The 57,443-nt window shown below is 53.6% G+C and carries 52 protein-coding genes (1 of these 52 running past the window's edge); 18 read left to right on the top strand and 34 right to left on the bottom strand.

From position 1 onward, the window contains the following. From leuB to BM114_RS08315, 7 genes are all read right to left on the bottom strand, one after another. Nucleotides 1–937: the 5' portion of a 3-isopropylmalate dehydrogenase gene (gene leuB, locus BM114_RS08345; protein WP_092112361.1), read on the bottom strand. 128 nt of this gene lie to the left of the window's left edge; only the first 937 of its 1,065 coding nucleotides appear in the window; the start codon lies at nt 935–937; its stop codon lies beyond the left edge, outside the window. A 50-nt stretch (nt 938–987) separates the two neighbouring features. Then, entirely contained in the window at nt 988–2,562 is a 1,575-nt protein-coding gene (locus BM114_RS08340) for an alpha-isopropylmalate synthase regulatory domain-containing protein (RefSeq protein WP_092112359.1), read from the bottom strand. Then, nucleotides 2,541–3,131 carry a 3-isopropylmalate dehydratase small subunit gene (gene leuD, locus BM114_RS08335; protein ID WP_092112357.1) on the bottom strand — a complete coding sequence of 197 codons (591 nt, stop codon included), beginning with the start codon at nt 3,129–3,131 and terminating at the stop codon, nt 2,541–2,543. Before leuD ends, BM114_RS08340 begins: the two co-directional genes overlap by 22 nt. Further along, nucleotides 3,128–4,519 (bottom strand): 3-isopropylmalate dehydratase large subunit, encoded by a 1,392-nt coding sequence (leuC, locus tag BM114_RS08330; RefSeq protein WP_092112355.1) that lies wholly within the window; start codon nt 4,517–4,519, stop codon nt 3,128–3,130. The genes leuD and leuC overlap by 4 nt, the downstream gene beginning before the upstream one ends. A 559-nt stretch (nt 4,520–5,078) precedes the next feature. Further along, nucleotides 5,079–6,857: an SGNH/GDSL hydrolase family protein gene (locus tag BM114_RS08325; RefSeq protein ID WP_092112353.1), complete on the bottom strand. Its 1,779-nt coding sequence runs from the start codon at nt 6,855–6,857 to the stop codon at nt 5,079–5,081. A gap of 65 nt (nt 6,858–6,922) precedes the next feature. Continuing rightward, nucleotides 6,923–7,669, bottom strand: coding sequence for a type IX secretion/gliding motility protein PorT/SprT (locus BM114_RS08320; RefSeq protein WP_092112425.1), 747 nt, complete (start codon nt 7,667–7,669; stop codon nt 6,923–6,925). Nucleotides 7,670–7,842: 173 nt separating this feature from the next. Beyond that, nucleotides 7,843–8,013 carry a DUF362 domain-containing protein gene (locus BM114_RS08315; protein ID WP_092112351.1) on the bottom strand — a complete coding sequence of 57 codons (171 nt, stop codon included), beginning with the start codon at nt 8,011–8,013 and terminating at the stop codon, nt 7,843–7,845. Nucleotides 8,014–8,356: 343 nt separating this feature from the next. On the opposite strand from BM114_RS08315, the gene BM114_RS08310 reads away from it, so the two are divergent. The 5 genes from BM114_RS08310 (at nt 8,357) to BM114_RS08290 (ending at nt 11,304) form a co-directional block, all read left to right on the top strand. Continuing rightward, the gene (locus tag BM114_RS08310) at nt 8,357–9,199 is read left to right on the top strand and encodes a MotA/TolQ/ExbB proton channel family protein (protein WP_092112350.1); all 843 of its coding nucleotides are present in this window, start codon (nt 8,357–8,359) and stop codon (nt 9,197–9,199) included. Next, the gene (locus BM114_RS08305; RefSeq protein ID WP_092112348.1) at nt 9,196–9,705 is read left to right on the top strand and encodes a hypothetical protein; all 510 of its coding nucleotides are present in this window, start codon (nt 9,196–9,198) and stop codon (nt 9,703–9,705) included. The genes BM114_RS08310 and BM114_RS08305 overlap by 4 nt, the downstream gene beginning before the upstream one ends. Continuing rightward, nucleotides 9,702–10,232, top strand: a complete 531-nt coding sequence (locus BM114_RS08300; protein WP_092112346.1) for an ExbD/TolR family protein — start codon at nt 9,702–9,704, stop codon at nt 10,230–10,232. Before BM114_RS08305 ends, BM114_RS08300 begins: the two co-directional genes overlap by 4 nt. Further along, the gene (locus BM114_RS08295) at nt 10,229–10,684 is read left to right on the top strand and encodes an ExbD/TolR family protein (protein ID WP_092112344.1); all 456 of its coding nucleotides are present in this window, start codon (nt 10,229–10,231) and stop codon (nt 10,682–10,684) included. Before BM114_RS08300 ends, BM114_RS08295 begins: the two co-directional genes overlap by 4 nt. Nucleotides 10,685–10,809: 125 nt before the next feature. Then, entirely contained in the window at nt 10,810–11,304 is a 495-nt protein-coding gene (locus BM114_RS08290; protein WP_092112342.1) for an Lrp/AsnC family transcriptional regulator, read from the top strand. Nucleotides 11,305–11,615: 311 nt separating this feature from the next. On the opposite strand, the gene BM114_RS08285 is transcribed toward BM114_RS08290, so the two are convergent. The 5 genes from BM114_RS08285 to BM114_RS08265 form a co-directional block, all read right to left on the bottom strand. Continuing rightward, a complete protein-coding gene (locus BM114_RS08285) occupies nt 11,616–13,166 on the bottom strand; it encodes a RagB/SusD family nutrient uptake outer membrane protein (RefSeq protein WP_092112340.1) in 1,551 nt (516 codons plus the stop codon). A 20-nt stretch (nt 13,167–13,186) separates the two neighbouring features. Next, nucleotides 13,187–16,225: a SusC/RagA family TonB-linked outer membrane protein gene (locus BM114_RS08280; protein WP_255406470.1), complete on the bottom strand. Its 3,039-nt coding sequence runs from the start codon at nt 16,223–16,225 to the stop codon at nt 13,187–13,189. 31 nt (nt 16,226–16,256) lie between these two features. Next, on the bottom strand, nt 16,257–17,867 hold the full coding sequence (locus BM114_RS08275) for a hypothetical protein (RefSeq protein WP_255406473.1): 1,611 nt from the start codon (nt 17,865–17,867) through the stop codon (nt 16,257–16,259). 135 nt (nt 17,868–18,002) lie between these two features. Then, complete coding sequence (locus BM114_RS08270; RefSeq protein ID WP_092112335.1) at nt 18,003–19,259, bottom strand: MFS transporter; 1,257 nt, start codon at nt 19,257–19,259, stop codon at nt 18,003–18,005. A gap of 7 nt (nt 19,260–19,266) precedes the next feature. Continuing rightward, entirely contained in the window at nt 19,267–20,307 is a 1,041-nt protein-coding gene (locus BM114_RS08265) for a glycoside hydrolase family 130 protein (protein WP_092112333.1), read from the bottom strand. A gap of 230 nt (nt 20,308–20,537) precedes the next feature. Between BM114_RS08265 and BM114_RS08260 the strand changes: the two genes are divergently transcribed. Next, nucleotides 20,538–24,476 (top strand): two-component regulator propeller domain-containing protein, encoded by a 3,939-nt coding sequence (locus tag BM114_RS08260; RefSeq protein WP_092112331.1) that lies wholly within the window; start codon nt 20,538–20,540, stop codon nt 24,474–24,476. 191 nt (nt 24,477–24,667) lie between these two features. Here the strand turns inward: BM114_RS08260 and BM114_RS08255 are convergent, their stop codons facing one another. From BM114_RS08255 to BM114_RS08245, 3 genes are read right to left on the bottom strand one after another with little or no spacing between them, the layout of a single operon-like run. Continuing rightward, nucleotides 24,668–25,150 (bottom strand): dihydrofolate reductase, encoded by a 483-nt coding sequence (locus tag BM114_RS08255; protein ID WP_092112328.1) that lies wholly within the window; start codon nt 25,148–25,150, stop codon nt 24,668–24,670. Nucleotides 25,151–25,161: 11 nt separating this feature from the next. Beyond that, nucleotides 25,162–25,956, bottom strand: a complete 795-nt coding sequence (locus BM114_RS08250) for a thymidylate synthase (protein WP_092112326.1) — start codon at nt 25,954–25,956, stop codon at nt 25,162–25,164. Beyond that, on the bottom strand, nt 25,953–27,233 hold the full coding sequence (locus tag BM114_RS08245; RefSeq protein WP_092112324.1) for a methyltransferase RsmF C-terminal domain-like protein: 1,281 nt from the start codon (nt 27,231–27,233) through the stop codon (nt 25,953–25,955). The genes BM114_RS08250 and BM114_RS08245 overlap by 4 nt, the downstream gene beginning before the upstream one ends. Before the next feature lie 108 nt (nt 27,234–27,341). Here BM114_RS08245 and BM114_RS08240 point away from each other — a divergent pair, with 108 nt between their 5' ends. From BM114_RS08240 to BM114_RS08230, 3 genes are read left to right on the top strand one after another with little or no spacing between them, the layout of a single operon-like run. After that, nucleotides 27,342–28,001: a DUF6249 domain-containing protein gene (locus BM114_RS08240; RefSeq protein WP_092112423.1), complete on the top strand. Its 660-nt coding sequence runs from the start codon at nt 27,342–27,344 to the stop codon at nt 27,999–28,001. A 9-nt stretch (nt 28,002–28,010) separates the two neighbouring features. Next, nucleotides 28,011–28,553, top strand: a complete 543-nt coding sequence (locus BM114_RS08235) for an RNA polymerase sigma factor (RefSeq protein WP_092112321.1) — start codon at nt 28,011–28,013, stop codon at nt 28,551–28,553. Next, nucleotides 28,540–28,881, top strand: a complete 342-nt coding sequence (locus tag BM114_RS08230; protein ID WP_092112319.1) for a DUF5056 domain-containing protein — start codon at nt 28,540–28,542, stop codon at nt 28,879–28,881. The genes BM114_RS08235 and BM114_RS08230 overlap by 14 nt, the downstream gene beginning before the upstream one ends. 40 nt (nt 28,882–28,921) lie before the next feature. Here the strand turns inward: BM114_RS08230 and BM114_RS08225 are convergent, their stop codons facing one another. Both BM114_RS08225 and BM114_RS08220 read right to left on the bottom strand, forming a co-directional pair. After that, nucleotides 28,922–30,991, bottom strand: a complete 2,070-nt coding sequence (locus BM114_RS08225) for a PorE family type IX secretion system protein (RefSeq protein ID WP_092112317.1) — start codon at nt 30,989–30,991, stop codon at nt 28,922–28,924. A 90-nt stretch (nt 30,992–31,081) separates the two neighbouring features. After that, entirely contained in the window at nt 31,082–33,070 is a 1,989-nt protein-coding gene (locus BM114_RS08220; RefSeq protein ID WP_092112315.1) for a DNA topoisomerase 3, read from the bottom strand. 354 nt (nt 33,071–33,424) lie between these two features. Between BM114_RS08220 and BM114_RS08215 the strand changes: the two genes are divergently transcribed. Together BM114_RS08215 and BM114_RS08210 are read left to right on the top strand one after the other, a co-directional pair. Next, the gene (locus tag BM114_RS08215; protein ID WP_092112313.1) at nt 33,425–34,054 is read left to right on the top strand and encodes a deoxynucleoside kinase; all 630 of its coding nucleotides are present in this window, start codon (nt 33,425–33,427) and stop codon (nt 34,052–34,054) included. 15 nt (nt 34,055–34,069) lie between these two features. Further along, a complete protein-coding gene (locus BM114_RS08210) occupies nt 34,070–34,705 on the top strand; it encodes a deoxynucleoside kinase (protein WP_092112311.1) in 636 nt (211 codons plus the stop codon). Here BM114_RS08210 and BM114_RS08205 read toward each other — a convergent pair. The 10 genes from BM114_RS08205 to BM114_RS08160 all read right to left on the bottom strand — a co-directional run bounded on the left by BM114_RS08205 (nt 34,702) and on the right by BM114_RS08160 (nt 42,563). Beyond that, nucleotides 34,702–35,802 carry a DegT/DnrJ/EryC1/StrS family aminotransferase gene (locus BM114_RS08205; RefSeq protein WP_092112421.1) on the bottom strand — a complete coding sequence of 367 codons (1,101 nt, stop codon included), beginning with the start codon at nt 35,800–35,802 and terminating at the stop codon, nt 34,702–34,704. The genes BM114_RS08210 and BM114_RS08205 overlap by 4 nt on opposite strands. Continuing rightward, nucleotides 35,799–36,737 (bottom strand): GNAT family N-acetyltransferase, encoded by a 939-nt coding sequence (locus BM114_RS08200; RefSeq protein WP_092112309.1) that lies wholly within the window; start codon nt 36,735–36,737, stop codon nt 35,799–35,801. The genes BM114_RS08205 and BM114_RS08200 overlap by 4 nt, the downstream gene beginning before the upstream one ends. After that, on the bottom strand, nt 36,725–37,132 hold the full coding sequence (locus BM114_RS08195; RefSeq protein WP_092112307.1) for a sugar 3,4-ketoisomerase: 408 nt from the start codon (nt 37,130–37,132) through the stop codon (nt 36,725–36,727). The genes BM114_RS08200 and BM114_RS08195 overlap by 13 nt, the downstream gene beginning before the upstream one ends. Further along, nucleotides 37,129–38,310 carry a formate-dependent phosphoribosylglycinamide formyltransferase gene (purT, locus tag BM114_RS08190; RefSeq protein ID WP_092112305.1) on the bottom strand — a complete coding sequence of 394 codons (1,182 nt, stop codon included), beginning with the start codon at nt 38,308–38,310 and terminating at the stop codon, nt 37,129–37,131. The genes BM114_RS08195 and purT overlap by 4 nt, the downstream gene beginning before the upstream one ends. A 15-nt stretch (nt 38,311–38,325) precedes the next feature. After that, nucleotides 38,326–39,474, bottom strand: coding sequence for a dTDP-glucose 4,6-dehydratase (rfbB, locus tag BM114_RS08185; protein ID WP_092112303.1), 1,149 nt, complete (start codon nt 39,472–39,474; stop codon nt 38,326–38,328). 37 nt (nt 39,475–39,511) lie between these two features. Further along, complete coding sequence (locus BM114_RS08180; RefSeq protein WP_092112301.1) at nt 39,512–39,697, bottom strand: hypothetical protein; 186 nt, start codon at nt 39,695–39,697, stop codon at nt 39,512–39,514. 20 nt (nt 39,698–39,717) lie between these two features. Then, a complete protein-coding gene (locus BM114_RS08175) occupies nt 39,718–39,918 on the bottom strand; it encodes a hypothetical protein (RefSeq protein ID WP_092112299.1) in 201 nt (66 codons plus the stop codon). 1 nt (nt 39,919) lies between these two features. Continuing rightward, a complete protein-coding gene (locus tag BM114_RS08170) occupies nt 39,920–40,432 on the bottom strand; it encodes a metallophosphoesterase family protein (protein ID WP_092112297.1) in 513 nt (170 codons plus the stop codon). 132 nt (nt 40,433–40,564) lie between these two features. Next, on the bottom strand, nt 40,565–41,203 hold the full coding sequence (locus BM114_RS08165) for a cytidylate kinase-like family protein (protein WP_092112295.1): 639 nt from the start codon (nt 41,201–41,203) through the stop codon (nt 40,565–40,567). Continuing rightward, entirely contained in the window at nt 41,178–42,563 is a 1,386-nt protein-coding gene (locus BM114_RS08160) for an MATE family efflux transporter (protein WP_092112293.1), read from the bottom strand. The genes BM114_RS08165 and BM114_RS08160 overlap by 26 nt, the downstream gene beginning before the upstream one ends. A 124-nt stretch (nt 42,564–42,687) precedes the next feature. Between BM114_RS08160 and BM114_RS08155 the strand changes: the two genes are divergently transcribed. From BM114_RS08155 to trmB, 5 genes are all read left to right on the top strand, one after another. Continuing rightward, on the top strand, nt 42,688–44,061 hold the full coding sequence (locus BM114_RS08155; protein WP_092112291.1) for a S8 family peptidase: 1,374 nt from the start codon (nt 42,688–42,690) through the stop codon (nt 44,059–44,061). Nucleotides 44,062–44,067: 6 nt separating this feature from the next. Continuing rightward, nucleotides 44,068–45,363 carry an exodeoxyribonuclease VII large subunit gene (xseA, locus tag BM114_RS08150; RefSeq protein WP_092112289.1) on the top strand — a complete coding sequence of 432 codons (1,296 nt, stop codon included), beginning with the start codon at nt 44,068–44,070 and terminating at the stop codon, nt 45,361–45,363. 5 nt (nt 45,364–45,368) lie between these two features. Further along, nucleotides 45,369–45,560, top strand: coding sequence for an exodeoxyribonuclease VII small subunit (xseB, locus tag BM114_RS08145; protein WP_092112287.1), 192 nt, complete (start codon nt 45,369–45,371; stop codon nt 45,558–45,560). An 80-nt stretch (nt 45,561–45,640) separates the two neighbouring features. Continuing rightward, nucleotides 45,641–46,657 carry a branched-chain amino acid aminotransferase gene (locus tag BM114_RS08140; protein WP_092112285.1) on the top strand — a complete coding sequence of 339 codons (1,017 nt, stop codon included), beginning with the start codon at nt 45,641–45,643 and terminating at the stop codon, nt 46,655–46,657. Nucleotides 46,658–46,663: 6 nt separating this feature from the next. Further along, nucleotides 46,664–47,434 (top strand): tRNA (guanosine(46)-N7)-methyltransferase TrmB, encoded by a 771-nt coding sequence (trmB, locus tag BM114_RS08135; RefSeq protein WP_092112283.1) that lies wholly within the window; start codon nt 46,664–46,666, stop codon nt 47,432–47,434. An 18-nt stretch (nt 47,435–47,452) separates the two neighbouring features. Here trmB and BM114_RS08130 read toward each other — a convergent pair whose 3' ends face one another. Beyond that, a complete protein-coding gene (locus BM114_RS08130; protein WP_092112281.1) occupies nt 47,453–49,288 on the bottom strand; it encodes a glycosyl hydrolase 115 family protein in 1,836 nt (611 codons plus the stop codon). Between the two features lie 113 nt (nt 49,289–49,401). On the opposite strand from BM114_RS08130, the gene BM114_RS08125 reads away from it, so the two are divergent. Further along, on the top strand, nt 49,402–50,505 hold the full coding sequence (locus tag BM114_RS08125; RefSeq protein ID WP_092112279.1) for an Mrp/NBP35 family ATP-binding protein: 1,104 nt from the start codon (nt 49,402–49,404) through the stop codon (nt 50,503–50,505). A 136-nt stretch (nt 50,506–50,641) separates the two neighbouring features. On the opposite strand, the gene BM114_RS08120 is transcribed toward BM114_RS08125, so the two are convergent. From BM114_RS08120 to BM114_RS08100, 5 genes are read right to left on the bottom strand one after another with little or no spacing between them, the layout of a single operon-like run. Beyond that, nucleotides 50,642–51,955 (bottom strand): ABC transporter permease, encoded by a 1,314-nt coding sequence (locus BM114_RS08120; RefSeq protein WP_092112277.1) that lies wholly within the window; start codon nt 51,953–51,955, stop codon nt 50,642–50,644. Nucleotides 51,956–51,958: 3 nt separating this feature from the next. Continuing rightward, a complete protein-coding gene (locus BM114_RS08115; protein ID WP_092112275.1) occupies nt 51,959–53,122 on the bottom strand; it encodes an ABC transporter permease in 1,164 nt (387 codons plus the stop codon). A 24-nt stretch (nt 53,123–53,146) separates the two neighbouring features. After that, nucleotides 53,147–54,133 (bottom strand): HlyD family secretion protein, encoded by a 987-nt coding sequence (locus BM114_RS08110; protein ID WP_092112273.1) that lies wholly within the window; start codon nt 54,131–54,133, stop codon nt 53,147–53,149. Between the two features lie 21 nt (nt 54,134–54,154). After that, entirely contained in the window at nt 54,155–55,666 is a 1,512-nt protein-coding gene (locus BM114_RS08105; RefSeq protein WP_092112271.1) for a TolC family protein, read from the bottom strand. Between the two features lie 4 nt (nt 55,667–55,670). Then, nucleotides 55,671–56,543 carry a hypothetical protein gene (locus BM114_RS08100; RefSeq protein WP_092112269.1) on the bottom strand — a complete coding sequence of 291 codons (873 nt, stop codon included), beginning with the start codon at nt 56,541–56,543 and terminating at the stop codon, nt 55,671–55,673. 168 nt (nt 56,544–56,711) lie between these two features. On the opposite strand from BM114_RS08100, the gene BM114_RS08095 reads away from it, so the two are divergent. Next, complete coding sequence (locus BM114_RS08095; RefSeq protein ID WP_092112267.1) at nt 56,712–56,948, top strand: GlsB/YeaQ/YmgE family stress response membrane protein; 237 nt, start codon at nt 56,712–56,714, stop codon at nt 56,946–56,948. 194 nt (nt 56,949–57,142) lie between these two features. Here the strand turns inward: BM114_RS08095 and BM114_RS08090 are convergent. After that, nucleotides 57,143–57,443: transposase (locus tag BM114_RS08090; protein ID WP_218151482.1), on the bottom strand; the 301-nt coding region annotated here is incomplete at its 5' end.

Raw genomic sequence — 57,443 nt, 5'->3', positions numbered from 1 at the left:
GGACAAGCGCCCCTTCTTCCTTCAGACTGAAGTGCTCAAGCAGCATGGCAGCAGAGAGTATCTGGGCAATGGGGTTGGCGAGGTTTTGTCCTGCGGCCTGCGGCCAAGAGCCGTGTACGGGTTCGAAGAGCGGGGTGTGCTCGCCCAGCGAAGCCGATGGTTGCAGCCCCATACTTCCCGTGATGCAGCTCGTCTCGTCGGTGAGGATGTCGCCGAAAGTGTTCTCCGTAACAATGACATCAAAGAAGCGGGGCTCCGTGAGGACGCGCATGGAGGCGTTGTCGATGAACATATAGTCGGTGGTAACCTCTGGATAGTGCGGCTCCATCTCCTTTGCGATCTGCCGCCACAGGCGACTTGAAGCCAGGACATTGGCCTTGTCGACCACGGTGAGATGCCTTTTGCGCCGGCGGGCATATTCAAACCCCACCTTCAGGATGCGCTCTATCTCCGGCCGGCTGTAGAAATCGGTGTCGTAGGCCTTGTCGTTGTCCTGATATTTCTCGCCGAAATACATGCCTCCGGTCAGTTCGCGGATGACGACGAAGTCGGCTCCCTTGATCAATTCCTTGCGCAACGGTGAATTGTGGAGCAGGCATTCGAAGGTCTGCACGGGGCGAATGTTTGCAAACAAGCCCAGCTTCTTGCGCATGGCAAGCAGTCCCGTCTCCGGCCGGACCTTGGCTGTAGGGTCGTTGTCGTACTTCGGGTCGCCGACGGCAGCAAAAAGCACGGCGTCGGCATCCATGCAAACCTGGAAGGTGGAGTCAGGGAAAGGATCGCCTACGGCCTCTATTCCATGGGCTCCGCAGAGTGCTTCGCTGTATTCGAACTCGTGTCCGAACTTCCTGGCGATGGCATCCATCGTGGCGATGCCTTGTCTCATCACCTCCGGCCCGATGCCGTCGCCGGGCAATATGGCAATTTTCAGTTTCATATGGCAGTTTGTTTTAGGTTATAATCTCATGTTGTCAGGATGCCGTCTGGTCAGTTTCCTGGCATCTCTTCCTCGATGATGTTGAGCATCTTGAAGGTGGCCTTGATGGCTGCTTCCGTCTGGTCGGCATCCAGTCCGCGGGTGCGGAGCAGCTTGTCGCCGTTGTGCCAGGTGATGATAGTCTGCACCAGGGCGTCGGTGCGGCCGCCGGGAGGGATGGTAACGGCATAGTTTGCCAGGAGGGGGAAGGTGCGATTGAGCTTCTCCTTGTATATTTTGCGCAGTGCCTTTACGAAGGCATCATACTGCCCGTCGCCGGTAGCCTCGGCATCATAGGTCATTCCGTTGATCTCAACCTTTATGCTGGCCATGGGCTTCAGGCCGTAGGTGGTGCTGACCATGTAGCTGAGCAGCTTTACCTTTTCATTGTTCACATCGTGCTTGAGCACATCGCTCACGATGTAGGGGAGGTCGTCCTGTGTAACGATTTCCTTGCGGTCGCCGAGCTGGTTGATTCTTTCCGTAACCTTGCGGGTCTGCTCGGGCGTGAGTTCCAGTCCCAGCTCCTTCAGGTTCTGGGCAATGTTGGCCTGTCCGCTGGTCTTTCCGAGGGCGTAGGCGCGCTTTCTGCCGAACCGCTCCGGGACAAGATCGTTGCAATAGAGGTTGTCCTTGTTGTCGCCGTCGGCATGCACGCCCGCTACTTGCGTAAACACATTGTCTCCCACGATGGGCTGGTTGGGAGCCACGGCGATGCCGCTATAGCCTTCCACAAGCCGGCTGACGGCGTTGAGCTTGTCTTCCCGGATGTTCGTGCGGGCATGGAAGTGATCCTTCAGGATGGCCTGCACGCTTGACAGGGGGGCGTTGCCACAACGCTCGCCGAGCCCGTTCACGGTAACATGAAGTCCCTTGCAGCCGCTTAATACGGCTGCGAGAGAGTTGGATACGGCGAGGTCGTAGTCGTTGTGGGCATGGAAATCGAAGTGCTTGTCGGGGTAGCGCTTCACCATTTTATGGATGTATTCCACGCATTGCAGCGGATTCATGATGCCCAGGGTGTCGGCGAGGAGGAAGCGTTTGACGGGTGCATCCCTGAATCTTTCCATCATCCGATAGACATATTCGGGAGATTCCTTCATGCCGTTGCTCCAGTCTTCGAGGTAGAGATTTATGCTCATCTGCTGCCGCTGGGCATAGTCGATTACCCGGCTGATGTCGTCCAGATGTTCTTCGGGCGACTTGTGGAGCTGCTGCGTGCAGTGTCTGAGGCTGCCTTTGGCCAGCAGGTTGATTATCTGTCCGCCGCAATCCTTGATCCAGTCGACGGAGAGATGGCCGTCTACAAAGCCCAATACCTCGATGCGACCTATCATTCCGTCGCGCTCGGCACTGCGGCAGATCATCCTGACAGCCTCTTTCTCGCCGTCTGAGACCCGGGCCGAGCCCACCTCGATACGGTCTACATTGACATCGCGGAGCAGCATGCGGGCTATCACGAGCTTCTCGTGCGGCTGAAAGGAGACCCCGTTGGTCTGCTCGCCGTCGCGCAGGGTGGAGTCCATGATTTCTATCGATGGCGGCGTGGGGCGGTAGCGGCCGGCTATTTGTTCGACTGTTCCCATGCTTCTATTTTGTCTTTGTTCTCCAGCAGATAGTCTATGTCGTCAAGTCCGTTCGTCAGGCAGTGCTTCTTATAGCCGTTGATTTCGAAGTGCTCGCCGTGGCCTGTTGCAAGGTTGGTAACCGTCTGGCGGGGCAAGTCTACCCTTACCTGCGTCTGGTGGTCGCCGTCGATGCAGTCGAAAAGCTCTTTCAGGAATTTCTCGCTGACCGCCACCGGCAAGACGAAGTTGTTGAGCTCGTTGTTCTTGTGGATGTCGGCGAAGAACGAGCTGATGACCACGCGGAATCCATAGCCCGCTATGGCCCATGCCGCGTGCTCACGGGAGGAGCCGCAGCCGAAGTTCTTGCCCGCCACGAGGATGCACCCGCCGTAGGAGGGGTCGTTCAGCACGAAGTCTTGCCTTGCCGACCCGTCCTCGTTATATCGCCAGTCGCGGAAGAGGTTGTCGCCGAAGCCTTTCTTGTCGGTGGCCTTCAGATAGCGCGAGGGGATGATCTGGTCGGTGTCTATGTTCTCCAGGGGGAGGGGAACGCAGCTGCTTGTTATGATGTCGAATTTCTGTTTCATAGTGTTCGTGGGTCTGTTATCTTACCTGTTATTGCCGCTGCGGCCGCAACGAGCGGTGAGGCGAGGATGGTGCGCGCCCCCGGCCCCTGCCGGCCTTCAAAGTTGCGGTTGCTCGTGGCGACGCAGTATTTGCCCGTAGGCACCTTGTCGTCGTTCATGGCCAGGCATGCCGAGCAGCCCGGCTGCCGGATTTCGAATCCCGCCGCCTGCAGGATGCGGTCCAGTCCCTCGTCGCGTATCTGCCGTTCCACGGCCCATGAGCCGGGCACGAGCCACGCCGTGATGCCTTCGGCCTTGTGTTTTCCCTGCACGATGGAGGCAAAGGCACGGAAGTCTTCTATGCGCCCGTTGGTACAGGCACCGAGGAACACATAGTCCACGGGCAGCCCGAGCAGCGGCCTGCCGGGCTCCAAGCCCATGTAACGGAGTGATTTCATGAACGCCGCCTGTTGCCTTTCGGCGATGTCCTCAAGGCGTGGGATGCGCTCGCTGATGCCTATGCCCATGCCGGGATTGGTGCCGTAGGTGATGCGCGGCTCGATGTCGGCAGCGTCGAATTCCACCTCCTTGTCGAACACGGCATCGTCGCCGCTCCGCAGGGTGCGCCAGTAGGCTACGGCGCGGGTCCACTTTTCTCCTTTCGGCGCATGCTCGCGGCCTTGGAGGTATTCGAAGGTGGTCTCGTCGGGAGCCACGAATCCGCCCCGTGCCCCCATCTCGATGGAGAGGTTGCAGAGGGTGAGCCGCCCTTCCATGGAAAGCTCCCTGACCGCTTGACCGGCATATTCCACGAAGTAGCCGGTGGCTCCCGAGGTGGTGAGCCTTGCCATGAGGAAGAGTGCGAGGTCCTTGGCGGTAACGCCGGGGCCGAGGCTGCCGTGGATGCTGATGCGCATAGACTTGGGCTTCTGCTGGAGAACGCACTGCGAGGCCATCACCATTTCCACCTCGCTGGTGCCTATGCCGAAGGCTATCGCCCCCACGGCGCCGTGCGTGCTGGTGTGGGAGTCGCCGCAGACGATGGTCATGCCCGGCAGCGAGAGCCCCTTTTCCGGGCCCACGACATGCACGATGCCGTTGTCCTTGGTGTTCATCTTGTATTCCGTCAGCCCGAAGTCGGCACAGTTTCTGTCGAGGGCATCCACCTGCTTCCTGCCCACGGGGTCGGCAATGGGCTTGTCCTGGTCGTGTGTGGGCAGGTTGTGGTCGGGCATGCAGATAATCTGCCCGGGGCGCATGCATTTCAGTCCTCGCTCCCGGAGCCCGTCGAACGCCTGTGGGGTCGTTACCTCGTGGCAGTAGAGGCGGTCGATATACAGCTGTGTGGGACCGTCGGTAATGGTCTGAACCACATGCTTATCCCAAATCTTGTCAAACAAAGTATTCATTCTATAGCGGCATTTATCTTTTTACGAAACAAGGGCGGCTGCCGACGGGGGCAGCTTCCGACTTTATTACACGCCGTGTGTAATCGTGTTACAAGCGGCGTGTAATGTCATTACCAACGGCTGGTAACACCTTTACCACTTACTGGTAATCAGCCGGTAAATGGCGGCCGTCGATATCGCTTGCCGGTGAAGGACATACCGCCGCACGCCGTTTTCCCTGTCGCGGCCTGTGCCGTCGGCTTTCGCTCATGCCCGGCGGGGTGTCTGCGGGTATCGCCGGCTTGTTTCTTTTGTCTTGATTACAAAATTAAGCATTTATGTTGGGATGTGCAAGCAATCGTGCCGTTTTTTTAAGAATCTGTCATATGGATCGTGCTTTTTCATGCATGATTGTCAGGACTTGCTCCTTTAAGGGCAGGGCTTGGCGCGCCATGAGGACTCATATGCAACCCCAGCCCCCGGCCTTTGAGTGTGTCGGCCGGGGGCTGGGGTCATTATTCTTTTCGCCGCTTGGTGCGGGCGCAGGGGGCGGGGGCGACTGCCGGGATGGCAGCGGCCGTTACTTCAAGTGTTTCTTCAGTTGCTTTCCGATGACGGTGTATCCCTTTTCGTTGGGGTGCAGCCCGTCGCTGCCGAAGAATTGCGGGTCTATCTTTCCGCTTCCGTCTGGCAGGAGGAGGCTCTTGTTGAAGTCGAGCAGGTCGGTGTGGTCGTCGCACACGAGCTTCGCTTCGAGCAGTCGGTTGATTCGGGCCACCTTCTCCTCGCGGTTCCGGGCAGGATATACTTTGATGATGTGCAACTTGGCCTGTGGCTGCCGCTTGCGGATGAGGGCGGCGAGGTCGACGATGCCTTGTGCTATGTCTTCCGCCTTGTTGGCATAGTTGTTGATGCCGATGAGCAGGCAGATGTGCTTGGGCGAGCATCCCTCGAGCTCACCGTGGTAGATACGCCAGAAAACATTCTCTATGCGGTCCCATCCGAAGCCCATGTTGGTTACGCGGCGTTTTCCGAAAGTCTTGTTCCAGGCCTCCCCGCCGTTGTTAAAGCCCATCTGGGGGTTGCCTCCCCAGAAGTGGGTTATCGAGTTGCCGATGAGCAGGATCTCGGGGTTGGTGGTGTGGTTGAGGGCGATGACGGCATTGTGCCGCGCCATCCACTCATAGCATCCGTCGCGTCGCTGCGTTACGGGAGGGTATCGCTTGTTCCATTCGTCTTCCTGCAGCATTTCGCGGAGCTTCTTCTCGTAGGCGTCGGCATATATCCGGTTGCCGAGGTCGTTGGGGTGCGAGCCCTCCACCATGTCGTTGTCCTGCATGTCGATGTCGCTGTGCGGCAGGTAGTAGAGTCCTTTCACGCCTTCGGCCTGCAACTGCTGGTAGGCCTCGTGCAGGTAGCTGTCGCCCTTGCGGTACATGTCCTCGACATCGGCACGGAACACTTTGTCGCCCATGCCGTGGGCTTCTACGAGCAGGATGGGAGCCTGGCTCTTGCTGCGCAGCTTGTAGACGCCCCGCTTGGCGCGGTTGATGATGGTGTCGCGGTCTAACCGGAAGCTGTTGGGCATCGGGTCGATGACAAAGGCGCGGGCGTCTATTTCCGACATGGCGTCGAAGAGCGGGGTCTCCATTCGTGCCGAGCCCGAGAAGCCGAGGTTGACGATGGGATAGCCGAGTTCCCTCTGCACGAGGTTGGTTATCATCAGTCCGGGGCGCGAGGGGGAGGCTCCCTGAATGATGCTGGAGCCATAGACGACCACGGGACGCTCCGCGCTCTCGTGGAGGAATTGGAACTGGGCACCCTTGTCGACACCTATTTCCACATATTTGAGCCTGTTGTAGTTGGGAAGGTAGAGCACATATTCTATGCCGCGTTCCTTGTGCGAGGGGGGGGAGAGTCGTTCCCAGCGCATGGAAATGGTGTCTGTCTTGCTACTTGTCCACTTCCAGCTCATGTGGGTTCCTATCCAGTGATAGTCGCCGTCGGCAGTCTTTCCGTAGAGGTCTACGCCTGAATGGTTGAGCGGAGCCATGTTGCGGTTGCCGTCGGCGTTGAAGGCAAGGCCGTATCTGACGGTGATGTTCTTGGAATTGCTTACGAAACGCACTGACAGACCGGCACATTGGCTCTGCAGGCTCCATACACTCTTGGGCATGATAGCTTCGAACCGGTCGGGCATGCGGTTGAAAGAACGGTTGCCGATCTCGGCATTCCACGCTCTTCCGCCAATGTAGGGGACGGCGGTGTCCATGGGGTTGTGCCACTCTGTCTGTGCGATTGCCGAGAGGCTGATGCACCATAGTAAGAGTAAAAGGGTGTAGAATTTGCTTGTTTTCATGTGGTTTTAATTATTGGTTTGTTGTTTTTAGGTGTTTCCATGGTTTCTTTTGAGGGGTGGAAGCCTCACTCGAAATAGAAGGTAAGCACGATCATCTTTGAATGAGCCTTGTCTACTGATTTTGCGTAGGGGCGCATGTTGGCGTCCTTCAATTTGTCGGCATGCTTCGTGTCGAGGCTGTTCGTCAGGCCGAAAAGAAACTTGAGCTCCGGGCGCAGCTTGAAGAAAGGCAGATAGAAATCGCACCCCACGCCGACCTCTGCAAAGACATCCATCTTCTTCAGTTTGATGTAGTCTTGGTCGCCGCCGCTCAGGTTGAGCATCGGATTCAGTCCTGCCATGAGATAAGGGCGGTGGTTGTTGCTGCGCGGGGCGGCAAAAATCAGGTCCAAGGCCGACGATACATATACGGTCTTCAGGTCTTGTTGCTGCATGATGGGCTGTCCGGAGCCGTCGGTTTCCTTGTGATTATGGAAGGTGAGGTGGCGGTTTCCGAAATAGAGAGCCGGTGCCACACGGAACTGAAAGTTCTCGTGTAGGCGGAATTCGGCCAGTACGCCTACATTCAAGCCTGCGTCCCACCGGTTCTGATCTGTGGTTATGAGGGCCTGTGTCTCGCTCCCGTCTTCGTTGACGATGGTCTGCACGCCGATGTTGTTGAACTCCAGGTCCTGCGCGTGGGTGCCTACGAGAATCCCGAAATGCACGGGCCTGAGGTCGGTATACGGCCTGTTTTGCACCATGCGTTCCTGAGCGGCGACGGGCAGAATGCCCGTGAGCAGGATGAGGAGAATCGTGAAATGTAGCTTCATCTTTCTTTTCTTCTTGTCTGGCATATTTTCCACCGGGAAAAAAGGTAGAGTCCCGAATCCTAAACGGGATTCTTTCGGGTTTATTGCGTGCTTAAACAAAAAGACCGGCAGAGAAAGGAACTTCATCCGCCAGCCTTTTTATTCTGAAATCCCCGCAAGGAGGAGCTTGTCTCTTATTCAGGAAGAGAGATTGCCTCGTTAGGGCAAACGCTGGCACATGTGCCGCATTCTGTGCACGCATCAGCGTCGATGTGATAGATATCGCCTTCAGAAATAGCGCCTACCGGGCACTCATCAATACATGTACCGCAAGCGATGCAGTCGTTACCAATTACATAAGCCATAATAAATCTTGTTTTTAAGTAAATTATAATGTTGTTCTTAATTCTCTTTTGTCTTTCGGATGATGATACCTACAATTGACGATGCAAATTTACAATATAATTTCCGAACTACCCAAAAATAGCGAGAATATTTTTGCAATTTATAAATTGTCTAATTTATGAGCGGCGGTGGGGAATAATCAGACTTCTTTCTGGATGGTGCAATTGCCATCGATTCGTTTTTTAGAAATATTATACAAATCCGCTTGGCATTTCAATGGAAATAGCTTATTTTTGCACTCTCGGCCGGTGTGGGATGTTTTCCAGAGAAGCCCCTGCCGGATTAAGAACGGAAAAATAGATTATGAAGAAGCTGATAAACAGGTTGTCGTTCAAGTCTTTTCTCATTGCCGTGGTGCTTCTGTCTGCCCTTCGGGTGCAGGCACAGGATGATTCTGCGGCCTCTGCAGGCAGAGTGGTTCAGGCAATGGGGATAGATTCCACCCTTTCGCAACAGCTGGACGCCGTTGCCACGGAGGATGCAGACACGGCAATGATTGGCGGCGGGACCACGGGTTTCCATCAGGCCTTGAAGAAAAAGTTCATTGAGGGCAATGCCGGTTTCATGTCGCTGGTGGCCTTGGCCTTGGTTCTGGGGCTTGCCTTCTGTATCGAACGCATCATTTATCTCAGTCTTTCGGAAATCAATGCCAAGAAGTTCGTGGCTGATTTAGAGGACAAGATAGCCGCCGACGACATCGAGGGGGCGAAGAGCCAGTGCAGGGAAACGAGAGGTCCGGTGGCGAGCATTTGCTATCAGGGGCTGCTCCGGATTGACGAGTCGATAGAGACCATCGAGCGCAGCATAGCCTCTTATGGTTCCGTGCAGTCTGCCAATCTGGAGAAGGGATGCTCGTGGATTACCCTTTTCATTGCCATCGCGCCGTCTCTTGGCTTCCTGGGCACCGTCATAGGCATGGTAATGGCCTTCGACCAGATTCAGATGGCAGGAGACATCAGTCCCACTATCGTGGCCTCGGGAATGAAAGTGGCGCTGATAACAACCATTTTCGGTATCATCGTAGCCCTCATTCTGCAGGTGTTCTACAACTATATTCTCTCGAAGATCGACCACCTCACGGCTCAGATGGAGGAGTCGGCCATCTCGTTGCTCGATGCCATTCAGCAGAAGAAACTTGGGAAATGAAGAAGGGAAAACTACACGGTTGCTCGGCGGAGAAGATTTCCTCGCGCGTGCTCTATGTGCTGACGGGGCTCGTGGCAGTGGTCTTTGCTTTGTTCTATCTTGTGGGATTCTACATGCCTTACCTGCCCGACCCGTCGTTCAATGCCCCGGTTTTCACCGACGGCGTCATTTTCCTGATGGCGGTTTTCCTGCTGGTCGCCGTCGGTGTGGCCGTTGCCGCCATAGCGAAGACCGTTCGCAAGACCGGTAAGGGCGAGGCCGTCAGCAACGGGATACCCGTCCGCCGGATAGCCCTTGCCATCATCGGCGTTACGGCACTCCTGCTTCTCTCCACCTTTATGCTGGCCTCGACAGAAGGACTGCTCATCAACGGAAGCCGTTTCACCGAGGCGTTGTGGCTCAGGACGGCCGACATGTTTATCAATACCTCATTGGTTCTCATCGTGATGGCCGTCATTGCCGTGCTGTATGGCGCCACGCGGTATTACAGAAAGGAGCGCAGATGAATTTCCGAAGGCGCAGGCATGAAGTCCCGGGGCTGAATACCACCTCTACGGCAGACATCTCGTTCATGTTGCTGATATTCTTCCTGGTTACCACATCGATGGATTTAGAGAAGGGAATCGTGCGCCAACTGCCGCCGGCCGACAATCAGGAGGAACAGGTGGAGACGGATGTGGAGAAGGGCACACTGCTCAGCTTCCGCATCACCGGCGGCGACTCGCTCTTGTTAGACGGAAAGCCCGTCTCGGCCGCTGAGGCCACCCTGCGGGTGGAAGACTTCGTCGGTCGGCTGGGCAAGCGGCATCTCATCTCCATCGATACCTCGCCCGAGGCCTCCTACGACAGCTATTTCCAATTACAGAACCTGCTTCTCCGAGCCTATCGGCGGGTCAGGGACCGGGCTTCGGAGCGGAAATACGGCCGGCCGTATGCCGAGCTGGGTTCTGCCGAGCGCGACAGCATCAAGGCCGACTGGCCGCAGCGCGTGGCAGAAGCCTATAACGGCACACAGGAAGGAGGTGGGCGATGAGCATGTTCCGACGCATCGACCGCCAAGTGCCCTCCTTGAATACGGCCTCCTTGCCCGACCTTATCTTCACGGTGCTGTTCTTCTTCATGATCGTAACCCACATGCGTACTGAGACCGTGAGGGTGCAGTTTCGGCAGCCTCAGGGCACGGAGCTCACCCGGCTGGTCAAGAAATCGGTGGCTACACATATTTATATAGGCACCCCCCTGGGCGCTGACGGCGGCACGGTCATCCAGATGAACGACAGATATGTGCAGCTGGACGAGATAGAGCGGTACATGAAATCCGTGGTCTCTCATTTGTCGCCGGAGGAGAAAGAACTGATGACCGTATCGCTGAAGGCTGACCGGAAGACGAAGATGGGCGTCATTACGGATGTCAAGCAGGCTCTTCGCCGTGCGGGAGCCTTGAAGATAAGCTATTCTGCCGACCAGGAGAAAGCACCCCGTTAAGGGCCTCGCTTTTCGTGTCCTGCCACTTGTTTTTTCAAAGAAAGCAATAATTTTGTAAGAAAAAACCATGAAAAGTTGCAATTATAAATTATAAACATTAACTTTGCATGTAAAATAGTAATCATATGGCAAGTCATAAATTAGATTCTTTAGACAGGAAAATACTCGAAATGGTGGCAGAAGATGCCCGCGTTCCGTTCCTTGAAGTAGCCCGCGCCTGCGATGTAAGCGGTGCGGCAATCCATCAGCGTATCGCCAAGCTGAGGGCGATGGGCGTATTGAAAGGCTCCCAGTTCATCATCGATCCGGAAGCGATAGGGTATGAAACCTGCGCTTACATCGGTCTTTATCTTAAGGATCCGGAGTCGTTCGACGATGTAGTCGAGAAGCTTCGCAACATTCCCGAGGTTACGGAATGCCATTATACCACGGGCGGATTCGATATGTTTATCAAGATTTATGCCCGCAACAACCATCATCTGCTCAACATTATCCACGACCGGTTGCAGCCGCTGGGTCTTTCCCGCAGCGAGACCATCGTGTCCTTCAACGCCGTTATCGACCGTCAGCTGCCGATTCCGGAAGCAGAACTGGAAGAGGAAGAAGGCGAGGAAGAATAGAATCCTGATTGAGAGAATGAACAGAGGCCTCCCAAAAGCATCATGCTTTTGGGAGGCCTTTGTTTAGTCCTCGTCCGGCTGCCGGCAGTTCCCCGCAGGGCGATAAGCCGTCTTCAGGCTGGCAAAATCGGCGAAATCATGGAACAAAATCGCCGATTTTGCCGGACAATCTCGCCGATTTTGTCAGCCTGAAGGCGGCTTATCTTTTAACCCCTCAAAGCTATGTTCCCAATAGATGAAGACATAACCTGAGGGGTGAAAAGACTCCGCTCTATGCTCGGGGCAACAAAGCACCCGCCCGACAGCCGGGATTAATAGTTCGGATTCTGGACAAGCACATTGTTGCTCTTGTCGATTTCTCCCTGCGGAATGGGCAGGAGATAATCGCGGTCGTCTTTGAAATCACGGCCTTTCTGGACATTATACTTGGCCGCATAGGCACGCATCACCTCGCCGAAGCGGTGCTGCCGCATCAGATCGTCGCGGCGCCAGCCTTCCATTGCCAGTTCCACGCGGCGCTCATGCCATATAATCTCACGCAAAGCCTTCTGGTTGGTCTCAGTAATGTCGGGCAAAGTATTGGGGCCCGTAGGCGGAACATAGGCCTGAAGATCCTTGCGGGGATCCATCGGGTTCGTGTTGCGTGCCCGGCGGCGAACCATATTCAGGTATTTAAGAGCCTCAGCCGGCTTGTTGTTTTCATTCAAAGCCTCGGCATAGAGCAAGAGTACATCGGCATATCGGATGAGGCGAATGTTGTAGCTGATCATCCAGACATCAAAACCAGCCTTTTCTACTGCGGGAACCGTCATCTTATAGTCGTGGAAACCGGTGGCAGACTGATGGTTGTCCTGCGCCCGCGAGTCGCCCTTGTAGCGATCGCCCGTACGGGTAAACACATAGGTCTGCCGGGGATCATCCTTGTCGAAAGCGTTAAACAGGTCGGTCGTCGGCACATGGAAGCCATAGCCCTGATAGCCTGGCACATCGCGGCTGGTGAAGAAATGAGGCACATTGGTGCCCGTTGCGACGGTCTTGTCATAGAGTTGGTTGGGCAGTTCGAACACAGACTCGGAGCTGTTCTCGTTTTCTTTTGTCCAGTTGAGGCCATAATCAGACAGCAATGCGTAGTCTTTGTCAGTCTCTACGATTTCATGCAACACCTTCTCGGCATTTGCATAGTCGCCCTTAAACATATAAGTTTTGGCCAGCATGGTCTTGGCAAAGCCGCGGGTAACATGGTATTGCTCTGCCTCGCTATAAGAGCCCTTGGCAGGTAAGGCAGAGGCATCGGTACAGTCCTGTATGATCTGTGCATAGACATCCTCGATCGACGCACGGGGAACTTTGAGGATGGCCTTCGGATCCAGCGGCACAGTGAGCAGGGGAACGCCGCCGAAAGTGCTTGCAAGACTGTAATAGCCAAACGCACGCAAGGCCTTGGCCTCATTGGCATAGCGAGTCAGGATCTCCTTGTCGCCCTGAGCGGAGGGAGCGTGGGCAATGACTTCATTGCAACGATTGATAAGCCGGTAGAGGATTTCCCATCTGCGGCCGACCTCGCCATTCGTTGAATAGACCGTAAAGTTCTGAAGTTCCATCACTTCGGCGCGGTCGCCGTCGGTGCTTCCTTTCAAGGCATCGTCCGTGGAACAGTCTCCCACGAAATAGAAGTTGAGTGCATATTCATTCCAAGTGGTACGCAGTTGAAGATACGCCCCGGTAAGGGCTTCTTCTATTTCCGACTGCGTCTTATAGAAATTTTCACTGGTAGTCTTTGCATATGTCGGTTCATCAAGGCTGCAAGCCGTCAGGGAGAATGCTGCTATAAGACCGATAATGCCATAAAATATCTTTTTCATATCAAATGATTCTAAGTTTCTTAAAACTGAAGATTAACACCGAACATAAAAGTTCTGGAAGACGGGTAGCGCGTGTTGTCATATCCCATATCAAGTGGGCTTCCAGCACCAAGATCCGGATCAAGTCCGCTGTATCCTGTAAGCGTGAAGAGATTCTGAGCCGAAATATAAATGCGAGCCGACTTCATATAGTTCAACTTGGCCATGAGGCTCTTGGGCAATGTATAGCCAATCTGGAGATTCTGCAAGCGGAGATAAGAGCCGTCTTCAACCATGAAGGAAGAAACACGGTAGTTGTTGTTGTCGTTATTGGTCGTTATGCGCGGATAAGTGGCATGGTCGCCTTCCTGCTTCCAAGCATTTGTATAGGCATCGGCCAAGGCGTTCTGATAGCCGGGAATGGACAAGGTTCCCTTTGCCGCATTATAAATGTCGTTGCCGATGGTTCCCTGGAAAGCGGCGGTAAAATCAAAGCCCTTATACTCGAAGCCCAGGTTGAAACCGTAAATCAAATCCGGATTCGGATCTCCGATGAAAGTGCGATCCTGGTCGTCGCTCAATGCGCCCGACTTGCCCAACTTGGCAAACTTGAAGTCCCCCGGATGGGCGTTAGGCTGAATTTTATTGCCGTCGTTATCTACATAACCGTCAATCTCGGCTTGATTCTGGAAAATGCCAATTTGCTTGTAACCCCAGAAACGACCGATGGGACCTCCTTCATAAGTACGACTGACGGCTCCCGTGAGATACTCGGAAGTCAACTTGGTTACAGTTGTCTTATATGTAGAGAAGTTAAGGCCAGCAAAATAGTTGAAATCATTAAGATGATTCCGATAGTTGGCTACGAACTCAAATCCATTATTACGCAAGTCTCCCGCATTGAAGAACGGACTATTGGGAAAGGCACCGAAAGAAGGAATCGGCATATTGAGCAACATATCCTTGGTCTGCTTGATATAATAATCGAGTGAGAACTCAAGTGCGTTATGGAACATCGTTACATCCAGTCCGATATTGGTTTGCTGGCTGGTTTCCCATTTGATTTCAGAATTGCCCTGATAGGTGGGGATATAACCTTGAGACCAGCCATTACCGAAATACCACTTCTTCTCATTATCGGTACCGATAAGTGTCAATGGGGCATTGGCATCTATGCGCTGATTGCCGTTCTGTCCCCAACCAAGACGCAGCTTCATGTTATCAACGACGGAACTGAGCTTGGAATTTTGGAAGAACTTCTCGTTGCTGATGCGCCAACCGAGAGAGAACGAAGGGAAATAGCCCCAGCGATTGTTCTTGGCAAAACGGGAAGAGCCGTCGGCACGGAAATTGACCGTGGCCAGATAGCGGTCGTCATAAGAATAATTGATACGGCCGAGATAAGAAAGCATGGAAGTTGTCTCCTTGTCGCCAGATGTCTTGTCGCCGGCTGTTTGTGCGCTAAGCACACGATAGATTTCATCATTGCCCAGAGCATGACGCTTGAAAGCATTGAGGCCCTCGAAACTGTTCTTCTCGTAGGTCAGGGCTACCATGGCATCCAAATGGTGGAGGCCGAAGCTGTGGGTGTAATTCAAACGCTGTTCGACGAGGTAATTCTTGACCGTATTTGTATTATGAGACATCTGCGTTTCTGTGTTATACTTGCTTTCACGATTACCAAGCATATCATCAGAGAATGTCGCTGTATAGATAGGTACGAATCCTTTAAAGGTGTCGCTGTTGCGTTCAAAGCTATACTGAATCCGATAGTACAAGTCTTTTGTGAAGTTTATCTTCGCAAACACATTGCCAAACACATTAAACATTTCGTTCTTACGGTCGTTCAGTTTCAAGATAGACACGGGATTAGGATCGAAAGACCACTCTGTAGGTGCCCACTTGTTATACTCATAGTTCTCCGAAGAGGGATCAACCAAGGGATTGATAACGGGAGTGAAAGGATCAGCCTTCTGGATAAAGTCAAACGAAGGCAGACTACCGGAGTCGCGCTTGGTCATCTTAGCAATATTCACCGTCCCGCCTATCGTTACATACTTATTCAAATCATACTCTTGATTGAGCCGGGCGGAAACACGCTTAAAACCAGTCTCGATAATAGCACCATCCTCATCAACATAACCTAAGCTGAAAGCCGTACGAGATTTCTCGTTACCCGTGCGTACGCTCAAATTATAATTCTGGTTGACCGCATTGTGCGTAGCCTCATCCCACCAGTCGGTGCTATAGCCTTTCTTGTACTGATTAGTGAAACGCGTCTTGTCGAAAGTAGGATCATTTCCATAAGCCGTCGTGATAAAGTTATAATACTGCTCACTATTCATCATGTCGAGAGCTTTATAACTGCTTCGAACACCTATGGCCGCATCCAAAGTTATGGATGTTTGTTCTTTCAATCCACCCTTAGTTGTAACAAGGATTACACCATTAGAACCACGAGAGCCATAGATTGCACTTGCCGATGCATCCTTTAACACTTCAATACGCTCGATGTCGGCAGGATTCAGGCTGCTGATGTTATCCATGAACTGACCATCGACGACATAAAGGGGATTATTATCGTTGACAGTTCCCAAGCCACGGACGCGAACTACGGCATCAGAACCCGGCTGTCCGGAACTCGTGCTGACAAACACACCTGCGGCCTTACCCGCCAGGAGATTGGATACATTGGAAGTAGCATAGTTCTTGAAATCCTTCTCGCCAACGGAAGAAAGAGACCCCGTCAAGTCGCTGCGGCGTTGCGTGCCATAACCAACGACGACAATTTCATCCATCATATTGTCAGACAAAAGACGAACATCGTAACGACCATCTTTAAGTATCTTAATATCTGTCGTTTCATAACCTACATAGGAAATTGTAATCTGATTGGAATTGAGTGTTAACTGATAGTGTCCGTCAATGTCAGTTACGGTTCCATTCGAGGTCCCGGTTTCACGCACGGTCGCGCCAATTAGTGGTTCACCTGTACTATTGTCATAGACAGTTCCACTAATAGTCTTGCCTTGCTGGGCATACGCTGATGCCGTAAATATCAAGGCAAATAAGAATGTCATTAATTTTTTTACCATAGATTAAAGATTTTAGTTATTTATAGAAAATTGTATATTTCTTGTTTGCAACGATACTATTGCCTTTCCTGCTCAGCCTTGTTCCTGCCGGCAATTCATATATCAAGCGGGCTTTTTTAGCAGGAATCATAATCTTCCGATCCTTTGCGACATTCTCTGCCACATAACATTGCCCCACGACATCATACAAATCGCATTTGCCATGTGCATGATAGGTAACATATTTATTATCTGAATATGGATTATAGAATAGATATACAGGATAAGGGCGTACAGAAAAGAAATCAGTGGCATTGCAGTCGAGCTTCAAAATACCTCTTACATCTGTTGTATCCACAATCGCCCCCAGAATGCCTATAGGCGATGTACTATAGACACTGAACATACTCGTGGTGGGATTGCCTTCTATCCACTTCGGTCCGTCGCCAATAGCTACGGGTGAAACACCTTTCAATGATTCTTTACCATAGTCATCGGCCTTGCGAAGTCCCTCATAGGCAATATTATTGTCTGTCAGATCCCGGAATTCAGGTGCCCATTGATTCTTCAGATCAATATTACCTGGAAAGAACAGACGACATGCACTTGCGTTATTAAGCATCCATTTACCGATGGCCGTAGCAAACTGAGGCTCATATTTCACCATCGAAACAAAAGGCCAGGCAGGCTTGATACTGTTCATAAGGAATGCATAACCACCCCCATCAAGGATATTTCCTTGCAAACCACTCACATCATACTTGCCCCATTTACCGACAATGATGCCCCAGCCCTTACGCCCGGAATCACTCATACATCCATCAAATACCCAATCCAAGAGTTTATGGGTGTCATAGTGTTTTCCCTCCGTCGCATTCAAATAGGCCGCAACATAAACGCCTAATGGCAGCAAGGCTTCATAGAAACGGCTTTCTTTCTGGCCGAGCAATGCCTCGATGGCACTTTCGCTATGCTGCAAATAGCGTTTATCACCAAACTTCTTATAAGCAGAAAGCAAGACATAGGCATGACCTCCGGCAGCATCTTGCTGATAAGGGATATGGTTTCTCCCGCCACAAAGTTTCCCATAGTCGAAATAAGAATAGTCATAGTTGCCATTCAGAACAGAATCGGCCTGGGTAAACTTCTCGGCAATTTGGCGCATGATTTGCTCTGACCCTTCCACATTGGGGAAGACATCACTCATGGCATAATACAAGGCATTGGGAAGAACATCATACCACCAGTCACGCCCATAGCCCCCGCCGAGATTGGCCACCTGCGGATTGGTGTTATTCATAATGATATTCCAGCCATTATCACTATTAAAGAAGTTTTGCACCATCTTCACATAGTTATAACCATCCTGATTTGTCTTGTCTATGCCGACCAGTCCGGCACCTAACAAGGCAGCAAGAGAATTGAGCGACTCGTGGAATTCTCCTCCGTTATGCATCGGTCCCTGACGGATATCACCGATAGCCGTATAAAGTCCAAAGGTGGTTTGGTTGACATTACGCCGCACATCATCCTTCCAGATAAGCGGTCCGGTCTTTCCTTGATTGTGCCAGTCAAAGACATAGGCATCAAACTTTTTAGCCTTTCCCTTCCAGTCAAGCATCTCATAACTCTCTGGCATATCGGGCATTTGGTCAATCCTTGAAATCGAAACTTGCCGGACAGGCTTCCCCAAAGATACTTTGTTGCCCGCATTTACATTGATTGCCCACAACGACGAGCAAACCAACAAAAAAATCAAAAGTTCCTTTCTCCTTTTCATATATTAAAGATTTTTAGCGTATTCATCAGACGACTTAGTAATGTTTTTAGCCAAGGGATAGGTCAGGGTCTGTAGGCCAGCCACTATAATGAGGGCATATTTCAATGCGAAGTCTTCAGACACAAGATATGCCAGCAAGATAAACAGCCCTAATCCGAGAAATCTCCCGCAAAACAGACCGACTTCATGGGTCATTATGTAAGTATATTCATTCCGTTTTTCGATTTTCGCTACTACATCAATGGTCTTCATCATGACGGGGTAATAAGCCAAATCGAATAGTGGCTGAAAGATAACCTTGCAGAGAACAAACATAATAACGCCTATTGCAGAGAAAAGAAGACCATTGAATAATGTACCGACGAAGAAGACCAATACGCTTCCTAACAATATCCATAAACGGTCTTGAGGACGGGCTATGCGACCAAGCACATAAACCAAGATGGCGGTTAAGGCTCCACTGATGCCCTGTATTGTGCCGAGAGCACCTTCTTCGCCCACAAATCTCATTACCAGAATGGCTGGCGCTGTAACAAGAAAGCCCTGTACCATGCCTTTCAGGGAAGCAAGGGTTAGCATCTTGCGCCATAATACATGAAATCTGAAATGGATGAAACTTGTATCTTTCGGCATTACAAAATTCCCGCGCCAGAGGATTGATACGGAAATTATCGTGATAAGCACGACGACCACCATCACTATCTTGTAACAGAAGTTTGCATCGAATGTGGTTCCCAAGAGCTTCATACCGTCCAAGCCCCCAATGAATGCGCCAATTACCAATGGAACCGTAATATTTGCAACGGAAAAGAAGAAAGACTCCAATCCAAAATAATAGTTCCTGTTCCCATCGTCTGTGTTGTATAGCGCAAGAAGGTATCTGTTCGTCCAGAAGAAACCTGAGGCCGCACCTAAGAGGAAGCCGGCAAGGCCTAACTCGACAAAGCCCAGATTCGTAATGAGCATCATACCGCCAAGTGAAACACCACTGATAAGGATGCCGGCAGCATAGAGTATCTTGATTTTTACCAATTTCAATAAAAGTCCATTGACCAATGAGGTGGAGACTACGCCTACATACATGGCCAGTTGGTAATATGCCACCATGGCCGGATCATTGGTGTTACGCATTACATACGCACCGGCAAAGATTTCCACCACGGGCAGAACGAACGCATAAATCATGTTGGTCAGCAAGAGGACCTTCATGTTATGCTCCTGACTACGGAAGAACTGTAATTCCTTTGTTAATCGATTCATGACCAGCCTATTTTAAAGAGCGCAGAATTTCCGCTATTGACAGCTCTGCCTTGCAGATTACCTCATCGCTTGCCCCATAATATATATGGATGGTGTCGCCGTCAATAATCTGGCCGTTGCTGAATACCACATTGCCGAAGAAGCCCGTCTGCTCATACGGTGCGACAGGTTCCATGATGGGCTCTTCGCTACGCGCCAGCACATGAGTAGGATTGCTCAAATCCAGAAGCATCGCTCCCAGGCAATATCTGTTCTCGGCCGTTGCCCCATGATAGATTTCAAGCCATCCGTCAGCGGTCTTGATGGGAGATGCCCCCGCCCCAAGACGCGCACTGTCGAAATGCCCCTCGCGCGTTGTTGCCACACAGGTATGGCGCCCCCAATGAACGCGATCCGGGCTCTCAGCTATCCACATATAGTTGCCACCGAGTTCCGGACTACTTGGGCGATGGAAGGCATAATACTTATCGCCTATCTTTTCTTCAAAGAAAGCGCAATCCTTATTGTGTGGCGGGAAAATCATTCCTTCATGAACAAAGTTCTTGAAATCTGTCGTATGCATCATGCCGACGCCTACCGCAACAGGGGATACTTCCGTAAAAGTCAGGTAATAGCCGTCGTCCATTGTCGCCACACGGCAGTCTTCTATTCCGAAAGATTCAGACGGGCGGCTTCCAAAGATTGGCGGATAATCCGGATTCTCGTAGAAATGGACACCGTCATCACTAAAAGCAAAGCGTAGATAGGATAAGGTGGTCAGATAATCCTTTCCTTTATATTTGATTACGCGCGGATCAGAGGCATCCAATTCCGGGTCGTCCTGATTAAACTCGAGCACTTTAAACCCGTCTCCCGTATAAATAGGGAAACTAATCTTTCCTGTCTGTTGGGTCGGCCTCTCTGCCACTCGTATCAATAATCCTGTTCTCCCATTGATTTTAAAAACACCCGGATTGAGAAGACATGCTATTTCCATTCCTTCAATGGCCGGACGGAAATCTCTTGGTCTCAAAACAGGATTCAGACTGTCTCTTTTTGCTATATCCATAAATTTCAGTTATTGGGTTAGAAGTTTTTGATTTTGTGGCAAATATAGGACTAAAAACAGAACATAGAAGTATACCTTATGTTCAAAGTTGTATATAGGGGTTTCTTTCCGAAAAGTAAACCTTAATAGACTGGTTTGAAACGGAAATATACAAAAAACTATTAAATTTGCCCATATGTTCGTATATAAAATAAAAAATGTATATATTTACCGCAAAATAAAAACGGCTTATGAACCTATGTAGACATTTGTTCCGGGCATTCCTGTTGATTATCTGCTGCTCAACGGCATTAATGGGTGCAAAGATCTGGGACTACTTCCATTTGGACAACAACCAAGGAATGAGTAACAGTTCTGTAAATGTAATATTCCAGGATCGGACTGGAGTTGTATGGATTGGGACATGGGACGGCCTTAACCGATATGATGGCAATCATTTCACACAATACCACTCTATCACGGGCGACGCAACTACACTCTCACATCCCGTTATCAGAGATATTCAGGAAGAAGATTCGCTATATTTATGGATTGTATCGGATTGGGGGCTGAACAGGTTCAACAAGAGAAGCGGACAGTCAAGGCGATATTTCCTGAACAGCCCCAAAACGACTCATTTTGCCGAACATACCTTTAAATGTGCCATTAACAATCAAGGCCAGGTAATCGGCAACTTTGCCAACGGCCCTTTATATCTCTTTAATAAGGAGGCCGAGAACTTCCAGCCCCTGAAAATGGACAGGGCCCCGCAAGAGCCTGTCATGCAAATAAACTTTGAATCCAACCGGCTACTATGGATTGTTACACACCGATACCTCTACCGATATGCTTTTGACGGCAAGACGATGTTTCAGAAAGCCCGGATTGCATGGCGCAACGAGTGCGAAAAGATTCTTTTCGACAACGACGGCAACATTTGGGGGCAGTCAGGAAGCAAGGTTCTCAAGCTTGACCAGCCCTCACGCACCTTCCAGGCCGTTTGGTCTACTTCCGACAAGCTACTCTCCGTCTGCCGCGACACCCGGCAACGGTATTTCTTCGGGACAGACAATGGCTATTACATCCACACACCGGCCGAAACGAAGCATTTCTTATCGGATATCGCAGTAACATCACTTTGCCGGGGAACGCAGGACATTCTCTGGGTGGGAACCGACGGCCGTGGCATCTACCAGTGCTACGCAAAGACAAAATACATCAATTCCTATCCCACGGGAAAGAAGAATCTGCCGGTTAGGTGCATCTTGCAGGACAAGGAGGAAATACTTGTCGGAACCAAGGGCGAAGGACTTCTTGTCTATCAACGCCTGGCAGATAATGGCCTGGAGCTTCTCCAGTCCCTGAATGTCGGTGCAGGCCGCTCCTACAATGCGGTGTTTTCCCTCTGCAAAGGTGTCGGTGCAGACCGAAGGATATGGGTCGGCACCGACGGCGTAGGCCTTTCCTATTATCGTAACGGCCGGCTTTATCCCATGCGATTCCGGTCTTCCGACGACCGCAAAGAGGTTTTCTCTATCTATTCTATCGTGGCTGCCAATGATTCCACGCTGTATATCGGGACAAGCGGAAACGGCCTCCTCCGCGTCAACTATCGTGGGGACACCGTTACGCGAGTGCATGTCTACAATTCGCAAAAGGCCACATCGCTTCAGAGCGACATCGTCTACGCCCAGGTTCTCGACAAGCCGTTCCTGTGGCTGGGCACCCGAGGCGGCGGACTCATAAGGTTGAACACCCGGAATCAGCGTATCACAGCCTATCGCAGCAATGCCAAAGACCATCAGTCACTGGTCAGCAATGATGTCATATCCCTGTACAAAGACACCCGGAAGCGTCTTTGGATCGGGACGACACAGGGGCTTGACATCCTGGACACCGGCAGCTCCGCCCCTCGCTTTACCCATGTGGGAACCGAAGGCAAGCTCCGGAACATAAACATACACAGCATCCAGGAAGACCTTTACCACAATATATGGATCAGTACGAGCAATGGTATCGCGCGCATACAGAGGAATCTCACCTTCACAAGCTTCACGCATAAAGACGGACTGCAAGGAGACGAGTTCTCAGACGGCGCAGGCATGTCGGCCGATCACGGACGGGAAATCTACTTCGGGGGCACCAACGGCTTCAGCATCATTCATCCCGCACTCATCCAAAGCAACGGCTTCATGCCCAAACTGATGCTCAACTCGCTCAAAATAGACAACGCACAGATGCCACTCTCTGCCCCCCTGAGAGTAAGCCATGATGCGAAGTCCCTGGAGTTGTCATTCTCCGTGCTCGACTATCTTGATAATGACCGATGCGAATTATCCTATAAACTCATCAGGCGGCGCGCGTTTCTCCATGACGACGACTCGCCCTGGATCAATGTAGGCAATACGAAGACCATCTTTCTCAACGAGCTTCCGTCCGGCAACTACACCCTCTACGCCCGGCAAAGCAACGCTGCCCATCAATGGTCGCAGACCTATCTGTCCATTCCCATCCACATTTCATACCCCGTATGGGGCAGATGGTGGGCCGTCCTGCTGTACATCGCTGCAATCATTCTCGTCATCCGGCTCATTTACAAGGCAAAGAAAAGGCGCCTGCAACGCCGGCACCAGCGCGAGATGGAGCATCAGCGACAGCACAATCGCGAGAATATCCACCATGCCAAGCTTCGTTTCTTCGCCAATGTAACCGGCAAATTCTCCAACAACATCACCCAGATATATGACGCGTTGGAACATATCCGCGACCGCAAAGGCTATGAAGGAAATCTCTCACCCGAGCTTCTCCGCATCGACGAGCATATCAGGCAAATGAGTCTGCAGATCAAGCAGATGTCAGAAATACAGTCGGCCGAAGAAAACACGCAGGCTCTCATTGCCGAAAGAGCCGACCTGACCGAACTCCTGAAAATCACCATCGACAGTTTTTCGGCCAGCATCCTCGAGAAAGACATCAACCTGGACATCATCAATTCAGAGCAACCCCATTATATTGTTACCGACAAGACGGTGCTTTCCAAGATTATCTATAATCTCGCAAGCTATATCATGCACAACATCCAGGCCCAGAGCGATTTCGTCATCCGCCATTCCGGCAGCCGCCCGGAGGGAGTGGAGATCAGGCTTTCTTACCAAGGCACTTCGCCGAAGAGCGACGATTTTTCTGACATATTCAATTCATACAAGGCCCTCGACAACTTTGAGAACAACATGTCGGCAGGCAAGGACGACCCTACCATAGGGCTTACCCTGGGCAACGATCTCGCCAAGAGAATGGGCGGAAGCGTGTCGATTCAGAAAGACGACGAACTGCATACGACCTTCATCGTCAAAGTCTTGGAACTAAAAGAGGTGAAGACAGGGAAAGAGCAGGAAAGAAAGCCCCAGACTCCACTTGAAAGAATCTTGAGCAATAAGGACAAAAGCATTCTCGTGATCGAGCAAGACCCGCGGATGGCACAGTTTATCCGCGACATTCTCGACAGCCAATACAACATCATCACCTGTACTGACGAGGCAGAGCTCGGCAGCATTCTCCACACGACCATCGACCTCGTCGTCTACGATATGGAAGGGAGCGACCTCGCCCTGATAGATGCTATCCGCGCCAATGCACACACCCAGTATGCCCCTATCATAGCGATTTGCAACGAGGGAGAAAAAGACAGCAATGTCAATATTCTGCAAACCGGGGCCAATGCCATTCTCGAAAAGCCTTTCCACACAAGCTATCTCAAGGCCTTGGTCGACAGAAACATCCAGGAAGCCGCACGCCTGAAAGAGTTCTCGGCCTCTCCCTCTGCCTATATCCGCAAGTTCGACTCCAAGGATATGACCGAGGAATCGCGCCGCTTCCTGCTCGCCGCCGTCAGGGTCGTCAGCGAGCATTACGCCGACGAGAACTATAATCCCACGCTCTTTGCACAGGATCTGGCCGTCAGCCGCTCACAGCTCTATCGTAAGTTGAAGACGATTATCAACATGTCGCCCAACGATTTCATTATAGAATACAGGATGCGCCATGCGGAAAGGATGCTCAGGTCCAGTTCCAAGACGATATCCGAAATCATCAGCCTGTGCGGTTTCCGCAACCGGGCGTTCTTTTACCGTGAGTTCGCAAAGCGCTATAACTGCCTGCCTAAGGAGTTCCGGCAGAAGAAAGAAGAATAGGGAGGGCTGTATCCGGTCTCATCCAATCCTGATATCAGGCCTCTCCGCTCCAGGCATCCGCCGCATCCCCTGTCGCCCGTCGACGCCTCCCCGCAGGGCGATAAGCCGTCTTCAGGCTGACAAAATCGGCGAAATCATGGAACAAAATCGCCGATTTTGCCGGACAATCTCGCCGATTTTGTCGGCCTGTTCTATGCCTTTACATAATCTACGAAGGCATAGGCGTGGGCATGGCGGTCGTCGGCAGGATGCTCCTCGCGCGCCGCCTCTTTCCAGTCTTCATACTCGGGAAAGAAGGCATCGGCGTTTTCCGGGGTGTCGTCCACCTCCGTCAGGCAGAGCCGGTCGGCCTTATTGAGTGCCTGTCGGTAGACGCTTGCCCCACCTATTATATATATGTCCTCGTCGGGCAGGCAGTGGCGCAGTGCCTCGTCGAGCGATCGATAGCTGTCGCAGCCCGCAAACTGCTGCCCGCTCCGGCTCAAGACCACATTGCGGCGGTTGGGCAGGGCGCCCTTGGGAAGGCTCTCGAAGGTCTTCCGCCCCATGATGATGGTGTGCCCGGAGGTAAGGGCCTTGAAGCGTTTCAGGTCGTCGGGCAGCCAATAGAGCAGTTTGTTCTGATAGCCGATGGCGCGATTCCGAGCTACGGCGGCGATGATGTTGATTCTCATAGGTCTTATTTTTACACCGATACCTTGGCCGCTATGTGTGGCCAGGGGTGGTAGTCGATAAGCTCGAAGTCCTCGTATTTGAAGTCGAAGATGCTTTTCACATCGGGGTTTATCAGCATTCTGGGCAGCGGGCGGGGCTCCCGGGTGAGCTGGAGGCGGGCCTGTTCCAGGTGGTTCAGGTAGAGATGGGTGTCGCCGGTGGTGTGAATGAACTCGCCGGGCTTGAGTCCCGTTACCTGGGCCATCATCATCAGCAACAGCGCATAGCTGGCTATGTTGAAGGGCACGCCGAGGAATGTGTCGGCCGAACGCTGGTAGAGCTGCAGGCTGAGCTTGCCGTCGGCCACATAGAACTGGAACAGACAGTGGCAGGGCGACAGGGCCATGCGGGGCAGGTCGGCCACATTCCATGCGTTTACGATGATGCGGCGGCTCTCGGGATGGTGCCTGATGAGGTCTACGCACTGGCTGATCTGGTCGACGACGGTGCCGTCGGAACCCTCCCACGCCCTCCATTGCTTGCCGTAGACGGGGCCCAGGTCGCCGTTTTCGTCGGCCCATTCGTCCCAGATCGATACGCCGTGCTCCTTCAGATATTGGATGTTGGTGTCGCCCTGGAGAAACCATAGCAATTCGTAGATGATGGATTTCAGGTGCAGTTTCTTGGTGGTGAGCAGCGGGAATCCGTCTTTGAGGTTGAATCTCATCTGGTGTCCGAATACGCTCTTGGTGCCCGTGCCGGTGCGGTCGGTCTTTACGGCACCCTCCGTGAGGATGCGGTCGAGGAGGTTTAGATATTGTTTCATTGTGTGTTGGGTTTCTGTTTCATGATGAGTATTTCCGGTTTTTCCGGCACATGCGTGCTCTTGATGCGCCATTCCTGCGGGTAGAGGTTGTTGGCCCGGTTGCCTATGTTCTTCTCGAATCCTATCGGCTGTCCCTGATAGGTCAGCAGCACCACTCCCCGGGGCGTGTCGGCGGGCAGACTGACGGCCTCGTGCCGCAGATAGCTTATTGCCTGTTCCCACGACACTTCCACATGCGGATAGGCCTCTTTGTCGGCTTGGATGGAGAGAGCCTTTGATATATCGGGAATCAGGTTTTTGCCTTTTGTCTCGTCGGGCTTGATGCCATGGCTCAGGATGTTCAGCATTTTGAGGCCTTGCTTGTTCTTGCCGCCTTCGAGGGGGGAGTCTCCGGCTTTCCTGAGGACGGCCATGAAAAGGCCTTCGCCCCGCGAATAGCCCGGCAGGAAGCGATAGACGGGATCCTTGCCGACAAGCGGCCCCGTGATGTTCCATTCCTCCGGGGTGTCTATTTCGATGAATTCCGCCCCGAGCTCACGGGCTATCCATGCCGCGTTTTCCTCATTCTCGTGGGCATTGAAGGTACAGGTGGAGTAGATGAGTATGCCTCCCGGTCTCAGTTGGGGCCAGATGTCCGCCACGATTTCCCGTTGCAGTCGACGGCATCTGTCAACATTCTGAGGGCTCCACTCCGCTATTGCCCCCTCGTCTTTGCGGAACATGCCCTCGCCGGAGCAGGGCACATCGGCCAAGACGACATCGAAAAGCAGTCCTGTGCGCCGGTAGTCGCGGGCATAGTTGTTGGTAGCCACGACATCGGGATGCCCGAACTTCAGGATGTTCTCATTCAGAATCTGCGCCCGCTGCCGCATCGGCTCGTTCGAAAAGAGGACGCTGCCCTCGGGCAGGGCGGCCCGGGCTACGGTGGACTTGCCTCCCGGGGCGGCGCAGAGGTCGAGCATCACGACGGGGCGGTCCACGGTTTGGCGCAGCACATGATGCAGAAACATCGACGAGGCTTCCTGAACATAATAGAGACCGGCATGGAAGAGGGGGTCGAAGGTGAATTCGGGGCGTTGCTTGAGGTAGTATCCGCCTTTGCACCAGGGTACGGGCTCATCGGCCAAAGGTATCTCCACCGTGTCGGAATCTGCCTTGAAGAGGTTCAGCCGAATGCTCACCGGAGGCTCGGCGGCGAGTCCCTCAACGAGTCGCTGATACCGCTCATCGCCTATCAGACTGCGCGTGTAGGCCGTAAATTCTTCTGGCAGATTCATTATCATCTAACTATTTCCCTTGCAAAAGTAAAAAAAAAATAGTTACTTTGCAACTAAATCTGCGACAGATGCGTCTAACGGACAGAAAAAAAACCAAAAGTGAAGCATATGAAACAAACCTTGATAGCACTCGCACTGATGCTTACTCTCAGTGCAACACAGATGGATGCAGCTCCCAAGCACCGGCATCATGCGCAGGTTACAACGGTAGACAAAGACACGGTGAAGCAAGACGGGGGCATTGAAGCGTTCTCTGACACGACCTCGACTTCCGCCAGCGAGACACAGGACTCCATCATTGAAGAAAGCCAGAGCCGGCATTACGGTATGGACACAGACTTTGATGATGGCGACTTCAACATCTTCGGATTGAGGGAACTGCTGGCTACGGGCGGCGGCATCGCGCTTGCCGCTTTCGTCTTCTTGATCATCTTCTTGTTCTTGTTGTTTCCGTTTATCGTCATTCTGCTGGTATTACGCTATCTGGTCAAGCGCCATAACGACCGCGTGGCACTGGCGGAGAAGGCCATGGAGTCAGGTCAGGCGATACCGGAAGCGATGAAACCGGTTGACAAACAGAGCGTAGACTACCTCTACAAGCGGGGCATCCGCAACATTGCCATCGGTGTCGGCCTCTTCATCATGTTCTATATCTGGGGGTCTTCCACGCTGGCTGGGGTGGGTGCGCTGATTGCCTGTTACGGTTTAGGCCAGCTGGCCATCTCAAGATCGTCGAAGAAACAAGACACAAAAGACAACGAATTCTAAGCGCACGAAGTGAAGAATCTGGAAGATATCTCTCTGGTTACCCAAGCGGCGGTATTCCACAATCGCAGGGCTTTCGACAAGCTGGTTGTGAAATATCAGTCGCCCGTGCGCCGTTTCTTCCTCTCCCAGACCCTGGGCGACGAGCAACTGAGCGACGACCTGGCACAGGATACCTTCATAAAGGCGTATGTAAACCTCTCGAAATTTCGCGGTGCGGCGAGCTTCTCGACATGGCTCTACCGCATTGCATATAATGTTTTCTATGATTACACGCGTAGTAATAAGCCGACAGGCGACCTTGAAGCACCGGCCGTGGCAAGAAAGAACTCTGAAACGGGCGACAGCAATCTGAGGATGGACTTGCAGCAAGCCCTTTCAATCTTAGGCGGAAACGAGCGTACCTGCATCGTCCTGCAACTGATGGAGGGGCAGCCGATAGAACGGATTGCGGCCATTACAGGGCTGGCAGAGGGCACGGTGAAGTCGCATCTATCGCGTGGAAAGCAGAAACTGGCAACCTATTTAAGACAAAATGGTTATGATGGAAAATGATGACAGGCTCGTGGCTCGGTTCTTCGAGGAGCATAAAGTGGAAATAGAAGACAACGGATTCTCGCACAGAGTCGTGAATCAGTTGCCCGACGGGGCGCGTCGTGCCAGCCGGATATGGACATTTGTCTGCACGGTTGCGGGCATTGCCATGTTCTTCCTGCTGGATTGTTTCGACAGTCTGCGCATGGTTTTGGGCAATATCCTGGGTGATGTCGTAGGTTTCTTCTCGTCCGTCCAGCTGCCGGGACTTACCCCGATTACTCTCTATCTCGCCGTATTGACGATCATGGTCGTATCTCTCCACAATCTCATAGTGGCAGAGAGATAGGGGAAGGTGCGCCTGCAGACAGTGGGAAGAGTGCCGCTGCTTAGTCGAAGATGAAGGTAGTGCCTTCCTCCTCGTCTTTTGCATCCGGGCTTTTCTTCTTGGTCTGGGGCTGTTTCTTTAGTTGTCCGTTCTCGTCAAACAGGCCGTAGGTGATGCGCAATACGGTGAATTCCGTCCGGCGGTTCAGCTGGTTGCAAGTCTCCTGGTTCTCCTCTTTCTGCTGTTTGATGAACTCCTCGGTCAATACATCTCCCTCCTTGAGCCAGGGATATTTGTCTGCCGCCTTTTTGTTGATGGTCTTGGGCTTCTCCTTTCCATATCCCTTGGGGGTCAGCCGGTCTTTCGCAATGCCCTTGCTGATGAGATAATTGACCACCGACTCTGCCCGCCGCTGCGAGAGTCCCTTGTTATATTCAGACGAACCCTTATAGTCTGCATGGGCACTTAGCTCTATGGTTACATTCGGATTCTGGTTAAGAAGGCTCACGAGCTCGTCGAGTGCCGTCTGCGATTCCGGCCTCAAGGTCGCCTTGTCGAAGTCGTAGAAGATGTTGTCTATCAATACGGGCGCCGAGATATTTGCCAAGGGGAACTGCAGGACGGTCTCGTCCGACTCCTCGGTCTTCCTTACGCTCACCTCTTCCTTATGGTTCAAGTACCCCTTGCAGGTTGCTAAAAGAATATAGTCTACGCCTGGCTTCACGACCTGCGTGAACGAACCGTCGCGATGTACGCTAAGTTTCTGGTTGGTTCCGTCGTTCCCCACGATGTAGACTTGTGCCTGGGGGAGTTCGTATCCGTCGATTTCATACACCCAGCCCTTGATGGTATTGACCACTTCGGGATTCTCAAAGGAGAAGATGTGGTCCCATCCGCGACCGTCGCCCCTATTTGACGAGAAGTATCCCCGATTGTGCGGACCCTCGAAAGTCATGCCGAAGTCGTCGCCCTGGGAATTGAGCGGGTATCCGGGATGCTCCAGTTCGTAGTGCCCCTCACTATTGATTTTGGCAATATAGATGTCCAGCCCGCCTAATCCTCCATGTCCGTTGCTGGAAAAATAGAGATCGCCGTTCGGCCGGAAAGTAGGAAATTCCTCGTCGCCTTCGGTATTGATGGGACTCCCCAGGTTCTCTACTCCGCCAACTCCTGCCGATGTAAGCCTTACCCGCCAGATGTCAAGACCGCCCATGCCACCGGGCATATCGGAGGTGAAATACAGCCACTGCCCGTCAGGCGAGACGGCCGGATGGGCATAGCTGGACAGCGTGTCGCGCGTGAGCTGCAGCTCGCCGGCCTTGCCCCAGGCCGCGTCTGCCCGGCTGGAGGTAACGATCTGTGCATAGCGGGGCGCACTCGGGTCGGTCGTACACTGTGTGAGATACATCTCGCGCTGGTCGGGAGAGAAGCAGCAAGCCCCCTCGTCATAGGCCGTGTTCAGCCCGCCGCTCACGGGTTCGGGCTTGCTCCATTTGCCTTTGTCGTCTTTTTCCGAGATGAAGATGTCCCCGTTCTTGGCTCCGGTGATGCCGCTCAGCTCGTCGCCCGCGGCCTCGTTGCGTGTACTGGTGAAGTAGAGGCGGTCGTATTCATCGCCTGTGAGCATCGGGGAATAGTCTGCCCGTCGGGAGTTGAACACCGCCATGCGCTTCACGGTGTAGCGAGAGCCGAGTTCCTTAACCTTCGCCGCACTCTGGGCAGCCTGCAGTCCGGTCTTCGCCTGTTGGCTGTCGGGCAGGGAGTCTATCACTATCTGAAACTCATCGGCAGCCTCTTTATAGGAGCCGTTCTTCATGAGTTGCCGGGCCAACGACAGGTGGTCGCTTACATTTGCCTTGTTATAGCGGATGGCATTCCTATAGGCTCCGATGGCTCGCTGGTGCTGGTTGATTTTCTCATAGCATTGCGCAATCTTTAGGGCGAGCCTTCCCCGTTGGTCACGCTCCTTGGGCGGGGTGGCCTGATAGGCCTTGCGGAAGTATTCTCCCGCGTCATAATACTCGCCAAGAGCCAGACTTTTCTCGCCCTTCTTGATGTTGCGCTCGATGCTGCACCCCGTCAGGAGTGTCAGCGCAATCAGTAAACCATATATATAGAGGCTTCTACGCATTTCCAATTCTTTCTGATATAACGATTCCTGGGCGGGTTTATTGCCCGGCCCCGTATGACTTTCATAAGTGTGGGAAACGAGAGGAGGGGTCTATGCTTTATCCTCGAACGGCAGGCGGAAGTCGCATCCGTTCTTCCAGTTGCTGCATCCGTAGGCAGTTTTACCTTTTATAATAGTGCCCTTGCCGCATTTGGGACAGGGCTTGCCGATGAGGGTGTCGTCGGCTTTCAGCCGCGGAGCCTGCTTGCGGGGGCTTCTCTTCTTGAGGTCGGCCTCGGTGGTCGTGGCTACCCGGCGGTTGGAGTTGTCGCTCAGCACATCGGTTACGATGTTGCCGATCTGCTCTTTCAGCTCGTTGATGAACTGCTGGGGGTCGTAGGTCTTGTGCTCGATGTCGCGCAGTTTCTTCTCCCAGATGCCCGTGAGTTCACAGCTCGTGAGCAGTCTTTCGTGGATGGTGTCGATGAGTTCGATGCCCGTGGGGGTGGCGAGCAGGTTCTTGCGCTCGCGGCGGATGTAGCGTCGCTTGAAGAGGGTCTCTATGATTCCGGCTCTCGACGACGGTCTTCCGATGCCGTTTTCCTTCAAGGCGGCGCGCAGTTCCTCGTCTTCCACGAACTTGCCGGCCGTCTCCATGGCGCGGAGCAGCGTCGCCTCGGTGTAGTATTTGGGCGGTGTGGTCCACTTCTCGGTAAGGGTGGGCGTGTGCGGCCCCGTCTCGCCGACAATGAACGAGGGCAGGGTGCGCTCCTCGTCGCCGCTCTTGCTGTCTTCGTCGGTTGCCTTCTGCTCTTCCTTGGCATACACGGCATGCCATCCGGGGTCGAGAATCTCCTTGCCGCTGACCTTGAATTCCACCTCGCCAGCCGTTCCCATGACCGTGGTGGTGGAGAATTTGCAGTCGGGATAGAACACGCTGATGAAGCGCAGGGCCACCAGTTCGTAGACATTCCGCTCCATATCGGTGAGCCCGCGGGCAGGAACGCCGGTAGGAATGATGGCATGGTGGTCGGTAACCTTCGAGGTGTCGAACACCTTTTTGTCCTTGCGGAGTTTCTTTCCGACAATCGGCTGGGTGAGGGGGGCATATCCGTCGAGTCCCTTGAGGATGGCGGGACACTTGGGGTAGATGTCGTCCGAGAGGTATTGCGTGTCCACGCGGGGATAGGTGGTGAACTTCTTCTCGTAGAGACTCTGTATGAGCTTGAGCGTCATGTCGGCCGAATAGCTGAACTTACGGTTGCAGTCCACCTGCAGCGAGGTGAGGTCGTAGAGGTGGGGCGGTGCCTCCGTGCCCTTCTTCTTCTGCACATCGGTAACCGTGAAGGGTTTTCCCGCAATGGTCTCGAAGGCTTTCTCGCCCTCTTCCTTGCTGAGAAACTTGCCCTTGGTGGCCGTGAACTGCGTGTCGCGGTATATCGTTGCCAGAATCCAGTAGGGCTCGGGCTTGAAGCCGTCGATTTCCTTCTGCCGGTTCACTATCAGCGCGAGGGTGGGCGTCTGCACGCGTCCGATGCTCAACACCTGCCTGTTCTGGCCGTACTTGAGCGTGTAGAGGCGGGTGGCGTTCATGCCCAGGAGCCAGTCGCCGATGGCCCGTGAGAGCCCTGCGAGATAGAGGCTCTGGTATTCGCCCTGGTCTTTCAGCCGCTGGAAACCCTCGCGGATGGCCTCGTCGGTCATCGAGGAAATCCACAGTCGCCTGACCGGACAGGTGGCGTTGGCCTTCTGCATCACCCACCGCTGAATCAGTTCGCCCTCCTGGCCGGCGTCGCCGCAGTTGATGATGCCGTCGGCCGCCTGCATGAGCCGCTCTATAATGGCGAACTGCTTCTTGATTCCGGCGTCCTCGATGAGCTTGATGCCGAAGCGTGCGGGAATCATGGGCAGGGCGGCGAGGCTCCAGTGTTTCCAGTTCTCGCTGTAGTCGTCGGGCTCCTTGAGGCAGCAGAGGTGGCCGAAAGTCCATGTAACCTGGTATCCGTTGCCCTCCATGTAGCCGTCGTGGGAGGCCGTAGCTCCGATGATTCGTGCTATGTCCTTGGCTACGCTGGGTTTCTCGGCAATACAAACTATCATGTTGGAAAACTTTTTCTGAAGTGCAAAGATAAGAAAAATATTTCACTCGGTGGCAGGAAGGACGATTATTTGTTTCATGAAAGGCGGCAGGCACTCTGACAAAATCGGCGAGATTGTGCGACAAAATCGCCGAAATCATGGGACAAAATCGCCGATTTTATCTGGCGGGTAGCGGCAAAAAGAAAATCCGGAAGCCGTCTGGAGGTGTTTCGGTAGTCGCCTTCCGTCCCCCGGCGTGCCGCCCGGATTACAATTATTGCTTAAAAATATCGTTAAAAGGAATGGTAACTCTGGGAATTTTGTTACCTTTGCCATGAAATCACTCGATACGAATCTAATAAAGAAGAATAAAAGGTGCATATTGCAATTGCGGGAAACATTGGCAGCGGAAAGACCACATTGACCACAATGCTGGCAAGACACTACGGCTGGACGCCACGCTTCGAGGCCGTGGACTATAATCCTTATCTTGAGGATTACTATAAGGATATACCCCGATGGTCGCTTAACATGGAGGTCTATTTCCTCAAGGAGCGCTTCAAGGACCTGCTGGCCATCGCCAAATCCGAGGACACCATCATCCAGGATCGTTCCATCTACGAGGGCGTCTATGTGTTCACGGCCACGAACAAGGCCATGGGGCATCTCTCGGACCGCGACTTCGACACCTATATGGGGCTGTTCGAGTCGATGATGATGATCGTGAAATATCCCGACCTGATGATCTATCTGCGCGCCTCGGTGCCGCATCTCGTGGCCAATATACAGAAGCGCGGGCGGGACTATGAGCAGACAATGCCGCTTGATTACCTGACCAATCTCAACGAGAGATACGAGGATTTCATCTTCAATAAGTATAAGGGAAAGGTGCTTGTGGTGGATGTCGACGACATAGACTTCCAGCATAACCCGAAGCAGCTGGCGCAGATCGTAGACAAGGTGGACGCCAACCTCTTCGGCCTTTTCTCCAATCAGAACGAATAATCAAACCTTACAGTTATGCATATAGCAATAGCCGGAAACATAGGAAGCGGCAAGACCACCCTCACCAAGATGCTTGCCAAACGATACGGGTGGACACCCCACTTCGAGCCAGTCGACAACAATCCCTACTTGGAGGACTATTATGCCGATATGAACCGATGGGCTTTCAACCTTCAGATTTACTTTCTGAACAAGCGATTCCGAGATGTAGTGGAGATTTCAAAAAGCTCCGAGACCATCGTTCAGGACCGCACGATCTTCGAGGACGCGCGAATCTTCGCGCCAAACCTGCACGACATGGGCATGATGAGCGACCGCGACTTCGACAACTATACCGATCTCTTCGACCTGATGATGTCGCTCGTCAAGCTTCCTGACCTCATGATCTACATCCGCTCGTCGATTCCGAACATCGTGGAGCAGATAGAGAAGCGCGGGCGCGACTACGAGAAGTCTATCCGCATAGACTATCTTCAGGGGCTTAACAACCGCTATGAGGAGTGGATAGCCGGCTATGAAGGGCGGCTGATGATAGTGGACGGCGACAAGCTGAAGTTTGAGAGCGACCCTAAGGACTTCCAGCAGATTACCGATACGATAGACGCGGAACTGTACGGGCTGTTCCCCTTTGAGGGCGCTAAGCAGGATTAGGTTTCAAACTCGTTGATTTTCTCGGCGATATAGGTGTATTCCTGTCTGTCTAAACATGGATAGACAGGAATGCTTATTTCCTCCCGATGAATCTTTTCGGTGATGGGCAGCCGGAGGATTCCGAGCTCCTTGTAGCATTCCTGACGGTGGGGCGGGACGGGATAGTGAATCATCGTCTCAATGCCCTGCCGTCGCAAGTATTCCTGAAGCTCGTCGCGATGTTCGCAGCGGGCGGGGAAAATGTGCCAGACATTGTCTCTCTTTCCTGGTAAGGGGTTGTGAACCAGCGGATTGGATATATTCCTTAAATAAAATTCCGCTATCTCCCGGCGATTCTGGTTGTCGTCGTCAAGGTATCGCAGCTTTACATCCAGCACGGCGGCTTGTATCTCGTCCATACGGCTGTTTCGCCCTTTATAGGGAAAGATATACTTCTTGTTGCTGCCATAGTTGCCTAACGCGCGGATGGCGGACGACAGTTCGTCGTCGTCGGTGGTAACGGCACCGGCGTCGCCGAGTGCTCCGAGGTTCTTTGCGGGATAGAAGCTGTGGGCGGCGGCATCGCCTAAGGAGCCGGTCTTGCGCCCTTCAAACTCGCATCCGTGTGCCTGTGCATTGTCCTCGATGAGCTTCAGATGATGTCTTCGGCATATCTCCGCTATCTTGGGAGTAAACGAATTGCGACCGTAGAGATGGACGATCATCACGGCGCGTGTCCTTTCGGTGATGGCTTCCTCTATCTTCGTGTCGTCAATCTCATAGGTCAGGAGGCTCGGTTCCACCAGTATCGGCTTGAGCAGATTCTCCGTAATGGAGAGGATGGAGGCGATGTAGGTGTTGGCCGGGACGATGACCTCGTCGCCCTCCCTCAATATCCCCGTCTCCTTGTAGGCGCGGAGAATGAGCGTGAGGGCATCCAGTCCGCTGGCGCACGACACGCAATGGCGGGTGCCGATGTAGTCGGCATAGTGGTTTTCAAACCTCTCTACGGCCTGCCCTTGCAGGTATCGGCCGCTGTCTATGACCTGCCTCACGGCCGCCTGAAGCTCCTCCTGATGCCGTGAAGTAACGCGTTTCAAGTCCTGATATGCTATCATAAGTCCCATTCGTAAGTGTCGTAGACCACGCTCCGGCCGCCATATCCCTCCTTGTGGGCTATCAGTCCTTCGTTCAGCCAACTGCCGTTCTGCTCGGTGGAACTGCCGAAGTCGAGATAAGGATATTGCGGATAGTCGTGATACATAACCCGTTCGTAGATTGCCTCCATGGCTCCCAGCTCCTTTCCCTCTGCGTTGGTGGCGCTATACTGGCCGTGGACCACCCGGGCGGTGATATAGAAAGTGATGCCTCCGATGATGTGCCCGTCCTTGTAGGCGCTGTATTGAATGATGTTCTTAGGGAACCGAGACCTCAATAACTCTATCTCCTCGAGTGTGTGGACGGGTCTGGCTTGAAAGCGGTTCATTAGGTTTTTATTCAGGATTTCCCAGAATTCTGCGAGCGGGGCATCACTTCTGACAATGACGCCGCCGGCCTTGGACTTGCGGAGTCGGCGCAGATGATCCTTGCGCCAGCGCAGGTGCTGCTGCATGAAAATCGTCGTCCCGATGTTTCTCGAGCGCAGTCTTGCCCCGCATTTCCAGTAAATGGCATAGAGATCTTCTTCTGACGGATGCCTGTGATAGACCCAGGGAACGGGGCGATAGACCACCTTTCGGAAGCCTTGCGCCCGCAGCCAGCCGTTGAGTTCCTCAAAGAGGACGCAGGTGTCGGCGGCCGTTACATGGATGTCCATGAGCAGTCCGCCATAGGTGAGGCCGAAGTGGGAGTAGAGTGTGGTGCCTTCCCGGTGGGCAGGGAGCAGCGCATAGAGTCTCCTGCCTTTGTAGAACAGGAGCGAAAAGTCCTCGAACCGGTCGGCATGATAGTCCATGTAGTCGCGATAAAAGAGGAAAGTAGCGTTTCTGGCCTTGCCTACATATCGGTCCCAGAGCGCCTTGTCTTCGGCCGTATATCGTCTTATTTCGAACATCGCAGGTATTCCAGGTATTCGTCGAAGTCGCGGATATAGTCGTCTTCGCTGAAGAATTCCGAGGCAAGAACCAGACAGACGGCTCCCGAAGAGAAGTCGTCGAGGGTGCGCCATGTGCCGGTTTCCACGAGAAGTCCTTGGTAGGGGTGGTTCAGGAGGTAGGTCTTCTGCTCTCTACCGTTGTTGAGCGTAACCGAGAACGACCCGCTCACGGCGATGATAAACTCGCGGCAAGTCTTGTGGGCATGGCCTCCCCGGCTTTCCCCGGAGGGCACATCATACACCCAGTAGACGCGCCTGATATCGAAGGGAATGTCCTTCAGTTCCTCCGTTACCGTGAGATTGCCGCGCGGATCGAGGATTTTGGAAAGCTCTATGATTCTTCCTAAGGTCATTTCTTCATATAAGGATCGGTGCCGAGAACCGTCTTTGCCAGTCGTTTTGCCTTGTCGCGCAGGGCATTGAGGTCGTCGCCAAGCTCGCCGTAGCACAGTGCGACACCCATTCTGCGCCCTACATGAGCCACGGGCTTGCCGAAGATGCGTATGCGGGTGCGGTCTTCACTCAGGGCTTCCACGAGGTTGTAGTCGAGCGGCTCGCGGCTCTCCACGGGCGAGAGGATGACCGCCGAGCAGCCGCAATGCTCCAGATGAATGGCGGGAATGGGCCATCCCATGACGGCCCGGAGGTGCAGTTCAAACTCGCTGAGGTTGGTGGTATGGCCGAGGGTAACCATGCCCGTGTCGTGCGGGCGGGGCGAGAGTTCCGAGAAGATGACCTCTCCCTGTCGGGTGAGGAAGAACTCCACGCCCCAGATGCCATATCCCGTGAGTGCCTTGGTAACCTCGGCGGCCATGTGCTGGGCGGTCTTGAGAGCCTTGGCGGGCAGCTGAAACGGCTGCCAGCTCTCGCGATAGTCGCCGCCTTTCTGTACATGCCCGATGGGCGGACAGAACAGGGTGGGGCCGTTTTTCTGGGTAACGGTGAGCAGGGTGAACTCTGATTGGAAGTCGATGAACTCCTCGATAATCACTTCCCTGACATCGCCGCGCCCTTCTTCCATGGCCTCCCGGTAGGCCTCGTGCAGTTCGTCGTCGTTGTGCACATAGCTCTGGCCGTGGCCGGACGAACTCATCAGGGGCTTGACCACGCACGGGAAGCCTATCTCGTCGGCCGCCCGACGGAACTCGTCGAAGCTTTTCGCATAGAAATACCTGGCTGTGCGCAGGCCTAACTCCCGTGATGCGAGGTCGCGGATGGCCCGGCGGTTCATCGTGTAGTTCACGGCCTTGGCCGAGGGGACCACCTGAATACCCGCTTTCTCAAACTCGAAGAGCCGCTCGGTGCGGATGGCCTCTATCTCGGGGACGATGATGTCGGGTCGATGGCGGTGCACTGCGTCGGCAAGGGCGTCGCCGTTGAGCATGGAGAACACCTCGCATTCATCGGCTACCTGCATGGCCGGTGCGCCCTCGTAGTTGTCGCAGGCTATGACATAGAGTCCTGCCCGCTTGGCCGCTATCGTAAATTCCTTGCCCAGTTCACCGGAACCGAGGAGCATGATTTTCTTCATCTTGCCGGGTCTGGATTATCGGTTTCCGTACATCTGTTCATAATACTTCTGGTAGTCGCCGCTCGTTACCTCCTGAATCCACTGCTGGTTCTCGAGGTTCCAGCGGATGGTCTTCACGATGCCGTCGGCAAACTTGGTCTCGGGATACCACCCCAGGTCGTTCTTGATCTTGGTGGGGTCGATGCCGTAGCGGGCATCATGGCCGAGCCGGTCTGCTACGAAGGTGATGAGACTGTCGTTGATCCAGTCGATGCGGATGTCTCCGTTCTCGTCTTTCTCTTGCTTCTTGAGCACCTTGCGCAGGCTCTTGTCCTCCTGCATCATGTCGTGGATGGTCTTGATGGTGAGCTTCACGATGTCGATATTCTTCATTTCGTTGTGTCCGCCGACATTGTATACCTCGCCTTCTCTGCCTTCGCGCACCACCATGTCTATGGCCTTGCAGTGGTCCTCGACATAAAGCCAGTCGCGAATGTTCTCTCCCTTGCCGTAGACGGGCAGTTGCTTGCCTTCCAGGATGTTGTTGATGATGAGCGGGATGAGCTTCTCGGGGAAGTGGTAGGGCCCGTAGTTGTTAGAGCAACGGGTGATGCTCACGGGCATGTGATAGGTGTCGTGGTAGGCCATTACGAAGAGATCGGCACTCGTCTTGGCAGCGGAATACGGGCTGTGAGGGCACAGCGGGGTCTGCTCCGTGAAGTATCCCGTGACACCGAGGGAGCCGTAGACCTCGTCGGTGGACACCTGGTGGTATCGCTTGCCCGGCTTCCAGGTGGGGTAGCCCTGGCTGTCCTTGCCCGTAACCCATGCCCGGCGGGCCGCGTCGAGCAGGTTCTGCGTGCCGAGGATGTTGACGCTCAGGAAGAGCTGAGGGTCTTCTATGGAGCGGTCTACATGGCTTTCGGCCGCGAAGTTGACCACATAGTCGATGTCGTTTTCAGCAAACAGGCGGTCGGCGAGCTGCCGGTCGCGGATGTCGCCCTTGACGAAGAGGCAGCGGCGATTGTCGATGTCGTCCTTGATGGTGCCCAGATTGCCGGCATAGGTGAGGGCGTCGAGGATGATGACCTTGATGTCTTCACGGGCATATTTCCTGTGGAGGAGATACTTGATATAGTTTGCGCCGATGAATCCGGCGGCTCCTGTTACCAGATAAGTTTTCATATTCGTATATGTTTTTTATTTGTTTCCTGTTTAGAACCTATTCCTCGGGAGGCGTATTCCTGATGATGAGGAAGAGGGCCGTTGATGTAATGAGTGCTATGCCGATGAAAAGCCCAAGCATCAAGGTAATCCCGATGACTTCTTGCGCATACAATAAGAAGATGATGATAAAAAGAACAGCCTCGACTGAGGCGAGTCCAATGATTCCTTTGCGTCGTGTCATGTCTTTCTGATTTTAAGTTCTTAGTTTCGTTTCATGTATATCTCTTCGAGCTTCCGGAGGCCTATCAGGAAGAAGTAGACGAGCGCGCCCTGCAGGAAAAACTCCCACGGCACCCTTTGAGCCTCGTCCACGAAGACGACATCGAAGGCCATCCCGATGACGGTGAATACCACCCCGAAGACAAGAGCCTTGCCCAGATGTGTCAAAGTCTTCCTTCCCATGTCATATTCTGTTGCCGTGCTCGCCGAGCGTGATGAGCTCGCAGTCGGTGAATTTCTTTCCTTCGATGGTGAGGCGGACGATCGTGCGATCCGTGTGCCACCCCTGCATACCCGCGGCTCCGGGGTTGATGTGCAGCAGGTTGAGCGTCTTGTCGAACTTCACCTTCAGTATATGCGAGTGTCCGGAGATGAAGAGGTTGGGCGGGGAGGCATAGAGGCGGCTCTGGATGGAGCGGTCGTAGTTGCCCGGATAGCCGCCGATGTGCTTCATCAATACATCCACTTCTTCGCATCGGAACCGCAGCACCTCGGGGTAGCGGCACCGGATGTCCTGGCCGTCGATGTTGCCGTGTACGGCTCGGAATAGCGGGTGCATGGCCTCGAACTTGTCGGCTACCTCCGTGGAGCCGATGTCGCCCGCATGCCAGACCTCATCGCAGGAGTCGAAATACTGTAAGTATTTTTCGTCCCAATATCCGTGGGTGTCGCTGATGATTCCTATCTTTTTTGTCATTTCTAATCTCTTGATATCCAGTTGGTTATGAGCCGTATTTCAAAAGGCCGCCTTTTGCTTTCCTTTTAGCCGTTAAAAGGTTGCCTTCTAACGGCTAAAAGCCCGCCTTCTGACGGCTTTTTACTCTCCTGTTTACGGCATATCACTTTCGCTGTAAAACTTTTTCCTGATGAAGTCGGCGATAAACTTCCCGGTAGCTTCTATGCCCAACACGCTCGAATTGACGCAGAGGTCGTAGCTCTCGCTGCTTCCCCAACGCTTCCCGGTATAGTAGTTGTAGTAGGAGGAACGACTGCTTTCGCCGTCCACGATATGTCTCCGGGCCCTTTCTTCCGTGAACTGGTGGCGCTCGGCCACCCTCCGGATGCGGTCGTCCATGTCGGCCGTGATGAAGATGTCGACCTTGTCGGGGTTGTCGCGCAGCACATAGTCGGCCGTGCGGCCCACGAAGACGCAGTTTCCCTCGGCTGCCGCCTTCTTGATGGCATTGCTCTGAAACTGGTAGAGGCTCTCCTGCGAGAAGTCGTTCTTATAGAAATTGCCTTCTCCGAGCAGGGGTACATGGATGTGGAAGAGCGACTTCGCGAAGCCTTTCCTTTCATCGTTCTGCTCGAAGAACTTCTCGGAGAAGCCGCTCTCCTTGGCGGCAAGGTTCAGGATTTCCTTGTCGTATAGCTTCGCGCCGAACTCCTTGGCCAGCATCTGGGCGATGGTGCATCCGCCGCTGCCTATCTGCCGGCCGATGTTAATGATGATTTTCTGCTGCTCCATCTTGCATTTCTTTATGTTGTTTATTGAATTTTCTCATATAGATAATCATAATCGCGAGAGCCACCACCGATGCCGTGGCGTCTGAAACGGGCAGGGAATACCATACGCCGTCAATATCCCAGAAGCGGGGAAGTATCAGCAGGCAGGGCAGGAGGAAAAGCAACTGTCTGGAAAGAGAGAGGAAAATGCTGATTTTCACTTTCCCTATGCATTGGAAAAAGTTGGTAACCACCATCTGGTAACCGATGATCGGGAAGAGGAGCATATTGATGCGGATGGCCTTGACGGACATCCCGATGAGCGTGGCGTCGGTGGTGAACATGCGCGCGAGCAGACCCGGGATGAGCATCCCGATGGCCCAGCCCGTGGTCATGATGACGGTTGCCGCGAGGATGGCCAGCTTCAGCACATGCATCAGGCGGTCGAACTGCAGGCTCCCGTAGTTGTATCCGGCGATAGGCTGCATGCCCTGGTTCAGCCCGATGACGAACATAATGAATACCGTGGCCACTCCGTTTGAGATGCCATAGGCTCCCACGCTCAGGTCGCCGCCATAGCTGACAAGCTGGTTGTTCATGAAGATGACGATGATACAGGCACAGGCGTTCATCAGGAACGGGGAGATGCCGATGCCGACGATGTTCTTCACAAGGTCGGCCTTCAGCCTGTAGATGCCCTTTTTCAGGTGCAGAAGCTCTTTTTTGTCGGAGAAGAGCCTCATCTGATATACCAGTGCGAGGGTCTGCGAGAGCATGGTGGCGAAGGCCGCGCCGCGGATTCCCCAGTGCCACCACCATATGAAGACGATGTCGAGCAGGATGTTCATCGCCACGGTGAATATCGTGGCATACATGGCCTGCCTGGGTTTGGAAGCCGCGCGGAGCACGGCGTTCATGCCAAAATACATGTGCGTGATGATGTTTCCTGCCAGAATCACCTGCATGAAGTCGCGGGCATAGGGCAGGGTGGCGTCGCTCGCTCCGAAGAAACGCAGGATGGGGTCGAGGAATACCAGGCAGACGACGGCGAAGAGAAAGCCGATGATGAGGTTCAGGGTTACCGTGTTGCCCAGCAGATTCTCCGCCGTATCGTAGTCTTTCTGGCCTAACTTCACGGAAATGGCCGTCGAGGCTCCCACGCCCACGGCCGCCCCGAAGGCTCCGGAGAGGTTCATGAAGGGAAAGGTGATGGCAAGCCCCGAGATGGCCAGCGGCCCTACCACCTGCCCGATGAAGATTCTGTCGATGATATTGTACAGGGAAGAGGCGGTCATGGCAATGATGGCCGGAAGGGCATACTGCCACAGCAGTTGTCCGACAGGCTTGCTGCCCAGTTCCAGCGTCGCTTTCTTGTTGTCCATTGGCTTGGTTTTACAGAATGCAAAGATAGCAAAAAAGTAAGAGACTACAATATAAATAAGGTGTAAAATTTGGTACTTAGCGAAAATAGCACTACTTTTGCAATATGGTTTAGGAATCAAGATCATGAAGAAAATACTCTATATACTGGTGCTTTTGTTGTTCTGTAACCTCACGCAGGCACAGAAAATTGCCTTTCCGGGCGGTAAGACCTGGCTTTTCCGTGTACAGCTGAAAGACAAGAAGGGCACGAAATACTCCCTCAGGCGTCCCGGGAAGTTCCTCTCGGAGCGGTCGTTGCAGCGGCGTGAGAGGCAGGGGTTGAAGGTGGACTCCACTGACTTGCCTTTGTCTCAGAAATATCTTGACGAGCTGAAGTCGGCAGGATTCGAGGTCGTCGGCGGGAGCAAATGGAACAATACGGCCTTGGTGAAGCTCACGGATTCGCTGCATGCCGGTGGATTGGCAGCTTTCCCGTTCGTAACGGGCGTGAAATGCGTATTCCATTCGCCCGACTCCATCTCCCGGCAGAGGGTCTTTCCTTTGAAGAGCGATACCACGGCAATCATTCCCGGGCAGCTTTACGGCAGCGCGGCGAGGCAGATAGAGCAGCTCAACGGCCGCAGGCTGCATGAAGCAGGCTTTCGTGGAGAGGGCATGCTCATAGGCGTTATCGACGGCGGCTACATGAATGCGGACATCATCCCGGCATTCAAGAGGGTCATGGTTGAATCTACGCGCGACTTCGTATATCCTTATAAGTCGGACATTTACCAGCTGCTTGACCACGGCACGATGGTGCTTTCCTGCATGGCAGTTATCGACTCGTTCCGCTATGTGGGCACGGCTCCGGGGGCTCACTATGTGCTCTTGCGCTCGGAATATGGTCCCACGGAGAGCCTCTCGGAAGAAGACAGCTGGGCGATGGCCGCTGAATATGCCGACAGCCTGGGCGTGGATGTGCTCAACAGCTCGCTGGGCTATGCCCAGTTTGATGATAAGAGCACCAATTTCAGGTATGCCGAGCTTGACGGCAGAACTACTTTTATTTCCCGGGCGGCATCTATGCTTGCCGGAAAAGGCATGCTCCTGGTGTGCAGTGCGGGAAATTCCGGCGACGAACCGTGGAAGAAAATCACGCCTCCCGGTGATGCGGAGGATGTCCTGACTGTGGGTGCCGTCGATGCGCGGGGCGTCAATACCAACTTCAGCTCCCTCGGTCCGTCGCAGGACGGGCGGGTCAAGCCCGATGTGATGGCCCTTGGCGGGGCGGCCCGGGTGTTCAGTGGGCGGGGCGTTAACACGACTGCGAACGGGACATCCTTTGCCTCCCCGATCTGTTGCGGTATGGTTGCCTGCCTGTGGCAGGCGCTTCCCGGAAAGACAGCAAGGGAAATCATCGAACTGGTAAGGGCAAGCGGCGACCGCGCCGGCACTCCCGACAATGTGTTCGGATATGGAATCCCGGATTTCTGGAAGGCCTATCAGATGGGAAAATAAACTTATATGGCGCAGCATACCCTGACTCTTTACGAACTCAACGAACTCGTCCGCGAGACGATAGAGGTTTCCATGCCCGATGAATATTGGGTAGAGGCAGAACTCTCGGAAGTCAACGACAGGGGACATTGCTACATGGAGCTTGTGCAGAAGGACGAGTCCAGCAAGACGCCGATAGCCCGGGCACGGGCCATCTGCTGGAAAGCGAGGTGGATGTATGTGCGTGCCCACTTTGAGAGCGTAACCGGCCAGTCGCTGCATGCCGGCCTGAAGGTCTTGCTGAAAGTAAAGGCCACCTTCCACGAGGCATTCGGATTCTCGTATAATATATCGGATATCGACCCGACATTCACGCTTGGCGACATGGCTCGGAAGCGTCAGGAAATTATCCGGCAGTTGCAGGAAGAAGGAGTGTTTGAGTTGCAAAAGGAACTGGCAATCCCCCTTTTTGCCCAGCGGATAGCCGTGATATCGAGCGAGACGGCGGCTGGCTATGGCGATTTCTGCAATCAGTTGGATAACAACGAGTATGGCCTCGTATTCCATCCCACGCTTTTCCCTGCCATCATGCAGGGCGAGCAGGTGGAGCAGAGCGTGATTTCCGCCCTCAATGCCATCAATGAAAGACTTGACGACTATGATGTCGTGGTAATCATAAGGGGCGGGGGAGCCACGGCGGACATGTCGGGTTTCGACACGCTCAGCCTCGCAGAGAATGTGGCAAACTTCCCTCTGCCGATTATAACGGGTATCGGACATGAGCGCGACGAGAGTGTCCTGGACATGGTTTCGAATACTCGGGTGAAGACCCCGACTGCCGCCGCGGCCTTCTTGGTCGACCATCTCTCAAGGGTCTATATGCGCATAATGGAGGCGCAGGAAGCCTTGTTGAGTCTCGTTGGCCGGCGGATGGAATACGAGCGCATGCGGTTGTCTCGTCTGTCAGAGAAAATTCCGGCATTGTTCCGCCTTTTCCGGACACGGCAGGAGTTGCGCCTGGACGGCCTCATGAGGGATTTCGCCTCAAGGGTTCAGGGCAAGTTGGAGAGTCAGAGGTGGCAGCTCAGCGCACGCGAAGTGGCTATCAACGCGCTTGTAGGCCGCCTCATGGAGGCAAAGAGGCAGCAAATCAGGTTGCTTGAGGAAAAGCTCCGCCTGATGGATCCCCAGCTGATGTTGAAGCGTGGATACTCTATAACGCTTTACGAGGGGTGCGCCGTGAAAGACGCGGACAGCTTGAAGAGCGGCTATGAGATAGAGACGCGGGTGGCAAATGGCACAATTAAATCAATCATAAAGTAAACGATATGGCGAAGGAAATCAAATATGAAGAGGCTGTCAGGCAACTTGAGGAAATCGTGGAGCAGATGGAGAACGACGAGCTTGACATCGACGATCTCACGGAAAAGCTCAAGACTGCGCAGAAACTGATAAAGCTTTGTAAGGATAAGCTGACCAAGACAGATGCAGAAGTCAAGAAAGCTCTCGACGAAAAGTAAGTTTTCTCGGAGGAATATTTGCTGAAGTGTGGAATTATTCGTATTTTTGTAGCAAAGTATCACTTTTAAATCAGAAAACAATGAAGAATATCGATTGGGAGAATTTGTCGTTCGGGTATATGAAGACGGACTATAATGTGCGTTGCTATTACCACAACGGCCAGTGGGGCGAGATAGAAGTCTGTTCAGAGGATACATTCAATATATCAATAGCGGCTGCCTGTCTGCATTACGGCCAGGAGGCTTTTGAGGGGCTGAAGGCCTATCGCTGCCCCGACGGAAAGATTCGCGTCTTCCGCATGGACGAGAATGCGAAGCGGCTGCAGAGCACTTGCCGCTACATCGTAATGCCTGAGCTTCCGACGGAAATGTTCGAGGAGATGGTGAAAAAGGTGGTTCGGCTCAACCAGGAGTGGGTTCCCACTTACGAGAGCGGTTCCACCTTGTACATCCGCCCATTGCTGATAGGCATCACGCCGCAGGTAGGCGTTCATGCCGCTCGCGACTATATGTTTGTCATTTTAGTAACTCCCGTAGGCCCGTACTTCAAGGGCGGCTTCCAGAGTAACCCTTACGCCATCGTCCATAACTATGACCGTTCGGCTCCGTTGGGTACCGGCAAATACAAGGTGGGCGGCAACTATGCGGCCTCACTGTATGCCCATAACCTGGCCGCGGCAAAGGGATATGCGTCGGAATTCTATCTCGACGCGAAGGAAAAGAAGTATATGGACGAGTGCGGGGCGGCAAATTTCTTCGGCATCAAGAACAACACATACATCACGCCGAAGTCTTCTTCCATTCTTCCAAGCATTACCAACAAGAGTCTGATGCAGGTTGCCGAGGACTTGGGCATGAAGGTGGAGCGTCGTCAGATACCTTACGAGGAGCTGGCAACCTTTGAGGAGGCGGGTGCCTGCGGCACGGCGGCGGTCATCTCGCCGATTTCTTACATTGATGACCTTGACACCGGCGCCCATATTGAATACGGCGAGGAACCGGGTCCGTGGTCCCGGAAGCTGTATGATACCCTTCGAGGTATTCAGTATGGAACCCTTGAGGACAAGCATGGATGGACAACCGTAGTTGTAGAATAGTGTTTTATGAGCAAAGGAAAGTTGGCCAAGTTTGCTGAAATGGAGACATTCAGGAATGTCTTCCAGGCTCCCTTTTCTGTAGTCAGCAAGGTTCCGTTTGCCATGAAAGGGCATTGGGGCGAGCAATACTTCAAGAACGGGAATCCCATTATCCTCGAACTGGGCTGCGGAAAGGGGGAATATACGGTAGGCTTGGCCAAGCTTTTCCCGGACATGAACTTCATAGGAGTCGACATCAAGGGCGCCCGTATGTGGACGGGAGCCAAGATGGCGTTGGAGGAAAACCTGCAGAATGTGGCTTTCCTGCGCACCAATATCGAGATGATAGACCGCTTTTTTGCGGAGGACGAGGTGCGGGAAATATGGCTTACATTCTCTGATCCCCAGATGAAAAACGCCCGTAAGCGCCTTTCGAGCCCGTTCTTCCTGAACCGATACCGCAACTTTCTTGTCGACGGAGGCCTCATCCACCTGAAGACCGACTCGAATTTTCTCTTCACTTATACCTCTTATGTGGTGGATGTGAATAACCTTCCCCTGCTCTTCAGGACGGAAGACCTCTATCATACGGAGGGTATTGACGAGGAGACGAGCAAGATTCTGGGCATCCAGACCTATTATGAGTCGATGTGGATAGAAAGAGGACTGAACATAAGATACCAGAAATTCCGCTTGCCAAGGCAAGGAGAGCTCACGGAGCCGGAGGTGGAGATTCCTTTGGACGACTATCGCAGCTATCATCGCGAGAAGCGTTCTGACCGGAAGACCGCAAAGTAAGGGTTTGGGCTTCCTTGCCTAATGCAGGGCCGGAGCTATGGGGAACATATAGAATATGCGATAAGGATTGTAGTCGACCATGACCTGATCGACGACGACGGCATCCCCTACGGCTTGGATATCGATGCTGTGGCTATTGCGCGTAAGGTGCACCTTGAGGTTTCTCACGGCCTGTCCACGCTCGGCATCGGCAATTCCCTGAGCGGATTCCGGGTCTGTCGTATCGGTAAAGTCATAGATTTTCCCATCCACATTGACATAGAAACGGTGGTCGCCAGATGTAGGAATGACCGCAATCCGGATGACTGCGTCGGCTTCCCACTCCGAATAGAACGAGAATGAGAGGCTCTCGCCTTGCGGAACGGTAATGGCCTTCATGCTGTGTCCCAGCATCTGGATGGCTCGTGAGCCCCGGGGAGCCTTGCGGTAGTCTGCTGCGTTCTTTACCAGGGCATTGTCTGTATCCATGCTGAAGGGCACATGCGGTGCGTTTCCGTATTTCTCTATCTCTTTCTTTGTAATCTTTTTCGGGAACTGCGGCTCGCCGAGAATCAGCGGATTGTCGGTGATGTCGAGCGTGCCTTTCCATTTCCCACGAGCCAAGTTGTCGTTATAATAAGCGGTGAGCTGCAGGATTTCCCCGTGGGCTTTCCAGCTGCGCACGGCCGACTGCAGTGCTTCCGAGTCGTGCAGAAACGACTCCGGCCGCCCGATATGCCGTGCCTCCAAGGCCTGAAGCTGCTTGGTGGCCATGGCCCAGGCGGCATATACGGGATATTTTATCGTTGCGAAGTATGCGTCCTGCAGGTGTTCCGGGATGAGTTTCTCCACCGGCGTGAGCGCCGAAGCCACATCCTTGTAGTTGTCGATGTAGCGTTCGAGCTCATTGCCGAAGGCATCGGCGGCAAATTCCACATTCATCTGTTCCGGCTTGCGGATGCCGACCAGGTGGTAATATTCGGTCATCACGGGTAGCAATCGGGCAGCAGCATGCTCTCCGAACATGTCTGCAAGCCATTCTCCATAGTGCGACTGGATATTCGATTCGTTGATGCGGCTGATGTTCCAGGCCATGTCCATGAAGAGCGAGAGCTGGTAGGCGTCCACCCTCGGGTTGTTGAGGCTCATGATCCATTCATGCGTCGCGCCGTGCCGATAGGCCTGCTGCATCTCGCAATAGATGAATCCGGGCTGCGTGCTCGGCAGCCAGCGCTCGGGCAGTTGCAGCACCTTGGTGCCGTCTTTTGCCGTGGCGGGCTTATGCAGGAGGGTGTTTCCGCGCAGACGGAGAAGCAGTTCCGTGAGGCTTCGCTGGTCGAACTTGCTGTTGTCTACATAGAAACCGCGCTTCTCGACCGATGGCCATTGCACGGTGTAGAAGTCGCTTTTCAGGGCGAGATAGTGCTTTCGCGCAGGGCGGGCGTCGTTCCATCCTATCCAGGGAGAGACTCCCGCAAGGCGCGAGAGCTCCAGTATGCCGTAAGCCGTGCCGTAAGTGTTGCTGCCTACGACCACGATTTTCCCTCCCTGGCATCCGATATAGAAGGCGTCTTCCTTGGCGATGATGCGCTCGATGGGGAGCTTCCGCTTCTGCAGCTGGATGAAATCCTTGTCTTTCAGCTTGTCGAGCTCGAAGATCTCGATGGTTCCTCCTTCACGGGATTCAGCCCGCTTGCCGGTGAGCTGGTGCATGTCGTCGCTGAAGAGGTCGAGGGCCATGTCGATAATCAGCGATTTTTTGCCGTGAAACTGGTAGGAGACACTTTGGCGACCATTGAACCATACCACCTCTTTTGCCATCGCGGAGAGGGCGAGGAGGCTGACGAAAAGCGTGATGAGGATTCTTGATTTCATTATTGCAAAGTTACGGTAAAAAACCGAAATATCCAAATTTTTCCTCCTCTTGGCTTGCTCATCCTACTTATTTTGTGTAATTTTGTAGGATAGAAGAATATATAAAAACAATTATGACATTATATCCCAAGCTTATCACCGATGCCTTGGCTACCGTGATCTATCCGGGTACGAAGAAGAACTTGATAGAGAGTGAGATGCTGGCAGACACGCCGAGCATCAACGGCATGAAGGTGCGCATCGTGCTTTTGTTTCCCCGGGACACCGACCCGTTCCTCAAGTCGACCGTGAAAGCTGCCGAGGCGGCCATCCATTACCATGTGGGCAAGGAGGTGGAGGTGGAAATCCAGACCGAGTTCAGGTCTGCCCCGCGTCCCGAAGTGGAGAAGTTGCTGCCCCAGGTGAAGAACATCATCGCCGTGAGTTCCGGCAAGGGCGGAGTGGGGAAGTCGACCGTCTCGGTCAACCTGGCCATCTCCCTGGCGCGGTTAGGCTACAAGGTGGGACTGCTCGACACCGACATCTTCGGCCCGTCGATGCCTAAGATGTTCGGCGTGGAGAATGTCCGCCCCTATGGGGTGCACAAGGACGGTCGCGACCTGATAGAGCCCGTTGAGAAATACGGCGTGGAGATGTTGTCCATCGGCTTCTTCGTCAATCCCGACACAGCCACTCTCTGGCGCGGCGGGATGGCCACCTCGGCGCTGAAACAGCTCATTGCCGACGCCGACTGGGGAGAGTTGGACTACTTTATCCTTGACACTCCTCCCGGCACTTCCGACATTCACCTGACGCTCTTGCAGACGCTGAGCATCACGGGAGCCGTTATCGTGTCTACTCCGCAGAGCGTTGCGCTGGCCGATGCACGCAAGGGCATCGACATGTATCGCAATGAAAAGGTGAATGTGCCCATCCTGGGCCTTGTGGAGAACATGGCGTGGTTCACTCCGGCAGAGCTTCCCGAAAACCGGTATTACATCTTCGGCCGTGAGGGATGCAAGCGTCTGGCGGAGGAAATGGGCGTGCCGTTGCTGGCGCAGATACCCATCGTGCAGAGCATTTGCGAGAACGGCGACGGGGGAACGCCCTCGGCCCTCGACTATGAGACCGCTACGGGGCAGGCCTTTATCAACCTTGCGCAGGCCGTGGTTACGGTAACCAACAAGCGTAACCGCGAGAAGCCGAAGACGCAGATATTGCATGTGAAGAACGATTAGGCCGTCGTGAGTTTTCACGGAGGCTATAGAGAGCTTTACAAAATCGCCGATTTCGTTCAATGAAATCGGCGATTTTTATGAATAAAATCGGCGATTTTGTCAAGCTGTTAACGGCAAGGAGGAAAAGAAAGGATGGCTATGGGCGTTCCGTGCTGTCGCCTGAAGGCTCTGCTGTCATGGCTGCTACTTGTGTCGCCTTGCGCTCGCGGGCTTCCCGGGCCTTGCGTTTCAGCACCTCTAAGCGGTCGTAAGCGTGCCGCCGCGTGTGCAGAATCTGATAGCGATAGACCAGACAGGTCAGGAAAAAGTAGGCCACTACCTGAATCCAGAGTGCCTGATATTCCACTTGGATATCGGCCAGAGAGGCCCCCATCTCGTTGATGCGCATGAATCCACGCACTCCGAAGGTGGAGGGGAAGAGCCATGCTATGCCCTGCCAGATGCCCGGGATGTTGGTCTGTGGCCAGCTGATGCCCGTCATGAAGAGGAAGGGCAGCGAGGTGAATACCACCAGGAGCATCACATTCTCACGGTATCTTACCAGGCACGACAGGGCCATCCCGAAGAAGATGCATGCCAGCAGATAGGGCAGCATCAGCCCGATGAGCGTCTTGGCCGTTACCATGGAGGTGAACGAGAAGAAGTGGGGCACGCACAGAGTGATGTAAGCCGCCATGACACTGTAGATCATGAAGTAGCACATCGATTTGCCCAGCACGATTCGGAAGATGCCGTTATAGTGGCGCGAGATGGGCACGAGGTCCTGATAGCGGTTGTTCTCGCGCGCCGTGCCGGCAGAGAGGCCGATGCCGAGGAGCAGCGTCTGCTGCAGGATGAGTATCAGCACGCCCGGCAGGATGGCGTTGCCATAGCCTCCGGTGGCATTGAAGATGGGCACTTCATCAAAGTCCAGGGGCTTGGTGGAAATCTCATCGTCGCGATTGGTAAAGCCGCCCGACTGCGATATCTGTATCTTCGAGTTTATGTCCTGGGATACAGCTTGGGCCGTCTGGTAGATAGCCTTGTAGGTAAGCATCAGGCTCATGTCGCAGTAAACGCCCACATGTGCCTGCTCTCCGCGGTTCAGTCGTTTCTCGAAATCACTTGGGAAGTAGAGCACTCCGTGGACGGCTTGCTTGCCGACGAGCGTTTTTGCCTCGTCAAGGCTGTTGCAGTAGTAGGCCACCTTGGTGTCGCTTCCTCCGTCGAACATGCGGATGAACTGGCGGCTTGCGTGCGAATGGTCGAGGTCTACGACGGCTACGCTGACATCCCTGACCACCTCGTTGTTGTAAATCCACGAGTAGAGCAGCGGATAGAACAGCGGCACGAGCACGCAGAAGATGAGTACTCCCTCGTCGGTGATGGTGGAGCGCATTTCCTTGGCCCATATATAGCACATGTCCTTGAGGCCCTCCGTGATGCGATGCAGTAGTCCGTCTTCTCTCATAGGCTATGGAATGTAGACATATTTCTCCATGGCAGTCTTGATATGATTGATGGTAAGCATCGGGAGTGCTATGAAGATAATCATCGCACCGATGTTCCAAAAGCAGTCGGAGAGGGGAAATCCGTTGAAGATACTTGTCTGGTAGATCATGTAATAGTGCCGCAGGGGGAACAGTTGGGCCAGTGCCTCGATCATCGGGCTCATCGAAAAGAGCGGATAGGTGGCGCCGCTCGTGGAGAAGCTGAGCACCGACCACAGCGAACATATACTCATCGACATGCGCAGGGAGGGCATCAGACCGAAGGCAAAGATGCCGAACGCCTGGGCCGACAGCACCGCCAGCAACCCTGCCAGGAGGATGGGGACGATGCCTCCGGGGTGCGGAAACTGGAGGATATGGAAGATATAGAACTCATAGCCGTAGAACATTGCCAGGAAGATCAGCAGCTGCGGCAGCATCTTTCCGGCAATGGCCACATGGATGTTGCCCCCTGCCATGCGGATGAGCTCTTGTGAAGTCTTGAACTTCAGCTCGGTGCCTATGGAGTAGGGGGTGATGAGGAAGATGAATATCATCAGCACGCCGGGCAGCATGGAGGTGCTCAGATAGACATTATAGTTGCCCCACGGGTTGCCTATCATGTGCAGGTCGACGGCAATGGGCTGGAGGGAAGTGGCGATTTCCCTGCTTGTCTTGCCTACTGCCGACAGCTTGGCGGAGCCCACGGCGGCGGACCCCAGCGTGGCAACGGTCTTCAAGTCGCGGAACAAAGTGGAGCCCGCGACGAGCGTAACGCTGCTGTAATAGAATGAAATCTTCGGCTGCCGGGACGACAGCAGCTCGCTGGTCGTACCTTTCGGAATATACAGAAAGGCGAATATCTGATTTCTCTGAATGGCCTGCCGGGCTTCATTCACATTGGGATACCGGGCCACCACATGCGAAGTCTGGAAGCCGTCGAGCGTGCGGATCATGCTGCGAGAGGTGGCGGTGTTGTCCAGGTCTACGACGCCTACGGGCATCTCTATGGGCTGGCCCTCGTTCATCAGCGAGGTAAAGAAGAGGATGCACACAATCGGGAATATCACCATGCAGAACACATAGATGGGATTCTTCCTTAGAATTCCACATTCCCTTACTGCGATATGGTATATCTGTTTCAGCATTCCACCTCTCCTGACAGCGCAATACTATTCTTTGATAATCAGGCTCATGCCCGGGCGGAGCCCTTCGAACTTGTCGGTAGGCCGGGCTTTCACCTCAAATGTCTTCAGGTCATACTGCCCCGTGGTCTTCGTGGCCTTCCAAGTGGCATAGGAACCCTCGTCCTTGATATAGAAGACTTTCATCTTCAGGTCTTTATTGAAGGCAGGAGAGAATGCCGTGAAGGTGTCGCCCACCTTGAGCCCTTTCAGCTTGTCTTCCCGCACATTGAAGGTTCCCCACAGGTCGCTCATCACGGATATGCTCATGATGGGCGATCCCAGGCCCACGAGTTCGCCCACCTTCGGATAGACATTGGCCACTTCGCCTTCCACCTGCGACACCTGTACGGTTTCCTTTAAAAGTGAGTTTACCACCTCCACGGCGCTCTTCGCAGCCTGTGCATTCTTTGCGGCTACCTGCTTCTCCTGCTCGCGGGCGCCGTTGCGGGCAAGGTCGTACTGGCTCTTGGCAGCCTTTACCTGAGCCTCCGTTGCCTTGTAGGCGGCGAAAGCCTCGTCGCGCTTCTGGCCGCTGATTACTCCCTCGTCATACAGATTCTGCATGCGGGTGTAGGTTTTCCTGGCAATTTCGCTGGCCGCCTGTGCCTGTTGGTAGAGCTGGTAGGCACCCTGAATCTGCTCCTTGCGGGCTCCCGCATCGGTAAGGTCTTGTATGGCCTTGGCCGCCTCGCCGGTAGCCTGCGCCACATTTCTTTGCGCGTCTACCTCCGGAACCTGCAATATGGCAAGCGTGTCGCCGGCATGTACATAGTCGCCTTCCTTTACCCGGAGCTCGACGACTCGTCCCGGGAGCTTGGATGACACGCGATACTCTGAAACCTCAACCTCGCCTTGTACGATGTCCTCTTGCCTTCCAAGTGTGAAGAAGCCGATAAGGGCAACGATAACCACCACCGCAATGAATCCCAGAACGGCTAAGAGGATGTTGTTGTGTTGTTGTTTTGCTGACATATCTTGATTCTTTTTTCTTTCTTATTCCAAAATGCCGAGTGCCTTCTGCAGGTTTACTTGTGCCAGTTTCACCTCTATTTCGGCATCGATTTTCTGATTCTGAGCCTTCTGCCAGGCAGTCTGGGCTGCCATGACATCGGCAATCTGCATCACGCCTTCCTTGAATCCGAGGTTTGCGCAGCGCAGGTTTTCCTCCGCGCTCTTCATGTTTTCCTGCGCCATGGCATGGCGCTTCTGCGCCTCCTTGAGCTTGAAGCGGCTTTGGGTAACCTGCAGGTTTATCTTTTCCTGCACATCGCCGAGCTCCATCATGGCCATGCTTGTGGCAGCTTTGGTGGCTCTGACCTTGTAGACTCCCTCAAACCAGTTCCACAGGGGAACCTGAACCAGCACACCCACATTCCATACTCCGGAGAACTTGCGCTCAAAACCGTTGAACACATTGGGGTTTGAGATCATGTAGCCGCCGGTGAGCGCGATGTGCGGGAGATACATCGCACGCACGAGCCGGGTGTTTTCCTTGCTCATGTCGACGGCATTTTGCAGCATTCTTACTTCCGGCCGGCTGCTGTAGGTGGAGTCGGCGGAGTAGCTTTCCGCGGCGCTTATCGTGGAAAGATTCTCCTTGTCTTCGTCAAGAAGCGTGATGGATTCGTCGGCGGGAAGGCCGCACAGCTGACAGAGCAGCATCTTGGCGAGCACCAGTCCGTCGTCGACCTGGGTAACGGCCATGTCAGCCTCGTTTACCTTTACATCCACCCGGAGGCCGTCGGCCTTGGTAGCCACCCCCTCCCTGATCATCTTGTGGACATCGTCGCTCAGCTTCTTGACGAGGTTCTTGAAGCTCAGGGCCAGCTTTTGCTTCTGCTTCAATGATACCACCAGCCAGTAGGTCTGGTCTATGTCATAGAGAGTGCTCTGCGATTTGAGGCTCAGGTCGTTCCGGGCCAGGTCTTCCCCCAGGTCGGCCAGACGGTTGGCAGCGATGATGGCTCCCCCCATGAAGACGGGCTGGCGCAGCATGACGGCTCCCGACCAGATGTTTCTCGTGTCGGTCCTGAAGGCGTCTGCAATGCTTTGCCCGAACCGGTCGCCGGCCTGGGCGAGGGGAGCACCGATGCTGCTGCCGGCCTGCTGGAGCATGGCGCCTAACTGCTGGGCGGCCTGCGGGGTGATGATGCCCTGCTGTGCAAGCCCTGTCAGGATGTTGCCGATGTCTGTATTGAGCGTGGATGAGGCACCGGCTACGATGTTGGAGCCCAGCCCGTTCAATGTCGCTTTCTGCCTGTTGTTGAGCAGGGAAATCTCCTTGCTGAAGTATTCGTAGCCTCCCAATGCGTCAATCTTCGGCAGATATTTGGTGCGTGCGGCCTTGCGTAGATTCATGGCCACATCCTGCTTCAGCCGTGATACATTCAGCTGCTTGTTGTTGCGCAATGCCAGAGCCCGGCAACTGTCGAGGCTCAGCACTCGTTGCGCTTGCAGGTTGAATGCCATGAGGCAGAAGCCTATCGCTAAAAATACCTTCTTCATCCGTCTATTTTAAAGTAACACTTTTAGATCCTATCATGTTTCCGTCGGCAAAGATGCTGGCACTATAGGTGCCGCTGACCAGTGCCTGCGTAACATTCCAGTACATGGAGACGGGCGTCTCCTGGCCTCCGTACTCCACGCTTTTCTTCATGGAGGCCTGCAGGCTGCGGTTCTCGTAGTTGAAGGTGCCCGCGTTTCCGAGCACTCCGCCCGCCGGAGAGGAGATGCGCACATAGATGTTCTTCATGCCGCTCTGGGCCGTAACATTCTTTGCCAGCGAGAAGTTTACTTGCAACACCTTGGCCTTAGCCACCCTGTCGGTGGTTCTTCCGTGCTTGTCCTTGGCCTGGATGCTGATGCCGATGGCGTCGAGCTGGGCGGCAATGGCCACTTTCTCGGAGAGCGATGCCTTGTCGGTGCTGAGGGTTTCAATCTGCCGCGTGGCCTCTTCATACTGTCCTTTCACGCGCGTATTCTCTGCCGCGAGGTTCTGGTTCAGGCGGTTCAGCGAGTCAATCTCCATCACATAGCTTCGCAGGACGGCTCTCACGGTGGCCAGTTCTTTCTTCAGCCGGGTGATTTCCCGTGCGTCGGAGCTCTTCGTTTCCTTGAGTTCACGGAGGAGCCTCTGGGTCTTTTCCTGTTCCGCGGTGAGCTGAGCGACGATGGAGTCGTTGTTTATCTGGGTTTTCATCTCGCTGTATTGCTGTGCGAACTGCTGGTATTGGTTTTCCATTTCCTGCTTGTCAAGCTCGGCGAGTTCCTGCATAGCCTTGTTCTCCTGCTTCTGCCGGTCGAGGTTCAGGTAGAGATACACCAAGCCGCCGATCAGCAACAGGAGTAGGAGAATCAGTGGGAGTAAAATCTTTGTCTTCATAATCGTGATTAATGCGTAAACCACTTGCAAAGTTATAGTTTTTCTGCCTAATTTCCAAGGAAAACCATTCTTTCAATTCTTTAATATCTTAAAAATTGATATTTTTATGGAAAATTAGAACAAAAAGTCGTATATTTGCTGACGATAAACATTAAAGGAACTGCAATTATGATTTGGACAATTATCATAGGAATTGTTGCCGGCTTCATTGCCAGCCGTCTTTTCAAGCATGAAGGGTCGGGATGTGTCATCGATTTGCTGCTTGGCCTCGTAGGTGGCTGGCTTGGTGGTAATGTGCTTGGCTGGCTGGGTATTAGCTGGGGTGGAACCCTCGGCCAGATAGGCACCGCCGTTGTGGGAGCCGTGCTCCTGCTGTGGATAGTCTCGCTGTTCACCAAGAAATAGAGGGGCTATACTTGCCTCGGGAGCAAGACACGACAGTCTGTTTCCAAGGGGTATTCTGCCGTGGAGAGCATTCATAGGGATATTCCCGCGGGTCTGCTTTGTCTTGGACGAAGCGAAGTTGTGGCATGCCGGCCGGTTCTGTGTCCGGGCGCATGGTTTTCATAGTTCCATATATACGCGAGTTCGGGATAAGATTACCATGCAAATAGCTCTAATTGTCTTGATTTCTCCACATGCACTGGCAGCGCCTCCGGCTTGTTGTCAAAGAAACAGTAGGCCGCGAGAGCCGAGCATAGGTTCATCATAAAGTTGTGTATGGACCGGTGTCGTGAATGCACGAGGTTGGCCTTGTTCTTGAGCAATTCGTTGATACACTCGATGATGTACCTTTTTCTGAGCATGATCTTGTCCCACATGGGCATGAGCTTATTCTTCATGTTGGCCTTGAGGCCATGCACGAGATGGATGCCCTGGTCGAAGAGATGCTCGAAGAGT

Source organism: Prevotella sp. KH2C16, from assembly GCF_900113305.1.
Taxonomy (GTDB): domain Bacteria; phylum Bacteroidota; class Bacteroidia; order Bacteroidales; family Bacteroidaceae; genus Prevotella.
This window is presented reverse-complemented; position numbering and strand designations above follow the sequence as displayed.

Excerpts from the sequence above, each read along its gene's own strand:
- BM114_RS08260 (WP_092112331.1), top strand. The coding sequence starts at position 20,538 with ATGAACCTATGTAGACATTTGTTCCGGGCATTCCTGTTGATTATCTGC.
- leuD (WP_092112357.1), bottom strand. The coding sequence starts at position 3,131 with ATGAAACAGAAATTCGACATCATAACAAGCAGCTGCGTTCCCCTCCCC.
- BM114_RS08195 (WP_092112307.1), bottom strand. The coding sequence starts at position 37,132 with ATGACCTTAGGAAGAATCATAGAGCTTTCCAAAATCCTCGATCCGCGC.
- leuC (WP_092112355.1), bottom strand. The coding sequence starts at position 4,519 with ATGAATACTTTGTTTGACAAGATTTGGGATAAGCATGTGGTTCAGACC.
- BM114_RS08285 (WP_092112340.1), bottom strand. The coding sequence starts at position 13,166 with ATGAAAAAGATATTTTATGGCATTATCGGTCTTATAGCAGCATTCTCC.
- BM114_RS08245 (WP_092112324.1), bottom strand. The coding sequence starts at position 27,233 with ATGAATCTGCCAGAAGAATTTACGGCCTACACGCGCAGTCTGATAGGC.
- BM114_RS08100 (WP_092112269.1), bottom strand. The coding sequence starts at position 56,543 with ATGAAGACAAAGATTTTACTCCCACTGATTCTCCTACTCCTGTTGCTG.
- BM114_RS08125 (WP_092112279.1), top strand. The coding sequence starts at position 49,402 with ATGACATTATATCCCAAGCTTATCACCGATGCCTTGGCTACCGTGATC.
- BM114_RS08180 (WP_092112301.1), bottom strand. The coding sequence starts at position 39,697 with ATGACACGACGCAAAGGAATCATTGGACTCGCCTCAGTCGAGGCTGTT.
- BM114_RS08140 (WP_092112285.1), top strand. The coding sequence starts at position 45,641 with ATGAAGAATATCGATTGGGAGAATTTGTCGTTCGGGTATATGAAGACG.
- BM114_RS08200 (WP_092112309.1), bottom strand. The coding sequence starts at position 36,737 with ATGTTCGAAATAAGACGATATACGGCCGAAGACAAGGCGCTCTGGGAC.
- BM114_RS08265 (WP_092112333.1), bottom strand. The coding sequence starts at position 20,307 with ATGGATATAGCAAAAAGAGACAGTCTGAATCCTGTTTTGAGACCAAGA.
- BM114_RS08340 (WP_092112359.1), bottom strand. The coding sequence starts at position 2,562 with ATGGGAACAGTCGAACAAATAGCCGGCCGCTACCGCCCCACGCCGCCA.
- BM114_RS08225 (WP_092112317.1), bottom strand. The coding sequence starts at position 30,991 with ATGCGTAGAAGCCTCTATATATATGGTTTACTGATTGCGCTGACACTC.
- BM114_RS08295 (WP_092112344.1), top strand. The coding sequence starts at position 10,229 with ATGAGCATGTTCCGACGCATCGACCGCCAAGTGCCCTCCTTGAATACG.
- BM114_RS08120 (WP_092112277.1), bottom strand. The coding sequence starts at position 51,955 with ATGAGAGAAGACGGACTACTGCATCGCATCACGGAGGGCCTCAAGGAC.
- BM114_RS08110 (WP_092112273.1), bottom strand. The coding sequence starts at position 54,133 with ATGTCAGCAAAACAACAACACAACAACATCCTCTTAGCCGTTCTGGGA.
- BM114_RS08130 (WP_092112281.1), bottom strand. The coding sequence starts at position 49,288 with ATGAAATCAAGAATCCTCATCACGCTTTTCGTCAGCCTCCTCGCCCTC.
- BM114_RS08270 (WP_092112335.1), bottom strand. The coding sequence starts at position 19,259 with ATGAATCGATTAACAAAGGAATTACAGTTCTTCCGTAGTCAGGAGCAT.
- xseA (WP_092112289.1), top strand. The coding sequence starts at position 44,068 with ATGGCGCAGCATACCCTGACTCTTTACGAACTCAACGAACTCGTCCGC.
- BM114_RS08255 (WP_092112328.1), bottom strand. The coding sequence starts at position 25,150 with ATGAGAATCAACATCATCGCCGCCGTAGCTCGGAATCGCGCCATCGGC.
- BM114_RS08290 (WP_092112342.1), top strand. The coding sequence starts at position 10,810 with ATGGCAAGTCATAAATTAGATTCTTTAGACAGGAAAATACTCGAAATG.
- BM114_RS08310 (WP_092112350.1), top strand. The coding sequence starts at position 8,357 with ATGAAGAAGCTGATAAACAGGTTGTCGTTCAAGTCTTTTCTCATTGCC.
- BM114_RS08210 (WP_092112311.1), top strand. The coding sequence starts at position 34,070 with ATGCATATAGCAATAGCCGGAAACATAGGAAGCGGCAAGACCACCCTC.
- purT (WP_092112305.1), bottom strand. The coding sequence starts at position 38,310 with ATGAAGAAAATCATGCTCCTCGGTTCCGGTGAACTGGGCAAGGAATTT.
- BM114_RS08320 (WP_092112425.1), bottom strand. The coding sequence starts at position 7,669 with ATGAAGCTACATTTCACGATTCTCCTCATCCTGCTCACGGGCATTCTG.
- xseB (WP_092112287.1), top strand. The coding sequence starts at position 45,369 with ATGGCGAAGGAAATCAAATATGAAGAGGCTGTCAGGCAACTTGAGGAA.
- BM114_RS08220 (WP_092112315.1), bottom strand. The coding sequence starts at position 33,070 with ATGATAGTTTGTATTGCCGAGAAACCCAGCGTAGCCAAGGACATAGCA.
- BM114_RS08170 (WP_092112297.1), bottom strand. The coding sequence starts at position 40,432 with ATGACAAAAAAGATAGGAATCATCAGCGACACCCACGGATATTGGGAC.
- BM114_RS08095 (WP_092112267.1), top strand. The coding sequence starts at position 56,712 with ATGATTTGGACAATTATCATAGGAATTGTTGCCGGCTTCATTGCCAGC.
- BM114_RS08305 (WP_092112348.1), top strand. The coding sequence starts at position 9,196 with ATGAAGAAGGGAAAACTACACGGTTGCTCGGCGGAGAAGATTTCCTCG.
- BM114_RS08240 (WP_092112423.1), top strand. The coding sequence starts at position 27,342 with ATGAAACAAACCTTGATAGCACTCGCACTGATGCTTACTCTCAGTGCA.
- BM114_RS08105 (WP_092112271.1), bottom strand. The coding sequence starts at position 55,666 with ATGAAGAAGGTATTTTTAGCGATAGGCTTCTGCCTCATGGCATTCAAC.
- trmB (WP_092112283.1), top strand. The coding sequence starts at position 46,664 with ATGAGCAAAGGAAAGTTGGCCAAGTTTGCTGAAATGGAGACATTCAGG.
- BM114_RS08160 (WP_092112293.1), bottom strand. The coding sequence starts at position 42,563 with ATGGACAACAAGAAAGCGACGCTGGAACTGGGCAGCAAGCCTGTCGGA.
- BM114_RS08175 (WP_092112299.1), bottom strand. The coding sequence starts at position 39,918 with ATGGGAAGGAAGACTTTGACACATCTGGGCAAGGCTCTTGTCTTCGGG.
- BM114_RS08155 (WP_092112291.1), top strand. The coding sequence starts at position 42,688 with ATGAAGAAAATACTCTATATACTGGTGCTTTTGTTGTTCTGTAACCTC.
- BM114_RS08325 (WP_092112353.1), bottom strand. The coding sequence starts at position 6,857 with ATGAAAACAAGCAAATTCTACACCCTTTTACTCTTACTATGGTGCATC.
- BM114_RS08230 (WP_092112319.1), top strand. The coding sequence starts at position 28,540 with ATGATGGAAAATGATGACAGGCTCGTGGCTCGGTTCTTCGAGGAGCAT.
- BM114_RS08165 (WP_092112295.1), bottom strand. The coding sequence starts at position 41,203 with ATGGAGCAGCAGAAAATCATCATTAACATCGGCCGGCAGATAGGCAGC.
- BM114_RS08250 (WP_092112326.1), bottom strand. The coding sequence starts at position 25,956 with ATGAAACAATATCTAAACCTCCTCGACCGCATCCTCACGGAGGGTGCC.
- rfbB (WP_092112303.1), bottom strand. The coding sequence starts at position 39,474 with ATGAAAACTTATCTGGTAACAGGAGCCGCCGGATTCATCGGCGCAAAC.
- BM114_RS08275 (WP_255406473.1), bottom strand. The coding sequence starts at position 17,867 with ATGCCCGATATGCCAGAGAGTTATGAGATGCTTGACTGGAAGGGAAAG.
- BM114_RS08300 (WP_092112346.1), top strand. The coding sequence starts at position 9,702 with ATGAATTTCCGAAGGCGCAGGCATGAAGTCCCGGGGCTGAATACCACC.
- BM114_RS08115 (WP_092112275.1), bottom strand. The coding sequence starts at position 53,122 with ATGCTGAAACAGATATACCATATCGCAGTAAGGGAATGTGGAATTCTA.
- BM114_RS08205 (WP_092112421.1), bottom strand. The coding sequence starts at position 35,802 with ATGATAGCATATCAGGACTTGAAACGCGTTACTTCACGGCATCAGGAG.
- BM114_RS08315 (WP_092112351.1), bottom strand. The coding sequence starts at position 8,013 with ATGGCTTATGTAATTGGTAACGACTGCATCGCTTGCGGTACATGTATT.
- BM114_RS08280 (WP_255406470.1), bottom strand. The coding sequence starts at position 16,225 with ATGACATTCTTATTTGCCTTGATATTTACGGCATCAGCGTATGCCCAG.